Origin of the sequence: Novosphingobium sp. SG754, assembly GCF_013149315.1 — a bacterium.
Lineage (GTDB): Bacteria > Pseudomonadota > Alphaproteobacteria > Sphingomonadales > Sphingomonadaceae > Novosphingobium > Novosphingobium capsulatum.
Genome location: NZ_JABGCC010000001.1, coordinates 906,087 through 956,831, shown reverse-complemented (window position 1 = coordinate 956,831; position 50,745 = coordinate 906,087). Strand labels below are relative to the sequence as shown.

General features: G+C 66.0%; 40 protein-coding genes (1 of these 40 cut by a window edge). 19 read left to right on the top strand and 21 right to left on the bottom strand.

Going from position 1 to position 50,745, the window contains the following annotated elements; genetic code table 11:
• Positions 1-142: 142 nt before the first annotated feature.
• Entirely contained in the window at positions 143-661 is a 519-nt protein-coding gene (locus FHW97_RS04450) for a GNAT family N-acetyltransferase (protein ID WP_022676422.1), read from the bottom strand.
• A gap of 328 nt (positions 662-989) precedes the next feature.
• Between FHW97_RS04450 and rpsA the strand changes: the two genes are divergently transcribed.
• From rpsA to FHW97_RS04425, 5 genes are all read left to right on the top strand, one after another.
• Positions 990-2,690 (top strand): 30S ribosomal protein S1, encoded by a 1,701-nt coding sequence (gene rpsA / locus FHW97_RS04445; RefSeq protein ID WP_054130489.1) that lies wholly within the window; start codon positions 990-992, stop codon positions 2,688-2,690.
• 279 nt (positions 2,691-2,969) lie between these two features.
• Positions 2,970-3,548, top strand: a complete 579-nt coding sequence (locus FHW97_RS04440) for a biliverdin-producing heme oxygenase (protein ID WP_171798124.1) — start codon at positions 2,970-2,972, stop codon at positions 3,546-3,548.
• An 85-nt stretch (positions 3,549-3,633) separates the two neighbouring features.
• Positions 3,634-4,395 carry a hydroxyacylglutathione hydrolase gene (gene gloB / locus FHW97_RS04435; protein WP_171798123.1) on the top strand — a complete coding sequence of 254 codons (762 nt, stop codon included), beginning with the start codon at positions 3,634-3,636 and terminating at the stop codon, positions 4,393-4,395.
• A gap of 28 nt (positions 4,396-4,423) precedes the next feature.
• Positions 4,424-5,449 carry a LacI family DNA-binding transcriptional regulator gene (locus FHW97_RS04430; RefSeq protein WP_022676426.1) on the top strand — a complete coding sequence of 342 codons (1,026 nt, stop codon included), beginning with the start codon at positions 4,424-4,426 and terminating at the stop codon, positions 5,447-5,449.
• Positions 5,450-5,457: 8 nt separating this feature from the next.
• Entirely contained in the window at positions 5,458-5,919 is a 462-nt protein-coding gene (locus tag FHW97_RS04425) for an Lrp/AsnC family transcriptional regulator (protein ID WP_107715784.1), read from the top strand.
• Between the two features lie 101 nt (positions 5,920-6,020).
• Here FHW97_RS04425 and FHW97_RS04420 read toward each other — a convergent pair whose 3' ends face one another.
• From FHW97_RS04420 to FHW97_RS04405, 4 genes are read right to left on the bottom strand one after another with little or no spacing between them, the layout of a single operon-like run.
• On the bottom strand, positions 6,021-7,286 hold the full coding sequence (locus tag FHW97_RS04420) for a CynX/NimT family MFS transporter (RefSeq protein WP_171798122.1): 1,266 nt from the start codon (positions 7,284-7,286) through the stop codon (positions 6,021-6,023).
• A 2-nt stretch (positions 7,287-7,288) separates the two neighbouring features.
• Positions 7,289-8,698, bottom strand: a complete 1,410-nt coding sequence (locus FHW97_RS04415) for an amidohydrolase family protein (RefSeq protein ID WP_171798121.1) — start codon at positions 8,696-8,698, stop codon at positions 7,289-7,291.
• Positions 8,695-9,369, bottom strand: a complete 675-nt coding sequence (locus FHW97_RS04410; RefSeq protein ID WP_171798120.1) for a cysteine hydrolase family protein — start codon at positions 9,367-9,369, stop codon at positions 8,695-8,697. The genes FHW97_RS04415 and FHW97_RS04410 overlap by 4 nt, the downstream gene beginning before the upstream one ends.
• Positions 9,362-10,492, bottom strand: a complete 1,131-nt coding sequence (locus FHW97_RS04405; RefSeq protein WP_107715788.1) for an LLM class flavin-dependent oxidoreductase — start codon at positions 10,490-10,492, stop codon at positions 9,362-9,364. The genes FHW97_RS04410 and FHW97_RS04405 overlap by 8 nt, the downstream gene beginning before the upstream one ends.
• 218 nt (positions 10,493-10,710) lie before the next feature.
• Here FHW97_RS04405 and FHW97_RS04400 point away from each other — a divergent pair, with 218 nt between their 5' ends.
• A complete protein-coding gene (locus FHW97_RS04400) occupies positions 10,711-11,553 on the top strand; it encodes an oxidoreductase (RefSeq protein ID WP_171798119.1) in 843 nt (280 codons plus the stop codon).
• A 145-nt stretch (positions 11,554-11,698) separates the two neighbouring features.
• Here FHW97_RS04400 and FHW97_RS04395 read toward each other — a convergent pair whose 3' ends face one another.
• The 3 genes from FHW97_RS04395 to FHW97_RS04385 all read right to left on the bottom strand — a co-directional run bounded on the left by FHW97_RS04395 (position 11,699) and on the right by FHW97_RS04385 (position 16,020).
• The gene (locus FHW97_RS04395) at positions 11,699-14,029 is read right to left on the bottom strand and encodes an acetamidase/formamidase family protein (protein ID WP_171798118.1); all 2,331 of its coding nucleotides are present in this window, start codon (positions 14,027-14,029) and stop codon (positions 11,699-11,701) included.
• 128 nt (positions 14,030-14,157) lie between these two features.
• Positions 14,158-15,348, bottom strand: coding sequence for an SRPBCC family protein (locus FHW97_RS04390; protein WP_171798117.1), 1,191 nt, complete (start codon positions 15,346-15,348; stop codon positions 14,158-14,160).
• A gap of 186 nt (positions 15,349-15,534) precedes the next feature.
• Positions 15,535-16,020, bottom strand: a complete 486-nt coding sequence (locus FHW97_RS04385; protein ID WP_171798116.1) for a VOC family protein — start codon at positions 16,018-16,020, stop codon at positions 15,535-15,537.
• Between the two features lie 200 nt (positions 16,021-16,220).
• Here FHW97_RS04385 and FHW97_RS04380 point away from each other — a divergent pair, with 200 nt between their 5' ends.
• The gene (locus FHW97_RS04380; RefSeq protein ID WP_107715792.1) at positions 16,221-17,312 is read left to right on the top strand and encodes an acetamidase/formamidase family protein; all 1,092 of its coding nucleotides are present in this window, start codon (positions 16,221-16,223) and stop codon (positions 17,310-17,312) included.
• A 173-nt stretch (positions 17,313-17,485) separates the two neighbouring features.
• On the opposite strand, the gene FHW97_RS04375 is transcribed toward FHW97_RS04380, so the two are convergent.
• On the bottom strand, positions 17,486-18,382 hold the full coding sequence (locus FHW97_RS04375; protein ID WP_253941545.1) for a ribokinase: 897 nt from the start codon (positions 18,380-18,382) through the stop codon (positions 17,486-17,488).
• Positions 18,382-19,650: an MFS transporter gene (locus FHW97_RS04370; RefSeq protein WP_171798115.1), complete on the bottom strand. Its 1,269-nt coding sequence runs from the start codon at positions 19,648-19,650 to the stop codon at positions 18,382-18,384. The genes FHW97_RS04375 and FHW97_RS04370 overlap by 1 nt, the downstream gene beginning before the upstream one ends.
• Before the next feature lie 319 nt (positions 19,651-19,969).
• On the opposite strand from FHW97_RS04370, the gene FHW97_RS04365 reads away from it, so the two are divergent.
• From FHW97_RS04365 to FHW97_RS04350, 4 genes are read left to right on the top strand one after another with little or no spacing between them, the layout of a single operon-like run.
• A complete protein-coding gene (locus FHW97_RS04365; RefSeq protein ID WP_062785657.1) occupies positions 19,970-20,788 on the top strand; it encodes a class III extradiol ring-cleavage dioxygenase in 819 nt (272 codons plus the stop codon).
• Position 20,789: 1 nt separating this feature from the next.
• Positions 20,790-22,163, top strand: coding sequence for an amidohydrolase family protein (locus FHW97_RS04360; protein ID WP_171798114.1), 1,374 nt, complete (start codon positions 20,790-20,792; stop codon positions 22,161-22,163).
• 17 nt (positions 22,164-22,180) lie between these two features.
• Positions 22,181-22,996, top strand: a complete 816-nt coding sequence (locus FHW97_RS04355) for a TauD/TfdA family dioxygenase (protein ID WP_171798113.1) — start codon at positions 22,181-22,183, stop codon at positions 22,994-22,996.
• Positions 22,993-24,195, top strand: coding sequence for an MFS transporter (locus FHW97_RS04350; RefSeq protein WP_171798112.1), 1,203 nt, complete (start codon positions 22,993-22,995; stop codon positions 24,193-24,195). The genes FHW97_RS04355 and FHW97_RS04350 overlap by 4 nt, the downstream gene beginning before the upstream one ends.
• Positions 24,196-24,365: 170 nt before the next feature.
• On the opposite strand, the gene FHW97_RS04345 is transcribed toward FHW97_RS04350, so the two are convergent.
• On the bottom strand, positions 24,366-25,451 hold the full coding sequence (locus FHW97_RS04345) for a TauD/TfdA family dioxygenase (protein ID WP_370525270.1): 1,086 nt from the start codon (positions 25,449-25,451) through the stop codon (positions 24,366-24,368).
• Between the two features lie 348 nt (positions 25,452-25,799).
• On the opposite strand from FHW97_RS04345, the gene FHW97_RS04340 reads away from it, so the two are divergent.
• Positions 25,800-28,133 (top strand): TonB-dependent receptor, encoded by a 2,334-nt coding sequence (locus tag FHW97_RS04340; protein WP_171798111.1) that lies wholly within the window; start codon positions 25,800-25,802, stop codon positions 28,131-28,133.
• Positions 28,134-28,356: 223 nt separating this feature from the next.
• On the opposite strand, the gene FHW97_RS04335 is transcribed toward FHW97_RS04340, so the two are convergent.
• Genes FHW97_RS04335 through FHW97_RS04325 form a run of 3 tightly spaced genes read right to left on the bottom strand, consistent with a single transcriptional unit; the run spans position 28,357 to position 31,463 of the window.
• Entirely contained in the window at positions 28,357-28,965 is a 609-nt protein-coding gene (locus FHW97_RS04335; RefSeq protein WP_028657614.1) for a 2-dehydro-3-deoxy-6-phosphogalactonate aldolase, read from the bottom strand.
• 31 nt (positions 28,966-28,996) lie between these two features.
• A complete protein-coding gene (locus FHW97_RS04330) occupies positions 28,997-29,890 on the bottom strand; it encodes a 2-dehydro-3-deoxygalactonokinase (RefSeq protein WP_171798110.1) in 894 nt (297 codons plus the stop codon).
• The gene (locus FHW97_RS04325) at positions 29,874-31,463 is read right to left on the bottom strand and encodes a sodium/sugar symporter (protein ID WP_171798109.1); all 1,590 of its coding nucleotides are present in this window, start codon (positions 31,461-31,463) and stop codon (positions 29,874-29,876) included. Before FHW97_RS04325 ends, FHW97_RS04330 begins: the two co-directional genes overlap by 17 nt.
• A gap of 65 nt (positions 31,464-31,528) precedes the next feature.
• Here FHW97_RS04325 and FHW97_RS04320 point away from each other — a divergent pair, with 65 nt between their 5' ends.
• Entirely contained in the window at positions 31,529-32,290 is a 762-nt protein-coding gene (locus FHW97_RS04320) for a FadR/GntR family transcriptional regulator (protein ID WP_171794366.1), read from the top strand.
• Between the two features lie 18 nt (positions 32,291-32,308).
• Here FHW97_RS04320 and FHW97_RS04315 read toward each other — a convergent pair whose 3' ends face one another.
• Together FHW97_RS04315 and FHW97_RS04310 are read right to left on the bottom strand one after the other, a co-directional pair.
• Positions 32,309-33,226: an SMP-30/gluconolactonase/LRE family protein gene (locus tag FHW97_RS04315; RefSeq protein ID WP_370525271.1), complete on the bottom strand. Its 918-nt coding sequence runs from the start codon at positions 33,224-33,226 to the stop codon at positions 32,309-32,311.
• On the bottom strand, positions 33,213-34,940 hold the full coding sequence (locus FHW97_RS04310) for a dihydroxy-acid dehydratase (protein WP_253941595.1): 1,728 nt from the start codon (positions 34,938-34,940) through the stop codon (positions 33,213-33,215). The genes FHW97_RS04315 and FHW97_RS04310 overlap by 14 nt, the downstream gene beginning before the upstream one ends.
• A 249-nt stretch (positions 34,941-35,189) precedes the next feature.
• Between FHW97_RS04310 and FHW97_RS04305 the strand changes: the two genes are divergently transcribed.
• From FHW97_RS04305 to FHW97_RS04295, 3 genes are read left to right on the top strand one after another with little or no spacing between them, the layout of a single operon-like run.
• The gene (locus FHW97_RS04305) at positions 35,190-36,125 is read left to right on the top strand and encodes a Gfo/Idh/MocA family protein (RefSeq protein WP_171798107.1); all 936 of its coding nucleotides are present in this window, start codon (positions 35,190-35,192) and stop codon (positions 36,123-36,125) included.
• A gap of 3 nt (positions 36,126-36,128) precedes the next feature.
• Entirely contained in the window at positions 36,129-38,636 is a 2,508-nt protein-coding gene (gene galA / locus FHW97_RS04300; protein ID WP_171798106.1) for a beta-galactosidase GalA, read from the top strand.
• Positions 38,637-38,656: 20 nt separating this feature from the next.
• The gene (locus FHW97_RS04295; RefSeq protein ID WP_253941544.1) at positions 38,657-39,775 is read left to right on the top strand and encodes a glycosyl hydrolase 53 family protein; all 1,119 of its coding nucleotides are present in this window, start codon (positions 38,657-38,659) and stop codon (positions 39,773-39,775) included.
• Between the two features lie 50 nt (positions 39,776-39,825).
• Here FHW97_RS04295 and FHW97_RS04290 read toward each other — a convergent pair whose 3' ends face one another.
• The 3 genes from FHW97_RS04290 to recG form a co-directional block, all read right to left on the bottom strand.
• A complete protein-coding gene (locus tag FHW97_RS04290; protein ID WP_168351721.1) occupies positions 39,826-40,230 on the bottom strand; it encodes a hypothetical protein in 405 nt (134 codons plus the stop codon).
• Between the two features lie 113 nt (positions 40,231-40,343).
• Entirely contained in the window at positions 40,344-43,013 is a 2,670-nt protein-coding gene (locus FHW97_RS04285; RefSeq protein ID WP_171798105.1) for a TonB-dependent receptor, read from the bottom strand.
• Between the two features lie 182 nt (positions 43,014-43,195).
• Positions 43,196-45,253, bottom strand: coding sequence for an ATP-dependent DNA helicase RecG (gene recG, locus FHW97_RS04280; protein WP_062785650.1), 2,058 nt, complete (start codon positions 45,251-45,253; stop codon positions 43,196-43,198).
• A gap of 64 nt (positions 45,254-45,317) precedes the next feature.
• On the opposite strand from recG, the gene FHW97_RS04275 reads away from it, so the two are divergent.
• Positions 45,318-45,617, top strand: coding sequence for a succinate dehydrogenase assembly factor 2 (locus FHW97_RS04275; protein ID WP_062785435.1), 300 nt, complete (start codon positions 45,318-45,320; stop codon positions 45,615-45,617).
• 169 nt (positions 45,618-45,786) lie between these two features.
• The gene (gene mfd / locus FHW97_RS04270; RefSeq protein WP_171798104.1) at positions 45,787-49,290 is read left to right on the top strand and encodes a transcription-repair coupling factor; all 3,504 of its coding nucleotides are present in this window, start codon (positions 45,787-45,789) and stop codon (positions 49,288-49,290) included.
• A gap of 137 nt (positions 49,291-49,427) precedes the next feature.
• On the opposite strand, the gene FHW97_RS22020 is transcribed toward mfd, so the two are convergent.
• Positions 49,428-49,676, bottom strand: a complete 249-nt coding sequence (locus tag FHW97_RS22020) for a hypothetical protein (RefSeq protein WP_245652527.1) — start codon at positions 49,674-49,676, stop codon at positions 49,428-49,430.
• On the opposite strand from FHW97_RS22020, the gene FHW97_RS04265 reads away from it, so the two are divergent.
• Positions 49,614-50,138: an outer membrane protein gene (locus FHW97_RS04265; protein WP_231627546.1), complete on the top strand. Its 525-nt coding sequence runs from the start codon at positions 49,614-49,616 to the stop codon at positions 50,136-50,138. The two genes, FHW97_RS22020 and FHW97_RS04265, sit on opposite strands and share 63 nt — an antisense overlap.
• Before the next feature lie 20 nt (positions 50,139-50,158).
• Here the strand turns inward: FHW97_RS04265 and FHW97_RS04260 are convergent, their stop codons facing one another.
• Positions 50,159-50,745, bottom strand: partial view of a bifunctional diguanylate cyclase/phosphodiesterase gene (locus FHW97_RS04260; RefSeq protein ID WP_253941543.1) — the 3' portion only. The gene runs 694 nt beyond the window's last position; the window shows 587 of its 1,281 coding nt (coding positions 695-1,281); its start codon lies off the right edge, out of view; the stop codon is at positions 50,159-50,161.

Genomic DNA, 50,745 nt, shown 5'->3' with positions numbered 1-50,745 from the left:
GCCCGCCCCCCCCCCCCCCCCCCCCCCCCCCCCCCCCCCCCCCCCCCCCCCCCCCCCCCCACCCCCCCCCCCCCCCCCCCCGCCCCCCCCCCCCCCCCCCCCCCCGGGGGGGGGGGGGGGGGGGGGGGGCACGCGCCACATCTTACCCCAGCCGCTTTTCCAGCATGACCAGGTGCGGATCGCCCTCAACACCATGGGCGATGAAGCCATAGTCCTTTTCCAGGTCGATCGCGGCCTGGTTGGCGCGGTCCTCGATCGCGATCACGCGGTCCAGCCCGCGCCGTTCGCCTTCGTGGGCCAGAAGGTCGAGCATTGCCCAGCCCACGCCCTGCCCGCGAAAATCGCCGCGTACCGAAACCGCCACTTCGCCGGTTTCCATCGCCGCATCGCAGGCCAGCATGCCCGAAGCCACCAGATCACCGCTTGCCTGGTCGAACGCCAGGAAGCTTTCGGTGCGCCAATGGTCCACCCGGGTCAGCGGCAACAGGCGCTGGTGATCGAGATGGCCGGCCGCCGCGAGAAAGCGAAAGCGGCGGTCTTCGGGCAGCACGGCATCGAAAAACGCGGCCAGCGCATCTTCGTCTTCGGCAAAGGCCTGCCGCACGCTCAAGGTCACGCCGTGGCGGGTGACAACGGTGGCGGCGCGGGCCAGGGCAGCCATGGGGGGCGGTGTTTGGGTGGCAGTCATTGCGGCAACTCCCGTCGTGCGGATTGGATGCACAATCCCTAGTCTGCCCGCGCGCCGATCACCTTGACCTTGCGCAAAGCGGGCATTTGCAAAACACGCGGTTTTGCTTGCATTTCACTGGGGGCAGGCCTAAGCGCGCCAGGTTCTTTCCCGACAGGGACAAGAATGCCTGCGCGGGCATCCGGCCCGCATGGGCGGATCGGCCCTTTTGGCCCATTATCCTGCATGGGGCAGGTGATGGAGAAAAGACCGGCGGAACCAACCGCCTGGCCGGAAACATCGATATCAGGAAGACTTTTTCATGTCGACCAACCCGACGCGCGACGATTTCGCCGCGCTGCTTGACGAATCGCTTGGCGCTGGCGCCACCGGTGGCTTTGAAGGCCGCGTCGTCAAGGGCACCGTCACCGCCATCGAAAACGACAAGGCCGTCATCGACGTGGGCCTGAAGAGCGAAGGCCGCGTGGCCCTGCGCGAATTCGCCGCCCCCGGCCAGCCGCACGGCCTCAAGGTCGGCGACGAAGTCGAAGTGTTCGTCGACCGCGTCGAGAACGCCGAAGGCGAAGCCATGCTCAGCCGCGACCGCGCCCGCCGCGAAGCCGCCTGGGACAAGCTCGAATCCGAATTCGGCGAAGGCAAGCGCGTTGAAGGCGTGATCTTCGGCCGCGTGAAGGGTGGCTTCACCGTCGACCTCGACGGCGCCGTGGCCTTCCTGCCCGGCTCGCAGGTCGACATCCGCCCCGTGCGCGACGTGACCCCGCTGATGGACATGCCGCAGCCGTTCCAGATCCTCAAGATGGATCGCCGCCGTGGCAACATCGTCGTGTCGCGCCGCGCCGTTCTGGAAGAAACCCGCGCTGAACAGCGCTCGGGCCTGATCCAGAACCTCAAGGAAGGCCAGATCATCGACGGCGTCGTCAAGAACATCACCGACTACGGTGCGTTCGTTGACCTCGGCGGCATCGACGGCCTGCTCCATGTCACCGACATGAGCTACAAGCGCGTCAACCACCCGAGCGAAGTGATCGCCATCGGCGACACCGTGCGCGTCCAGATCATCCGCATCAACCAGGACACGCAGCGTATCTCGCTGGGCATGAAGCAGCTGGAAAGCGATCCGTGGGATGGCGTTGCCGCCAAGTACCCGGTTGGCGCCAAGCTGCGCGGCACCGTCACCAACATCACCGAATACGGCGCCTTCGTGGAACTGGAACCGGGCATCGAAGGCCTGGTCCACGTTTCGGAAATGTCCTGGACCAAGAAGAACGTCCACCCCGGCAAGATCGTTTCGACGAGCCAGGAAGTCGACGTCATGGTTCTGGAAGTCGACAGCGACAAGCGCCGCATCAGCCTGGGCCTCAAGCAGGCGCAGCAGAACCCCTGGGAAGGCTTTGCCGAAAAGCACCCGGTTGGCTCGATCGTCGAAGGCGAAGTCAAGAACGCCACCGAATTCGGTCTGTTCATCGGCCTGGATGGCGACGTGGACGGCATGGTTCACATGTCCGACATCGCCTGGGGCATCTCGGGTGAAGACGCCCTGGCCCTCCACCGCAAGGGTGAGCAGGTCAAGGCCGTGGTCCTCGACGTCGATGTCGACAAGGAGCGCATCTCGCTCGGCATGAAGCAGCTCGAAAAGGGCGCTCCGGCTGCTGGCGGCGTTGCCACCTCGGGCTCGCTGCGTCGCGGCGAAGTCGTCACCGTCACTGTCCTCGAAGTCCGCGATGGCGGCCTCGAAGTGCAGGCTGGCGAAGACGGCGCGACCGGCTTCATCAAGCGTTCGGACCTGGGCCGCGATCGTGACGAACAGCGTCCCGACCGCTTCCAGGTTGGCCAGAAGATCGACGCCATGGTCACCGGCTTCGACCGTTCCAAGAAGCCCAACTTCTCGATCAAGGCCCGTCAGCTGGCCGAAGAAAAGGAAGCGGTGGAACAGTACGGTTCGTCGGACTCGGGCGCTTCGCTCGGCGACATCCTCGGCGAAGCCCTCAAGGCTCGCGGCTGATCCCGGCCTGGCGGGGGCCATGCGGCCCCTGCCAACCGAGAAACCGAAAAGGCCCGCCTGGCACCACGCCGGGCGGGCTTTTTCATGCAGTGGCGTTTTCCAGGCGCTCGGCCTACATTCGATGCGTCATCCCATGGCCACCCCGCATTCCGTTCGCCCTGAGCATGTCGAAGGGCTGTTTACACGTCAGCGCTGCGCCTCGCGTCCTTCGACAAGCTCAGGACGAGCGGAGCATGGCGCAAAAACATCCCACCTAGATCTCGAGAATTGGCCACGCGCATGCCCTCACCCACCCAGCCCGATCCCGGCCGCGCCCAGCGCCTGCGCGAGGCGACGCGCGATGTGCATGCGGCGCTGGATGCGGCGCTGATGGCGCGGGAAAGCTTTGCCAGCCGCGAAGGCTATGCCAGCTTCCTGGCCATGCAACTGGGCTTTCACCGCACGGTCGCGCCGCTCTATGGCGATGCCGCGCTGCAGGCTGTCCTGCCCGGCCTGGCAGACCGCTGCCGCCTGCCGCTGGTCATCCAGGACATGGCCGATCTGGGACTTGATGCGCCCTCCCCGCCACTGCCGGCCCCGCCGCAGCCCACGCTCGGCGCTGCGCTGGGATGGCTCTATGTGGCCGAAGGATCGAACCTGGGCGCAGCCGTGCTGCGCAAGCTGGTCATGCGCATTGGCCTCTCCGACACATTCGGCGCCCGCCACCTGGCGCCGTGGGGCGCCGGCCCGGCGGCGCATTGGCGCGATTTTACCGACGCGCTCGATACCGTGCCGCTTGATGCCGGGCAGGAAGCCGAGGCGATTGCCGGGGCGCGCCAGGCCTTTGCCCATGTCGCGCGGCTGGCCCGCATCGACTGAGCAGTGCAGCTGCGCCGGTTAACCGCCGTTTGCCGTCTTTTGCTTTGCAGCATTTCCGCTATGAGGGGTGAGAGGAGCGAGGGCGATGATCGAAGTTCACCAGTTTCCCTGCCTGTCTGACAACTATGGCTACCTCGTGCATGACAGCGCGAGCGGCGAAACCGTGTGCATCGACACCCCCGATGCCGATCGCTATCTGGCCGAGGCGGCTGCGCGCGGGTGGCAGATCACGCAGACCTGGAACACCCACTGGCATGCCGATCATGCCGGCGGCAACGCGGCGATCAAGGCCGCCACTGGCTGCACGATCAGCGCGCCGGCGCAGGAAACCACCAAGATCGCGGGCGTCGACCAGGCTGTCGATGGCGGTGACAGCGTGCGCCTGGGCGATCATGTGGTGCAGGTGCTGGCCGTGGGCGGGCACACGCTGGGCCATGTCGCCTATCACCTGCCCGATGCCGGCCTGGCCTTTGTGGGTGACGCGCTGTTCGCGCTGGGCTGCGGGCGCATGTTCGAAGGCACCCCGCCGCAGTTCTGGGCCAGCCTCACGCGCCTCAAGGCGCTGCCGGCCGAAACGCTGGTTTACTGCGCGCACGAATACACCGCCAGCAACGCCCGCTTTGCCGTGCACGCCGATCCCGACAATGCCGCGCTGGCTGAATATGCGCAGGACATCACGGCGCGGCGCGCACAGGGCCTGCCCACCGTGCCCACCCCGCTGGCGCGCGAGCTGGCCACCAACCCCTTCCTGCGCGCCGACGATCCTGTCCTGCAATCCCGCTGGGGCGGCGGCGATGCCGTCGCCACCTTTGCCGCCTTGCGCGCGGCCAAGGACAGCTTCCGCTGACTGTTGCACGCGAAAGAGACCTTGATCCATGGCCGAAAAGCGCCTCACCCGTGTAACCAGTTTCGACGTGGCCGAAGCGGCCGGCGTCAGCCAGTCCACCGTTAGCCGCGCGCTGGCGGGTGACCCGTCGATCAGCGCGCCGACCCGCCAGCGGGTGATGGAGGCAGCGCGCAAGCTCAACTATCAGGTGGACGAAAACGCCGCGCGGCTGCGCCGGGGCAAGACCGGCACGCTGGCTGTCGTCATGGTCTGCCGGCCGGGGCAGGATCGCAAGGATCTCAATCCGTTCTACTATGCCCTGCTGGGCAGCACCTGCGCGGCGGCCGCCGCGCGCGGGTTCGAGGTGCTGGTAGCGTTTCAGGACAGCCCCGAAAATTTCTGGGGCCATTACCAGGAACGCCGCAAGGCCGACGGCATGATCGTGATCGGCACCAGCGAAAACACCGCAGCCTGGGACTATTTCGGCGCGCTGCCCCAGGGCAGCCACTGGGTGTGCTGGGGCGCGACGCAGGACGATTTTCCCTGGGTGCGCAGTGACAACCACGCCGGGGCAACGCTCGCCACGCGCCACATGCTGGTGCGCGGCTATCGCCATATCGTGTGCCTGGGTTCGGAAACCTCGCCACAGCGGCAGTTCAAGGAACGCTATGACGGCTATGCCGCAGCGATGGAAAGCGCCGGGCTGGAGCCGGTGCTTCAGCGTATCGAGCGTGGCCTGCCGCGCGAAGAGCAAGGCCGCCGTGCCGCCGTGGCCCTGATCGAAAGCGGGCGCCCGTTCGATGCGATCTTTGGCGTCAGCGACGAGATCGCGCTGGGCGCGCTCAAGGAACTGGCCGGGCGCGGGCTGGTCGTGCCCGATCAGATCGGCATCGTCGGGTTCGATGGCGTGCGTGCCGGTGCCTGGTCCACGCCGCCGCTCACCACGGTGGAATCCGATTTCGAGGTGGCCGGCTCGCTGCTGGTCGATCGGCTGCTGGCGATGATTTCGGGCGAGACGGCGACGGCGCGGCGCGTGCCGGTGCGCCTGGTCGTGCGCGGCTCAACCCGGCCCTGAGCAGCCCGATGACAGAGCCGTCGCCGCTTGATCGCATCGACCTCAGGATCGTGGAAGAGCTGCGTGTCGACGGGCGGCTGAGCATCAACGAACTCGCGCGCCGCGTGGGCTTGAGCAAGACTCCGTGCCAGGCGCGGCTCAAGCGGCTGATGGCCGATGGGGTGATCCGCGGCTTTCGCGCCGTGGTCGATCCGCACAAGCTGGGCCTGGCGCATATCGCGTTTACCCAGGTCAAGCTGTCAGACACCCGCGAAAAGGCGCTCGATGCGTTCCGCCGCGCCGTCCTCCAGGTCGAGGAGGTGGAGGAATGCCACATGATCGCCAGCCATTTCGATTATCTGCTCAAGATCCGCACGGCCGATATCCTGGCCTATCGCCGCGTGCTGGGAGAGCGGATTTCGAGCCTGCCCAACGTGGCGAGCACATCGACCTATGTGGCGATGGAAACGATCATCGAGCACGGCGCTTAGGAAAAAGCGGGACCCCGGATCAAGTCCGGGGTGACGCAAAGTCTAACAGGTCAAGAATGTACGTCACCCCGGGCTCGACCCGGGGTCCCGCTTTTGCATCATCACGCCAGCACCGCATCCCCCGCCGCCGCGCGCGGCACCGGGCGGCGGGCCAGCCCCACCACCAGCGCGACGACCAGACCGATCAGCGCCTGGCCCGCGAAATTGGGCACGAAGCTGCCCATCGTATCGTGCAGGTGCCCACCGATGCTCGGCCCGATCGCGGCCGAGGTGGAAACCACGGTCATCACCGAATAAAGCTCCAGCGCGGCGCGCCCGCCGAACCAGCCGCGCAGCAACAGGGCCGTGCCTACGGTGGAAACCCCGATGCCGATGCCAAAGGTTACCGCGAAAAAGCCCAGCGCGGCCGTGCCCAGCGGCAGGATCAGCGCGAGTGAGGAAAATGCCGATCCCACCAGCGCCACCACGGTAAGCGCGCGGGCATCGACCCGCTGGCCGGCAAAACCGGCGAGCGCCGCTGCCACGGCCGCCACGAAGGCCGCCGCCGAAATAAACCCCGTGGCCACGCCCGGCGCCACGCGGTGTTCCAGCATGTGCTGATAGGCAAAGCTGTGCACGGTGGTGTTGATCAACAGGCACGCAGTATAGGCCAGCACCACGATCCAGAACTGCCATGAAGCCAGCGCGGCGCGCGCCGTCCAGCCTTCGGGCGGAGGCGGCGCTTCATCGGCCGGGCCGTGGACCACGCCGACGCGGCGTTCATAACGGCCGCACACCGCCGCCGCGAACAGCCCCAGCACCAGTGCGCCGGCGGCACAGGCCAGCCAATAGAGGCGCCAGCTGCCGGTGGCCGAATGGATCGCGAAGAAGGTGATCGGCCCGGCCACCGCCCCCAGGTTGCCAGCGGTAAAATAGAGGCCGATGGCCGTGGAGCGCTTGCGGTCAAAGGCATTGCCAATGGCATCGACCGCCGCGATCGACCCGCAAAAGCAGAAGCCCAGCCCCAAGAGCAGCGTGGCGAGCAGATACATCCACACGCCCTGCATCCAGGCCAGCGCGGCAAATCCGGCGATAAGCTGCACCATGCCGATCAGCAGCGTAACCGCCACGCCATGGCGGCGGATGACAGCCGCCGGCAGCATCGAGGCCGCCCCGCAGGCAATCCCCAGCACGGTAAAGCCCATGCCCGCCTGCGCCCAGGTAAAATGCAGATCAGCCACGATCATCGGCAGAACCTGGCCCAACGAATTGAACGTGGAAGCCATCAACAGAAAATAGAGCGCGGCGAACGCGCCCAGAATGACGATACGCATCGGCTTGGTGCCCTTGGTGATACCCGTGCCTGGCTGGGTTGCCCGCACCGACATGGTCAAGCCACCGGCCAGGCGCAAGGGATCGTCTTGCCGGCCCGTGCGATCAGGCCCGGCGCCGCCGCCTGCACGCTGGCATAAAGCGCTTCCTCGTCCACGTTGGTCATCCGATAATTATCCACCAGGCGCTGCCCATCCACCCACACGCTGTGCACGCCGCGCCCATCGGCCGACCAGACAAGCTGGTTGATCACGTTGAGCAGCGGCGTCCATTCCGGGCGGTTGCGATCGTGTGCCACGAAATCGGCCTTCATGCCCGACACCAGGGCGCCGACCGATCCAGCCAGGCCCGCCGCCGCCGCACCATGCAGCGTGGCGCATTCCAGTACGGCATGCGCGGGGAACAGATCGCCATCGCGCCGCGCATCCTTGAACAGGCCGGCGAGCAGGTACATCGCGCGCATCAGATCGGCGATATTGCCGTTGTTGTTGCCATCGGTGCCCAGCTGGATCGGCACGCCCGCCGCCTGCATTTCCGGGAACTTGCCATGGCTGGTCACGCCATAGCCGCCCTTCATCGCGGTGAGCGGGCAATGCGTCACCCGCATGCCGCTGCGCGCCACGGCTGCTACCTCGGCATCATCCAGGTGGATCATGTGCGTGAGCGAAAGATGATCGCCCAACGCGCCCAGTTCTTCCAGATGGAGCAAGGCGCGCTTGCCGGTGGTGGCGAGGTAATACTCGGGATCGGACGGGTCGGCGCTCATATGCGCGGTGATGCCCAGGCCGCGTTCGCGCACCATGGCCGTCGCCGCGCGCCACAGATCGTCGGTGGCGGTATTGTGTCCGACCAGACAGCCCCAGGCCGCCAGGCGCTTGTCATCGGCCACCGGCCAGCGATCCAGCTGGCTTTCGAGCCGGACGATGGCATCGCGCGTAAGCGTGGCCTGATCGTCCGTGGGGGCAAAGGCGCGATCCTGAATCCACTGCCCCAGCCGCCCGCGAATGCCCACGGCATCGACCGCCTCCATCACGGCGGGCAAATCCAGGATCGTGCCGGCCTCGATGAAGGTGGTCACGCCGTTCTTGAGCATTTCCACCGAGGCCAGCGTCGCCGCCAGCTGTTCCTCGGCCGGGGTCTGCGCCATGTAGGTCGGGATCAGCCAATCGAACACGTTGGTGCGCCAATCGGTATCATCGGGCACATAGCCGCGCGTGATCGGCTCGCCAGTGATATGCACGTGGCAATTGACCAGCCCCGGCGTCAGCACGAAACGGCTGCCGTCGATCACGTCGCGCGCGGTAACCTGGGCCATGATCTGCGCGGTCGGGCCCACCGCCACGATGCGATCCCCCGCCACGGCCAACGCGCCATCGCGCCAAACCTGACGGTTGGCATCCATCGTCACAATCCAGGCATTGCGGATCACGAAATCGGCGGCGATGGGGCCGTCCCCGTCCAGGCTCATGCGCGCCACGCCCCCACCACCGCGGCGCTGGTCGTCAGCAGCGAACAATGCTGCGCCATGGCCTTGAGCGCGTGCACATGCAGGTCAGGCTCGGCCGCGGCGCAGGCATCGGACACCACGAAGGTGTGGTAATTGTGATGAAACGCATCGCGCGTGGTGGAATCGACGCAGCAGTCCGTCGTCAGCCCGGTCATCACCAGGGTATCGATGCCGCGCGCGCGCAGCTGCATATCGAGGTCGGTGCCGTGGAAGCTGGAATAGGCCAGCTTGGCAATCTCGATATCCCCTGGCCGGGGCGCCACGCGCCAGTAATCCTCGCCGCCGCTGCCGATCCGGCAGATCGCCTCGCCGCCAGGAGAGCCGCGCCTCGCCATCCAGGTTTTCAGCGCCTGGCTGTCGCTTTCCGGCCGGGTCATCACCCGCATGAAGGCCACGGTAACCCCGGCCGCGCGGGCTGCGGCGATGAGGTCCTCAATGCGGTCGACCGCCTTGTCGGACTCGGTCATGTCCGCGCCATAACCGGCGACCACGCCATGCGGCGCGGCGAAATCGACCTGCACATCGACCACCACCAGCGCGGTGCGCGCCGGCGCGATCATCGCGCCGGGCTGGGCCACGTGCGGCAAGGCGGTGGCCGGATCGATCACGGTCTGGGCCGCCGGCTCAGGCATCGATCGCCTCCTTGATCTTGCCGGGAAACCGCGCGCGCAGGACGGGCAGGATCTTTTCGGCAAAGACCGGCAGCATCGTCAGGTAATCGGGGAAGATCAGCATCAGCCCATCCAGCGCGGTCTTTTCAAAGATTTCGGTCAGTTGCGCCAGCACCGTCTCGGGCGAGCCAGCCACATGCGGGGCCATCAGCGCCGATCGCGCCTTGCGGGTGAAATCGTTCTCCTTGCCGATTTCCGCGTCGAGCATGCCATAGGCGCGCATCATGCCCCACAGCGTCTCTTCATCCAGCCCATCGCGATAGGATTGCACCATGGCCTCGGCCTCGGCATCGGTTTCGCCAATGACCAGGATCATCATCGAATAGGTGCGGATGGCATGGCCCAGTTCCAACGCGCCAGCCTTGGCCTTGTGCGTGTTGGCAATCAGCTCGTCCAGGTTGTTGCCCGCCAGGAACAGCGCGTCCATGTGCTCGGCAGTAAAGCGCACCCCGGCCTTGGACGTGCCGGCGCAGACCAGGAACGGGCGCTGCTGCGGCTTGGGCCACGACGTGCAATCGTCCAGCGTGAAATACTTGCCATGGGCGGTGACCCGGTCTTCGCTCCACAGCCGCTTGATGTTCTCGATCCACTCGGTGGCCAGGACATAGCGCTCGTCATGGTCGACGCCTTCGGGCCAGGCGCCCATCTGGGCAAATTCACCCTTGTAGGCGCCGGTCACCACGTTGAGCCCGGCGCGGCCCCCGCTGATCTGATCGAGCGTGGCAATCATCTTGGCCGCCACCGCCGGGTTTTGCAGCAGGGTGTGGATCGTCGCCCAGACCTTTACCCGGCTGGTCGCCTGGGCCAGGCCGGCCATCATCAGCGGGCTGTCGAGCGAGGATTCCCAGTGCTGGATTTCGCCGCCGTAGCCCTTGAACTTGGCCATCGCCATGATGAAGTCCAGCCCCATGGCATCGGCCAGCTTGGCCACTTCTAGATTATAGCCATAGGAGCCGTCGAGCCGCGGCGAATTCTTCGAAATGATCCAGCCGCCGTTGGCCATCGGCATGAAGATGCCGATGTCGCGCCCGCCGCTGTCGGAAGGAAGGCCGAAATGCGCAACCGTGGTAGTGGGTTCGGTCATGGCTGGTCCGTGATTTTGCAGTGATGAACAGGATGTGTGGCGCGGGTTGGGATCACGGGCAAGCTAGGGCGGCTTGGCCCGCGCATCTTGTCACCACGCGCACGAAGGTTTGTGCAGCGCATGAACTACAACGCTGGCGCACAAATCCATGCGCGCCACGGCAAGACGCACCCGCCACATCCAACTAGCCCTGGCGCAAACAAACAGAAGGAATGCGCATGGCAAACTGGTTCATCACAGGCGTCAGTTCGGGCCTGGGTCTGGCCTTGGCCCGCGCCGCGCTGGGGCGTGGCGATGCCGTGGTGGGCACGGTGCGTGCGCAGGCCGACGCGGAAATGTTCACCGCCCTTGCCCCCGGCCGCGCTCATGCGATGAAGCTGGACGTGACCGACGAAGCCGCCGTGCAGGTGGTGATCCGCACCGCGCAGGGGCTGGTCGGCCCGCTTGATTACGTGGTCAACAACGCCGGACGCGGCTTTACCGGCGCGGTGGAGGAAACCAGCCTGGCCGATGCGCGCGCGCTGTTCGATGTCAACGTGTTCGGCCCGATGGCGGTGATCAAGGCCGCGCTTCCCGCCATGCGCGCCCGCCGCGCCGGGCACATCGTCAACATCACCTCGGTTTCCGGCCTGGCGGCCTGGCATGGCACGGCGATCTATGGCGCCACCAAGTTTGCCCTGGAATGCATCGGGCGCACCCTGGCGCAGGAAGTTGCGCCGCTCGGCATCAAGGTAACCAACGTGGCGCCCGGTGGATTGCGCACCGCCTTTTCCGCCGAACGCCTGCCCGGCGCCGATCCGGTCATCGCCGATTATGCCGGCACCGCGCATCTGGCGCGCCAGATCCTGCAGGACAAGCACGGCAACGAGCCGGGCTGCCCCACGCTGGCCGCGCAAGCGATCCTGGCCGCGCTGGATGAGCCCGAGCCACCGCTGGTCCTGCTGCTGGGTGACGACGCGCTGCACTATGCCGAACACGAACTGGGTCACTTGGCTGGGCAGTTCGATCGCTGGCAGGGCTATACGCTGGCGATTGCGGCGGAGCCGGTATTGCTCGAGTGATCGAACGGGTATCCGCAACGTCGTGACGGCAAACAGCGGGACCCCGGATCAAGTCCGGGGAGACGATGCCTGAAAGAATGTCTTTCCACGTCACCCCGGACTTGATCCGGGGTCCCGCTTCCTTGGCGCGCACCGCAACCCGCGATCAGCTGGTGAACAGCGCCTTGCGGATCACCGCATGCACGCCCCAGTTCCCATTGGCGACTTGGCTGATCCCGAAATCCACGCCGACCGAGAGCAGCGAGATCGCCTCGTCCTCGGTCAGGTCGCGGATGGTCATCAGGAAGCGCCGCGCCTTGCGGAAAGCGTCGCGCATTGCCGCATCGATCGATGATCGCTTGTAAACCTCGCTCTGCGCCTTGCCGCCCAGGTCGCGCAGGTAATCGGGGTTGGAAAAGCCCAGGATCACGTATTCGGTGGGCGTTTCGATCATCGGATAATCCAGCTCGCGCACATGGGCCGGCGCGCCCTTGGCCTTGTGCAGGATCACCTGGATTACGGCGGTCATCGAGCATTCGATCGCCGTGCCGCACAGTTCGCCATCGCCCTGGCTGGCGTGGGGATCGCCCAGCGACAAGAGGCCGCCCGGCACCGCCACGGGCAGGAAAACACTCGCCCCCGGCCCCAGGCGCCAGTTGTCGATATTGCCGCCGAAATTGGCCGGCGGCACCGAATCGACCAGGTCGGCATGGGCCGGCGCCAGCGCCACCACGCCGAAATGCGGCCGCACCGGTATCTCGATATCGCGCAGCACGTTGAAGTTCTTCTCGATCGTTTCCGGGTCAACCGGCACGCCGGGGTAATCGTACATCGGGTGGATCACGCCCGAGGGGTCTTTCTGCGGCGTCCAGCGATAGTTGTAGACCGCGTGCGCCAGCGGCAGCCCGGCGCCCTTTTCGATCTCGTAGATGGTGATCACTTCGCGCGGCTTCGGCTCCGTGATCAGTTCGGCATAGTGAAAACCCCAATAGGCCGCCACATTGCTGCCGAATGCGCGGCCGGCAAAGCGCGGGTTGCGGCTGGGGCGCGGATCGATATCGAGGATGCGCACCTGCACCACGTCACCCGGCTCCGCCCCGGAAATGGCGATCGGGCCGGTGCAGATATGCACGCCAAAGCCCTCGCCCGGCCCGCGTCCCAGCACCGAGGCATCGAGCGGCCCGGCCCCGCGCCGATCCACCACCTTGCCCTCGGCGGTCCAGCGATAGACTGCCTCTGCCGCCGGGTCGCCATGGATCATGCGTTCGGCGTCATCGTTGGCGTGGTGGGTCAGGGTTTCCACCGTGACATAATCGCCCGAGCAGACTTCCAGCGCGGGTTTCAGATGCTTGCTGAAATAGCCCCAGTGGATCGTATCGGGGCGCACCGGCAGCACATGGTGGCGCACGCCCGGCGCGGCATCGACCTGCACGTCCTCGACCAGGCCATCGGCCTCTACCGCCGGATCGAGGGTGGTGGCGGCAGGCGCTTCCTCGCGTTCTTCGGGACGGGCATCCTTTTGCGCGCTGGGCCGCCCGCGCCGGGGTGCCTCGATCGCCTCGTCCGGCAGGGCCCCGACCTTGCGGTATTCGCGCGGGCTCATGCCATAGCGTTCGCGGAATGCGCGGCTGAAGCTGGCGCTGTCGTTGAACCCCCACTGAAAGAGGATTTCGGAAATGGAGCGCTGCGCGTGCAGCGGGCTGCCCAGGTCCAGCCGGCAGCGCTCCAGCCGACGGAACTTCACGAACTGGCTAAAGCTTTCGCCCGCGCTTTCGAACAGTTTCTGCAGATAGCGCGGGGAAATGCGGTGCTCTGCCGCAATCTGGTGGATCGACAGATTGGGATCGGACAGGCGCATTTCGATCGACTGGAACACCCGTTCGAGGATCGCCGCGCGTGCGCCGGCCGCGCCGCCCAGTTCCTTGACCGGCGCCTTGTCGAGCAATGTCGCGGCGATGAATTCGGGCAGCGCCAGTTCGACCGGGCGGATCTGGTCGTCCGACACGTCGACGATGGTATCGGCCACCGAGCGCAGCAGCGCCGAGAGCATGCGGCCGATCGCCTCGTCGGCAATCAGGTTGCTGATCTGCGATGGCAGGGCCGAGCGCGAGCGCAGCGCAGGCAGCGCGTGCGGCACCTTGACCAGCAGAAAGCGGTGTTCGCCGTTCAGGTCGATCTGCGTGCGGGCAGAGCCGCCGCCATAGAGAATGTCCCCTTCGGACAGCTCGATCGCGGTGGTGCCCTGCGTCGCGCTCAGCCGCCCTTCGAGCAGCAGCACCAGCCAGAAACTGGGGGCATCCTGGGCCATGTCGATCGCCAGGCGCTGGCCATTGCCGGTCACGCGCACGAACTGGATGCCCTGGCCGCTGGTAAAGCTTACCAGCTCGCCATAGAGTTCCTCAGCGGTGCCAAGCACTTCGAGGCTGACACGCTGCAGCGCAAAACGCCACGCGTCCTGGCGCTGCTCGCGCGGGTAGGCATTGGTGGTAAAGCGCAACGGCTTGCCCCCTAGGTTGAGCGACCCTGATGACGGCGCGGCTTATGGTTGCCGGCCTGGCAACCACCTTACGCCATCTGTGATGACACGCAATGCTGCACCGCAAACAAAACGTGCCCCGGATCGGGTCAGGCCTGGGTCATTTCCCGGGCTGCCAGGCGCTGGTGGGTGGCGCGATAGCGGTGCACCAGCCACTTGTTGAACTGGCCTTGGGCGCCTTCCTGCCAGGAATAGCGCCCGCGCGGGGCAAAGCGCGAGCGCAGGCCCTGCTGCACCAGTTCATCGACATGCAGGTCCTGCGCGATGATATGGCCCGAGGCGCGGATGTTCATGTCGAGCTTGTGATCGAAGGCCGGGTCGGCCATCGCGCCCGGCGCAAACAGGAAGCCGGTGTCCATCTCCAGCGATTCCGGGCCATTGGGCCGCAGGATCAGATAGATCACCATGTCGCTCATCATCACCAGGCTGAGCGTGGGCGGGATGTTGGCAAAGGTCATGCGCATGCGCGCTTCGTCAGACAGGCCGGGGAACACAGGCAGCACGGCCTTTTGCGTGGCGTTGAAGCTGGCATCGGCGTGAAGCGTGCCGTTGAAGCGCAGGAAGCCGCCATCGGCCGGGTCGCTATCAGGAAACACCGCCAGGCCCGATGGCACGAAATCGTGCAGCGGGCCGTGGTGCAGCCGGCTGGCATGATAGCCATCGTTGTTATTTTCGAACATGACCTTCCAGTTCCACGGCAGCGTGGGTGCCGGATCGGGGCGCGGCCCTTCGGCCCCGGCCAGATCATAGCCGGCAATGGCCTCGGCCACCGCCGTCAGGCGCGGCGCCAGCGGGGCGGCATCGGCATCAAAGTTGATGAAGATGAAGCCGTTCCACAGTTCCACCTGGAAAGTCGGCAGGCTGTATTGCGCCTTGTCGAAATTGCAGGTCTTGCTCATCGCCGGGGCGGCGACCAGCTTGCCATCCAGGTTGTAGCTCCAGTGGTGATAGGGGCACAGGAAACCGCGCGCATTGCCGTGCCCGTCGGCCACCAGCATCGCGCGGTGCTGGCACACGGCCGACATCGCGCGGATTTCCCCATCCAGCGTACGCGACACCAGGATCGGTTCGCCAATCACGCGGGTGGAGAAATAGTCGCCCGGCTTGGCCACCCAATCGGCGCGGCCCACGCATAGCCATTCGTGGTTGTAGAGCGCCTCTTTCTCGAACGCATAGAATTCTGCGCTGGTATAGCACTCGGGCGGCAGGGTCTCCGCCTCGGCGAGGTCGGTCGCCGAACTCTCAAGCGAGCGGATGAAGCTGTCGGTAACGAGGGTCACGGGCGCAAACTCCTGAAACGGGCTGGATCGAAGCTCTGTTTAGCGGTGTTGCAGGCCGCTGGTCTTGAGCCGGGCAGCACGAATTGTTGAGCATGTGGTGCTGCGCAGTCTGCGCCAAGCCATGCTGCGCCGCAACAATAATGAAGAACACAATTGGCGGGGGATTTGCGTCCCCCGCCACCGGCATCACTCGCGGGTGAAGTCTGCCGGCACCTGCGGATCGGCCCCGGCCTTGCCCCACAGCAGGATTTCGTTGCCCCACGGGTCCTGGAAGGCATGGTTATAGCCGTTGAAAGTGGACCAATAGTGATTGCGCCACAGGATCGTGGCGCCGCGTTCCTCCGCCGCGGCCAGGATGCGATCGGCACTGTCATCGTCGCTGATCAGGATCCAGATGCGCGGCTTGCGCCCGTCGCTCGCCAGATCGCGCGGGGCAACACCGGCCGGTTCTGGGTGCGGCCGGGCATTGGCTGCGGCAAAGATGCCCAGGTGCAAGTTGCCGATCGCGCTGTCGCTGCCATCTGGGTTCTTGAACTGCCCGCCCGGCACCATGCGGTGATAGACCTCGGCCGGCTTTTCATCGTTCTGCCAGCCGAACACCTCGGCATAGAATCGGGCCGCGGCGGCCGGGTCATCGGCAGGCATATCGACGAAAATCAGGGTGTTGGGCATTGGCAGCGCCTTTCCTTGGCCAGCAGGGTCAATAGCCACCTTGTGGCAAGGCGCGGCCCCGCCCGGCTTGGACCTGCGCGCACCGATTGTTGATCCGTGCGCGGCGCGGCCAAGTCATAGGGCGCGCGCAAACAAGACCGCAGCGCAGCATTGGCCCGACAACCAAGGCGTCCTGATACCCATCGAAACGAGGCACACGCATGAGTTTGGTCTGCACCCACGGTCAGCAGCGGACGGCTACGGCGCCCGGCGCCCTGCACTATCTGAAAGCCACGCCCGAGACCGTGCACTGGGGCTATTTCTCGCCCACGATCAAGCCGGCCCTGACGATCAAGAGCGGCGATCTGGTGCATGCCGAAGCAATCACCCACCATGCCGGCGATGCGCCCGAACTGATGTTCGACGAAGGCGTGGAGCAGATCTTCACCCAGATCGATCCCACCACCCGTGCGCCGGGCGTGCACATCATGACCGGGCCGATCTTTGTCGAAGGCGCCGAGCCGGGCGACATGCTGGAGGTGCGCTATCTCCAGATGGTGCCACGCAACAACTATGGCTCCAACCTCGCGGCCAACTGGGGCCACCTCTATCAGGAGTTCGACGAGAAGGAGCGGGTGACGATCTACCAGCTCGATCCCACCACGCAAACCGCCAGCGCGCTCTATGCCTATGATTTTCCTGGGAAGTACCTGGTGCCCGGCACGATCACCAACTGCCCGGTGTGCGATCGCCAGCCCGCCTTGCCCGGCGTGACCATCCCGGCCCGCCCGCACCTGGGCACGGCCGGCGTGGCCCCGGCGGTGAACGAGCCGGTCAGCACGATTCCCCCCGGCCTGCATGGCGGCAATATCGACAACTGGCGCATCGGCGCTGGCGCCACGATGTATTACAAGTGCCAGGTCAAGGGCGGCCTCTTTTCCATCGGCGATCCGCATGTCAGCCAGGGCGACGGCGAGATTTCCGGCACGGCGATCGAAAGCTCGCTCAACTGCCTGTTCCAGATCATCCTGCGCAAGGATTTCGATTTCCCCTCGCCGCTGCTGGAAACGCCCAAGCACTGGATCGTCCACGGCTTTGGCGAAGACCTGGATGCGGCGATGAAGAACGCCTCGCTCGACATGCTCCACCTGCTGAGCGAACAAGTCGGCCTGTCGAAGAACGATGCCTATTCGCTGATGAGCGTGGCCGCCGATTTCGGCGTGACCCAGGTGGTGGACGGCACGCTGGGCGTGCACGCGCGGATCAACCGCGACATGTTCCCCGCCAAGGGCGTGGCCAAAGACCCACAGTAAGCCCTGCCAAGGGTCGCACAGGAAGCGCCGGAGAGCCTTGGCTTTCCGGCGCTTTCTCGCATGTGGGTTTGGGTGACGTGCCAGCGCCCTTCGACAGGCTCAGGGCCAACGGGGAAGCAGGTTTATGAATACCGTTCGGGCTGAGCTTGTCGAAGCCCCCGCCCTTGCGCGCCCTATCCGGCCAGACCCGCGTCCACCTCTGCCCGCGTGGGCATCGAGGCGGCAGCACCCAGGCGCTGCACCGAGATTCCGGCCGCAACCACCGCCACAGCCAGCGCGTGGGCCATGGTTTCACCTTCCGCCAGCCGCGCGGCCAGCACGCCGCAGAAGGTATCACCCGCGCCGGTCGTATCCACCACCGGCACGGCCCGCGCAGGCAGGCGGATCGTGCCGTTCGGCCCTTCGGCCAGCACGCCGGCGCCGCCAAGCGTGACGATCACCCACTGCCCTTCGCGCGCCATCAGCCGGCGCGCGGCCCCGGCCAAGGCGATGTCTCCCTCCGGCACGCCTTCGCCCAGGAAAAACGCCAGTTCGGTTTCGTTGACCACCAGAATATCGGCCAGCGGCAGGATCGCGCGCCCTTCGGCCGTGGCCGGCGCGGCGTTGTAGAGCGTGCGTGCGCCAGCCTCGCGCGCCAGGGTTAGAAAGCTGGCCACGGCCTCAGCCGGCACTTCGGCCTGGGCCACGGCCAGGGCAGCACCGGCGGGAAAGTCTGACGGGGCAGGAAGCGCGGCATTGGCGCCCGCCACGATCACGATCTGGTTCTCGCCCGCGTCAGACACGAAGACATGCGCAAGCCCGGTTGGGCCAGGCAGCCGCGCCACCGCGCCGGTGCCCACGCCGGCCTGAGCCAGGGCATCGAGCATCGCCACGCCATGGGCATCATCGCCCACCGCGCCCAGCATCACCGTGGGCATGCCCTGGCGCGCGGCGGCGACTGCCTGGTTGGCACCCTTGCCACCGGGCAGCAGGTCATAGCTGGTGGCCGCAACCGTTTCCCCGGCAAGCGGCAGGTGCGGCACGCGCATGACCAGATCGCGGTTGATCGATCCGAAAACGACGACTGCCATCAGGCGAGCACCAGATCGCCCGTGGCGCTGTCTGCGGCCGGGCGCGCGCCTGGCGCGCTGGCAGCAAAGCGATCGGGATGCGGCAAGAGCGCGAGCAGCACCATGCCCAGCGCCAACGCGCCGACGATGGCAAGCGTGGCCGCGACATAAGAGCCGCTACGGTCAAAGCTGATATCCATCAGCATAGGCGCCACCCCTTGGATAAAGGCAACGACAGCATAGAATGCACCGACGATCGTGCCGAAGTGGCGCAGCCCGAAATAGCGCGACACGAAATACGACAACGCGGCATATTCCGCCCCCATGCCGATGCCGAGCAGTGCGCCGGCAGTGATGATCGCCAGGCTGCCGGTGGAAAACTGCAGGATCAGCATGCCGGCCATGGCACTGGCATACATCGGCAGGATCAGGCGCGGGGTGCGAAAGCGATCGAGCAGACCGCCGGTCACTACCTGCCAGCCTGCCGTGACCAGGGCAAAGACCACCACCACGCCCGTGGCATGCGCCAGCGACACACCATGGCCCATGAGGATCGGCACGACATGGGTGAACATCGCGGTCATCCCGCCGGCGCCGGCCGCCACGGCCACCAGCATCAGCCAGAATGCGCTGGTGCGCGCCGCCTGGCCCAGGCTCATGCCGCTGGCGAGCGGGGACATGGCATGGCTATCACCGGCCGCAGCGGGTGGCGCATCGCGCATCCACAGCGCGATAAACGGCGCGGCCAGCGCCACGATCAGCCCGATGACGACATAGCCCATGCGCCAGCCATGGCTGGACAGGACCACGCCGGCCACGATCGGCATGATCGTGGCGCCCAGGCCATTGCCCACGCCCGCCGTAACGCCCAGCATCAACCCGCGCCGTGCATCGAACCAGTTCGACACCACCTTGCTGACCATGCCCGTGGCCGCCATCGTGCCGAACAGCCCGACCACGGCGAAGCGCCAATAGAAATCGAGCATCGTGCCATCGGCGCGCGACACCAGCAGGATGCCCACCGCCAGCCCGAGATTGCCCGCCAGCAACAGCCAGCGTGCGCCAAACCGGTCCATCGCCCGGCCGATCAGCGGATAGCTGATTGCGCTGATCACCGAAATCAGCCCGAGCACGCCCGAAACACCGGCACGCGGCCAGCCGAAATCCTGCGCGATCGGCACCAGGAACACGCCGATCGTGGCGGAAATCGCCGCGGTCATGCACAGGGTGTTGGCGATGGTGGCGGCGATGGCGACCTTGGCCGCCTGATAGCTGGGCGCAGAAGGCATGGTGCGCGGCGAGTCCCGGATAGTGAATGGCGCGGCTATCAGACCCCACGCCGGCGCGCTTGCCAAGCATGGAGGCCCGCTCGCAACAACGAGGGCGCCCGGCATCAATTTGATGGCGCCAGCAAGTGCCGCTTTACAGGCACTTGGCCACCGAACAGCCGCGCCTTGCAAAATTGCTTGCGCGGGCCGTCAAGACGGGGAACCCCTGCCCGGCTAGGTCGAGGCCGTTGATCGTGCCATCACCGAGCGGACCTTTCGGCGCAAAGCCCGGAACGACGATGCCACGATACTGCCGATGCGCAAGGAGCCAAGCGACCTCATGCCCGATTCCGCCACCCGGATGCCCAGCCTGTTCATTCCCCACGGCGGCGGCCCCTGCTTTTTCATGGACTGGCGCGCGATGGGTGGGCCGGCCGACGCCTGGGACAAGACCGCCGGCTATCTCAAGGGCCTGATCGCGAGCCTGCCGGAAAAACCCAAGGGCATCGTGGTAATATCCGGGCATTGGGAAGAAGACGCGTTTACCGTCGCTTCAGCGCCCGCACCGGGCATGATCTATGATTACTATGGCTTTCCGCCGCACACCTATGAACTGAAGTTTCCTGCGCCGGGTGCACCTGCGCTGGCCGAGCGGATCGTGGCGCTGATCGAGGCCGAAGGTCTGCCGGCGCGCACCGATGCCACGCGCGGGTTCGACCACGGGGTGTTCATCCCGTTCCTGCTCGTCACGCCCGAGGCGGATATTCCCGTGGTGCCGCTGTCGCTCAAGCGCGATCTCGATCCTGAAGAGCACCTGCGCTGCGGCCGCGCCCTTGCTGCGCTGCGCGACGAAGGCGTGCTGATCGTGGGTTCGGGCATGAGCTTCCACAACATGCGCGCGTTCTTTTCGCCCGCCGCTACGCAGCCTTCGGCCACGTTCGATGCCTGGCTTACCCAGGCGATCGAAAGCCCGCCCGAACAGCGCTGGCAGGCGCTGCGCCACTGGGCCAGTGCGCCCGCTGGCCGGCAAAGCCACCCGCGCGAAGAGCATCTCATCCCGCTGATGGTGGCGGCCGGTGCCGCTGCCGATGCGCCGGGCCAGCGCGACTTTACCGACAACGTGATGATGGCCGATATCTCTGCCTTCCGGTTCGGCTAGGATGCAGGCGGTCGATACCTTGGTCACCGGCGCGATGCTGGTGACGATGGATGCGCAGCGCCGCGTGATCCGCGATGGCGCGGTTGCCATGGCACAGGGCCGCATCGTGGCGGTGGGGCCAAGCGCAGAGGTGTCCGGCATGGTTGCGCCGCACGAGGTGATCGATGCGCGCGGTTTTGTTGCCACGCCCGGCTTCGTCAATGCCCACGTGCATCTGACCGAAACCCTGATCCGCAATTTCCTGCCCGAGGCGCTGCCCTTTGACGAAGGGCTCAACCAATGGGTGATCCCGCTCTATCAAGGGCATACCCCGCAGGAACAGGCAATCGCCGCGCGGCTGGCCGTGCTGGCCATGCTCAAGACCGGCACGACCACGTTCCTCGAAGCCGGCACGCTGATCGCGTTCGAGGCCGTGGCCCAGGCGCTGGAGGGCACAGGCATTCGCGGACGCATCGGCCGCTGGTGCATGGACCGCGCGTTTGCTCGTGGCGAGGACCAGGCCGCGCTGACCCAGGCCGCGCTCGACGCGTTTGGCGCCGATCTGGCTGCCTGGCCCGATGACGGACGCCTGATCGCCGCCTGGCCGCTGCTGGTCGGGCACATGACCAATACTGCCGAGCTGTGGCAGGCGGCCACGGCCATCGCGCGGGCGCGGGGCTTGCGCATTTCTGCCCATATGGCGCCCGCCGCCGGTGACCCGGAATGGTATCTGGCCAACACCGGCAAGCGCCCGGTGGAATGGCTGGCAGACCTGGGCGTGCTGGGCGATCACCTGTCGCTGGTGCACATGGTGCATGTCGACGAACGCGAAGTGGCCCTGCTGGCACAAAGCGGCACGCATGTGGTGCATTGCCCCGAAGCCTCGCTCAAAGGCGGCTATCAGGCCACCACGCGCGGGCTGTTTCCCGAAATGGCCGCCGCTGGCGTCAACATCGCGATCGGCACCGATGGCGGCGATCGGCATGATCTGATGCCCTCTGCCCGCCTGATGGCCGGCTTGTGGAAGGATGCGCGCGGCGATACCGCGCTTTTCCCGGCCGAAAGCGCGCTGGAAATGCTCACCGTCAACGGCGCGCGCGCCATGGGCCTGGAAGGCCAGGTGGGCACGCTGGCCGTGGGCGCGCGGGCCGACCTGGTGCTGCACGATACGCGTCGCCCGGAATGGGTGCCACTGCACAACCCGGTGCAACAGCTGGTGTGGTCAGCCGATGGGCGCGGCGTGCACAGCGTGTGGGTCGATGGCCGCCGCGTGGTCGACGCTGGGCGCTGCACCACCATCGATGAAGAACAACTGCTGGCGCAGGCGCAAGACGCCGCGCAAGCGCTGGTTTCCAGGTCGGGCCTGCCGCTGCGCATGGCCTGGCCGGTCCTTTGAAAAAGGCGAGCATTCCCATGGCCTATGAAACGATAACGGTACGCGATGTAACCCCGGCGATCGGCGGGGAAGTCTTTGGCCTCGATCTGACCCAACCCCTGCCCGACGCGCAGGTGGCCGAGCTGAAAGCCGCCATGGCCGATCGGCTGGTGCTGTTCTTCCGCGATCAGCCGATCGGCCACGAAGACCATATCCGCTTGGCCAACTATTTCGGCGGCGTGCACATCGCGCCCAGCACCGCGCCCTGGCAGGTGCCCGGCCACCCGGAAGTGACCATCATCCACGCCGATGAAAACAGCACGTTCGTGGCCGGCGAAGACTGGCATTCCGACATGAGCTGCGACGAAGCACCGCCGATGGGCTCGATCCTCTATCTCCACACCATGCCGCCCGTCGGCGGCGATACGGTGTTTTCCAACATGTATGCCGCCTATGACGCGCTGTCTGACCGGATGAAGGCCTATCTTTCGGGGCTGACCGCCGTGCACGATGCCGTGGTCGGCTTTGGCGGCATCACGCCCGAAGGCATGAAGCTGCCGCGCCACAGCCATCCGGTGATCCGCACCCACCCGGTGACGGGCAAGAAGTGCATCTATGTGAACCGTGGCTTCACCACCCATATCGAGGGCGTGCCCGCGATCGAGAGCCGCGCGATCCTGACCTATCTCTATGAACACGTGCAACATCCGATGTTCCAGTGCCGCTTTCGCTGGCAGCCGCATTCGATCGCCTTCTGGGACAACCGCTGTGCGCAGCATTCGGCGATCTGGGACTATTTCCCGCAGGTCCGCTCGGGCTATCGCGTGCAGATCCTGGGCGAAAAGCCGGAATGAGCGCCGGCCACCACGCCTTCACCGCGCGTGAAGGCGTGGTGGCGCTGGCCGTATCGCTGGCGCTGTTCCTGGGCCAGGGCATCGTCTTTGCCGGCATGGGGCTGGCGCTGTTTGCCACGGGCCAGGCCCTGCACCTGGGGCCGGCCGCGCTGGGCGCAGCCTTTACCATGGTGATCGTGGGGGCCAGCGCCGGGGCCACCCTGCCCGTCTGGCTGATCACGCGGGTCGGCGGGCGCCTGACAATGACCGGCGGCGCGCTGGTCATGGCCGCGGGCCTCGCGCTGGCGGGCCTTGCCAGCGGCCTTGCCCTGCTGCTGCCGGCCATGGCGCTGGTGGGTGCGGGTTTTTCCCTGCTGGCCAATACCCCGGCCTATGCGATGATCGCGGGCTGGTCTGGGCCGCGCACCAATCGCGTGCTGGGCCTCTATCTCATGATCGGCGCGCTGGGCAATGCCGCCGGGCCGGCGCTGGGCCAAGCACTGATCACCGATGGCCTGGGCTATTGGCGTGGCACTTGCGGCCTGGCGCTGGGCCTGGCGGTGCTGCTGCTAACCGTGCTGCGCGATCCGCCGGCGCCTGCCTTGCCCGATGCCCCGCGCGCGGCAGGCTGGTGGCGGCCGCTGCTGGGCCCGCGCTTTGCCGTGCTCGCCAGTGCCATGGTTCTTTCGCAAGCCGTGATCATGACCGCGCTCAGCGTTGCGCCGGCGCATCTTTCCCCGGCGCTGGGATGGAACGCGGGCGCCGTGGCGCGGGTGCTCGCGCTGCAAGGCCTGCTTGGCGCGCTGGGCACGGGCCTTGCCGGCTTTGCCCTGCGCCATGTCCGCGCGGTGCGGTTGCTGGCGCTGTCGCTGTTGGCCACGGCGTTGGGCATGGGCGCCCTGGCTCAAGGCGGTGCGCTGATGGTCAACTGGGGCTTTGTGCCGCTGTTCGGCGTGGGCTCGGCCCTTGTCGCCATGGCGGTCACGGTACTGCTTATGGAATGGTTCGGGCACGAAACCGGCACGGCCGGCCTCGCCCTGTGCTGGACGCTCGCCGGCCTTGCCGCGTTAGGGCCGGGCCTGGCCGGGGTACTGGCGCAGTGGACCGGCAGCTATGCCGGCGCGATATGGCTGCTGGGCGCGTCATGCGTGCCAGTGGCAGTGGCGGCGGGGGTCTTGCACCGTGCCAAACCTATAGAGACCCCGTCATCCCGGGCTTGACCCGGGATCCCGCTTTTCTGTCTTAGGCCGAGAAAAGAAGCGGGACCCCGGATCAAGTCCGGGGTGACGGTTAGGCAATGCCTGTTTGTCTGGTTTTCGATCTCTGACCTGCCAACAAAACAGCCCGGCGGATCGCTCCACCGGGCTGTTTTTGTGCGCCAAAAATTGGTTCAGGAAATCAGCCGCGGCACTGCCATGCCGCGCACATCGAAATGCGCATCGGGATGTTCGGCCGCGCCATCGCGCGGGGCGGCACGGTGCTGCACCACGCCGTTCTTGCCAAAGCCTTCGACCACCGGGCGCGCGCCCTTGCTCGACAGCCACAGGCGCAGCAGGTGGCGCTTGCGCTGCGGTTCGGGCCAATCCCAGAATGTGGTGCGCGCATGCAGCGCGGCATAGTTTGACAGCCACTGGATATCGCCGGGCCGGAAATCCATCTCGATCGCCATGCCGTCTTCATAGGTGATCTCGTCGAACAGGCGCAGCACCTCGATCTGGTCGGCGGTCAACTGCGGCACGCCGGGATATTCCTGCGCGGTAAGGATATAGAGCGAGCCGGCATACATGCTGAACACGCCATCCTCCAGGCTGACGATCGGCGAGGTATAGGTATCGGCCGGGGCTTCATGATCCTGGCGGCGCCAGTCCCAGTGGAACGGCTCGAACAGCAGCGGCGCCAGATCGGGGCGGCGGCGCAGGATCTCGTTGTAGATTTCCGCGCCCGAAACCAGGCACGAAAGCCCCCCTTCCCGCGCCCCGCGCAGACACATCAGCGCGACGATATCCGAACTGTCAGAGTGATAGACCAACTTGTCGCGCACTTTGGATGACAGGGCAGTGGGATCGTCCATGGTCTTGTCAGACGTGGCATAGACATGGTCGATCAGGTCGCCCATCTCGTTCTGACGGATGGGATCGCCCATGTGCAGGCCAAGAATGTAATAGATCGCACAGGACAGCGCATCGGAATAGAGTTCTGCACGCAGGCCCCGCACCAGCACGAAGCCGCGCCCGAAATCCACTTCCTGACGCCATTCCTCGCAAGCCTGGGCAGTTTCCACCAGCGGATAGTCCTGCGCCTGCACCGTGCGCAGATCGGGATCGTCGGCCATGAAGCGCGCGCCCAGCGTTTCCAGTTCGGCAATCTGCGCAGCCGACAGTTCAAAGACCCAGTCCTGTCCCTGGCTCAGCCGGTCGCCACGCCAGGCGGCGCGGCTGGTGATGGGGGATAGCACGGGGGCGGAAGGCGTGATCACGGACAAGGCTTGGTTCCTTTGCAGCGGCGCGAAAGCATCTGACGAAAAAGCATGTGCCATCATGCACTGCGCCATGTCTTGACCTGGCGCGCAAGAGATTTGGACCGGCACCGCCCGCGTCATCCGACATCATCGGTCCTTTGGGCACTTTGCATTGCAACATGGGGCTTGCTGCAACGCGGATCGGTCAACTATTCGTGCGTTGCCACGCAAGACCGCAGGGCGGTTGAACACCGATGCTGGGGCACGACAAAAAGGCCGGCCATAACGAAGGCCAGGTTCAGGGAGAACATACAGCCGGGAGGCTGTCTGAAAGCGATGAAAAGCATTTCTCGAGGGGGGAAACCCATGCGCCCGTCATCCGTCCTGCTCACTGCCACTGCATCGCTCCTGGCGCTTGCCGCCACCTCTGCCCGCGCCGCCGATGCGGCCAGCGCAACCGCCGCCGAAACGGCGCCTGCTCCGGCTGCCGATCCGATGGTCGACGCCGATGGCAGCCCGCTCGGCACCATCGTGGTCAACGGTGAAAAGCGGGAAGTGAACCTGCAAACCGCACCGATCGCGATCAGCACCGTTTCGGCCGACGCGCTGCGCCAGCGCAACGCCACCGAGCTTGCCGATCTCAACGGCTTCGTTCCCGGCCTCACCGTGACCAAGAGCGAGGGCAACGAACGCGTCATCGCCATTCGCGGCGTCGGCTATGAAACCGCACAGAACCCCAATTCGCAGCCCGGCGTCGCGTTTCATATCGACGGGGTCTATATCGCCCACGTCGTGGCGCTGAACCAGGATCTGCTCGATGTGGATCACGTGGAAGTGCTCCGCGGCCCGCAAGGCACGGTGTTCGGCCAGACGTCCACCGGCGGCGCGGTCAACGTGATCACGCGCAAGCCGGTGCTCGGCGAATATACCGGCGAAGCGCAGCTCAGCTATGGCAACTACAACTATGTGCGCGCCATGGGCACCTTGAACGTGCCGATTGCCGAAACGCTGGCGCTGCGCGGCACGGTGCAATACCTGCGCCATGATGGCTATGGCTATGCCGTGGGCGTGCCCGGCTATGCCAAGTATCCGCTCGACGATGCCAACAATATCGGCGGCCACGTCTCCCTGCTGTGGCAGCCCAGCCCCGATACCAGCGTGACGCTTTCGGCCCAGTCGTTTGATGCCAGCCACAATGCGGCGCTGCAAAAGTGCCTGCTGTGCAGCACCGATCCGGCCGCCGGCAGCACCACCTACATCGCCGATCCCAATGCCGATCCCCGCGTGGTCAGCCAGGATTTTGGCGGCAAGTACGTCACGAAAACGCGCATGGCCTACCTCTCGATCGCGCAGACGATCGATGACAAGGTCGTGCTCAAGTCGGTCACCGCCTACCAGTATCTCAACAAGAACCAGTCGGGTGACAACGACCGCTTCATCTATGCCAACTATCACGACAACATCGTCAAGTGGCAGGACATGAGCAGCACCTGGACGCAGGAAGTCTCTGCCTCGTCCACGCCCAACAAATCGCTCGAATGGGTCGTCGGCGGGTTCTACCTGCGCCAGCATGCGCTGCAGAACATCATGGAATACACCACCGGCGGCTTTTCCACCGATCCGGCCACCGGCCAGGCCGTGTCGTTCCAGACCGACAGCCCCTACCAGCACACCTCGTGGGCCGGGTATGGCCAGGCGATCTTCCACGCTACCGACGCACTCGATCTGATCGCCGGCGCGCGCTACAGCTGGGACAAGATCTCGGCCCAGCCGGTGCAGTATTTCGCCACCGTGCCCGAACGCATCGCGACCAGCGATGCGCTGACCGGCAAGGTCAGCGTGCAATACCAAGTCACGCCCAACAACATGCTCTATGTGACCGGTTCCAAGGGCTACAAGCCCAGCGGCGTCACGTTCGCGGGCAATTCGATCTTCGTGAAGAGCACCTACGCCAAGGAAACCGTCTGGGCGGCCGAAGTGGGTTCGAAGAACGAGTTCTTCGACAAGACCCTGCGCCTCAACGTGGCGGGCTATTACTACTGGTACAAGGATTTCCAGTTCACTGCCGAAGACCCGGTGCCCTTTGCCGGTGGCACGGCCAACATTCCGCGTGCGCAGACCTATGGCGTGGAGTTCGAAACCACCTGGGCGCCGACCAAGCAACTGCGCTTTGACGGTACCCTCGCGCTGGCCGAAGGCAAGTTCCACGGCGACTATTACACGATCGACAAGCAGACCGCGCAGGATATCCGCGCCACGACCTATGCTGCGCTGGGTTATCCCGCCGGGTGGTATTACGATCCGCGCGTGATTGCAGCGGTGATCGCCGCGTCCACCAATACCAACGGCAAGAAGATTCCCAAGCTGCCGGGTGTGCAGGGCAGCTTTGCCGCGACCTATACCGCGCCGGTTGGCCCGGGCGAGCTGATGCTGCGCGGCGAAGTGATCTATCGCGGCAAGTTCAACTCGCGCATCTTCAACGTGCCGCAGTTCGACACCGTGCCATCCTACACCATCGGCAACCTGATGATCCAGTATCAGCCCGATGCCTCGCCGTTCACGTTCTCGGTCACGGGCACCAACATCACCGACAAGGCCGGGGTCAGCAACAAGTTCGCCGATCCTTATGGTTCGGGCACCACCAGCGTGGAATACATTCCGCCGCGCCAAGTGTTTGCCACGGTCGGCTACAAGTTCTAAGACGCGTCGTTTCCACCTTGCCGGCAGCGCGGTTCACACACCGCGCTGCCGTTTTTTTGTGCGGGTGGACTGTAGGTTACAACCTCAAACCATCGTCACCCCGGGCTTGCCCCGGGGTCCCGCTGTTCTTGATCCAAGCGCCAGGAGCGAAAGAAAGCGGGACCCCGGATCAAGTCCGGGGTGGACGAGGTGGTTTACAAGAGCCTGAGGGTCGCTCAGTTGATCAGTCGATCAGGCGGTGCACTTCGCGCACAAAGGCCTTGGCTGCCTTGGCCACGTCTTCCGCGCTGCGCCCGGCCTTGTAGAGCGCCGAGCCCAGGCCCCCACCGGCCGCACCCGCCGCCATCCAGTCTGACAGGTTTTCCGGCGTGACGCCGCCCACGGCCAGCACCGGCACATGGCGCGGGATCACTGCCAGTTGCGCCTTGAGCACGGCGGGGCTCGCGGCCTCAGCGGGAAACAGCTTGAGACCGTGGGCGCCGGCGTCGAGCGCGGCAAAGGCTTCGGTCGGCGTGGCATAGCCGGGCAGCGACACCATGTCGTGCGCCACGCTGCGCGCGATCACTGCCGGGTTGACGTTGGGCGAAACCACCAGTGTGCCGCCGGCATCGCGCACCGCATCCACCTGGTCCACATTGAGCACGGTGCCCGCCCCAACCAGCACGTTGCTGCCATAGCGGTGGGCGATCTTCTCGATCGACACCAGCGGATCGGGCGAATTGAGCGGCACTTCGATCATGGCAAAGCCGGCCTCCACCAGAACATCGGCCATGGCCTCGATCTCGTCAGGGCGCACCCCGCGCAGGATCGCCACGAGCGGGCAATGGCGCATGGCCTGGGCGAAACGATCGGCGGCGGTGTGGTCAGCGGTCACGAACAAGGCTCCAGATCTGGGCGATGCCGGCAACGAACGCGGCATGGCTGTCAACAAGGTGGGCGCGGCCGCCGCATTGGGCAATGGCTGCGGTGTAAAGCGCGCCGAGCATCGGATCGGCAAGGAGATAGACATCGCTGCCCGCGGTCACGCCTGCCCCGCGCACATCGCTGCCGATGAGCAGGCCCGAGGCGTGCGCGGCGCTGTCTTCCACCGCGCGCAGGCCCAGCAGGGCCGCTGCCCGCACGCCGAACAGCGCCGTCAGCAAGGCCGGGTCGGCGCTGGCTGCTACCCCGGCGCGGAACGCCGGGCCGTCGGCCACCGGGCCGCCGAGAAACTCGGCCAAGAGGCTGTGCTGCTTGAGCAGGGCAAACATTTCGCCGGTCATGCTGGTGGAAAACGCCGCGACCGCGCCATCGGTCATCCGCGCCCACTTGCAGTGCGTGCCCGGCTGGCACAGCAGCGCATCGGCCGGGGCCAGGCCGGCATGGACCGCACCCAGCAGTTGCACCTCTTCACCGCGCATCACATCGCCGCGCGGGTCAGACAGGCCCGGGACGATCCACGTGCGCGGCGCCACTTCATGCAGCGCCCCGGCAATCTGATCCGCGCCCGCCGGGCATGGCAGATAGGGCACCAGCGCCCAGCCCCGCTGCGAACCGACCATGCCGGCGGCAACCACCGGCCAATCGCCCATCCGCGCGCGGATCGCGGCCACTTCATCGGCAAAGCCGCCCGGCCCCACCGCCAGCACGCCGCGATCGTCGCGAAACGTCTCCAGCACGCTACCCGCGCGATCGAGCAGATAGACACGGCGATTGGTGGTGCCCCAATCGATGGCAAGGAAACGGTCGTTCACGGTCAAATCACCACCAATAGGCATAGAGGGCCACCAGGATCGCCAGGATCGCTACGGCGGCGGCATTGAAGCCGGCGCTGGTGCGGAACAGGTGCGCTTCCTTGCGGATGCCATCGCCTTGTTGCACCTGCGGGCGCGCGAGCGAAACCCCCATGGCCAAGAGCAGCGAAATCACGAAGATGATCGCCATGCGGTTCATGAACGGCACCGCCTCGAGCGCGGCGATCCCGCCAAAGCGGAACACCAGACTGAGCAGCACCGAAGCGACCGCACCAGTCAGCGCGCCCGCCTCTGTCGCGCGCGGCCAGAACAGGCCGAGCAGGAAGATGACCGTGATGCCCGGCGTGACGAAGCCCGAGAACTCCTGGATATACTGGAACGCCTGGTCGAGCCCGCCGAGCAGCGGCCGCGCGGTGAGGATGGCGATCACCACCGCCAGGGCCGCCGCCACGCGGCCCACCGTCACCAGCTTCTTCTCGCTCTTCTGCCCCTTGGCAAAGCGGGCATAGATATCGAGCGTGAAGATCGTAGCGATCGAGTTGATCTTGCTGGCGGTCGAGGCGATGATCGCGGCGACCAGCGCGGCGAAGACCAAGCCGAGCAGGCCCGGCGGCAGCATGCGCATCATCGCCGGATAGGCTTCGTCCGGCTTGGCGAGGTTGGGCGCCAGCAGCACCGCGGCAATGCCGGGCAGCACGATGATGATCGGCATGATCAGCTTGAGGAAACCGGCAAAGACCATGCCCCGCTGCGCTTCGGGCAGGCTCTTGGCGGCCAGCGCGCGCTGGATGATGTACTGGTTGCATCCCCAGTATGACAGGTTGGCGATCCACATCCCGCCGATGATCACCGACAGGCCCGGCAAATCCTTGTAGTGCGGATCATTGGCCGAGAGGATCATGTGGAAATGATCAGGCGCCTGCTGCACCAGCGCCTTGAAGCCCGAGAGGATACCCGGCCCATCGCCATAGAGCTGGCCAATCTGCCCCAGGGTGAGCCAGGCGATCACCAGCCCGCCCAGCACCAGCAGCGTCACCTGCACGATATCGGTCAGCGCCACGGCCTTGAGCCCGCCACGCAGCTGATAGAGCAGCGCGAAGATGCCCAGCCCCGCCAGCGCCACGTCCTGGTTGACGCCGGCCACCTGCATCACCGCCACCGAGCCGAGCCAGATGATCGAGGTGAGGTTCACGAAGACATAGAGCACCAGCCAGAACACCGCCATGACCGTGCGGATCGTCGGGCCAAAGCGCTGCTCCAGGAACTGCGGCATGGTATAGATGCCGTTCGCCAGGAAGATCGGCAGGAAATACTTGGCCACCAGCAACAGCGTGGCCGCCGCCATCCATTCGTACGAGGCGATGGCAAGGCCGATCGCATAGCCCGACCCGGCCATGCCGACGATCTGTTCGGCCGAGATATTGGCCGCGATCAGCGAGGCGCCGATCGCCCACCACGGCAGCGATTTGGACGCAAGGAAGTAGTCGGTCGTGTCGGTTTCGTGCCCGGCCTTCTTGCGGCTGACCCATTGGGCCAGCGCGAAGATGAACACGGCATAGGCCGCCACCACGGTGGCATCGAGTGTCGATAGGCTCATTTCCCGCCCTCTCTGGTCGTTTGCGCGGGATTTGGCCTTGCCAATCCTGATCCGCGTCTATTTATATGATTAAAAAAGCACCCCATCGTGAAGGGATATCCGTGGCATTCCAACCGCTCGAAGCACGCGACGCGCTCGGCCGCAATCTCACCTACGGTCTGCTCGATCGCCTGGGCCTGCTGATCGTGGGCGGCGCCTATGCCGATCGGCCGTTTCCGACCGAGGCGGAGTTGTCTGAAGCGCACGGCGTCAGCCGCTCTGTCACGCGTGAGGCGGTCAAGATGCTGACGGCCAAGGGCCTGGTCAGCGCGCGGCCGCGCCAGGGCACGATCATCCAGCCCGACAGCCAGTGGAACCTGTTCGATCCCGACGTGCTGCGCTGGATGCTCGAGCGCCGCTTTTCGATCGACCTGCTTACCCATTTCGGCCAGCTGCGCGTGGCGATCGAGCCGGCTGCGGCGGCACTGGCCGCGCGCGAGGCGACCGAGGATGGCCTGGCGCTGATCCGTGCCGGCTTTGCCCGTATGCGCGCCGCCGATGCCGGGCAGGATGATGTGCTGGAAGCCGACGTTGCCTTCCACGTCGCCATTCTCAAGGCGTCGGGCAATCCGTTCTTCGGCCAGTTCCGCGATGTGGTGTCGACCGCGCTCAAGACCTCGATCCGCTATACCAACCGTATAGTCGGGCGCAGCGCCGATCTTGCCGCGCACGAGGCGGTGATGGAGGCGATCCTGGCGCGCGATGGACAGACCGCGCAAGCCCGCATGCGCGTGATCATCGAGGACGCGCTCGATGCCATTCGCCTGAACGAGGAAGCGCTGGCCTGATACCCACATCGCCGCCGCTCAGCCCCCGAACCGGGGCGTGGGGCAGCCGCGAAAGCCGCTGCCGACGATCTCGAACAGGGCGCCACCAGCCGGCTCGTCCACCCCATCGGCGGCAGAGCTGACGAACAGGCGATCGCGGCTTGGCCCGGCAAAGGCCAGGTTGGTGATCTGGCTGGCGGGCAGCGCAACACAATGGGTGCGGGTGCCGTCAGCCAGGAAGCGGCTGACGCTGCCTGCCCCCCATTGCGCGATCCACAGGCCCCCGTCGCTGTCGATCGTCATGCCGTCGGGCGAACCCCAGGCATCGGGAAAATCGAGGAACACCTCGCGCGGGCCCAGCGTGCCGTTGCCGTGGAAGGCAAAGCGATAGACGCGCCCGAGCGCGCTGTCCGTGTGATAAAGCCACTGCCCATCGGCCGACAGCACCGGCCCGTTGGCGATGCGATAGCCGCTGTCCACCCGCGTCCACGACAGATCGTGATCGAGCCGGTAGAAATTGCCGGTCGGGGTTTCCCCGTCCATGTTCATCGTGCCGGCCCAGATGCAGCCCTGCGGGCAGACCATGGCATCGTTCATGCGGTTGCGCGGCAGATCGGGCTCGGGCGCGCCGATCGGCACGCAGGAAAACGGGTCGAGCGTGATCGTGGCAAAGCCGCTGCGCAGCCCGGCGATGAAGCCGGGGCCGCCTTCGCGTTCCAGCACCCAGCCGATCATGTCGGGCACGTCCCATTCGGCCACGATGCCGCTGTCCAGGTCCAGCCGGTTGATGCGCTGGCCGATGATATCGACCCAGAACAGCGCCTGCTGCCGATCGGACCAGATCAGCCCCTCGCCCAGCAGGTCGTGCCCGTGAATCGCACCAGGGCGGTCCACCGGCACAACCTGGATGGTGGCTTGATCGGTGGCTTGATCAGGGCCTTGATCAGTGGCTGTCACGCGGCACTCCATAGACCTGGGCCACCTTCTGAAACCGCACGGCATCCTCGATCACCGCGCCGCCGGCAAACTGGCCAGTGATCTTGCGGCTGATCGCCTGCCACGGCGTCTGGTCTTCGGGGAAGCGGAACGGCTCTGCCGCCAGCGCAGCGCGGCGCGTGGCCAGTTCGGCATCGCTGACCAGCAGGTTGACGCTGCGGGTTTTCAGATCGACGCGGATGCGATCGCCATCGCGCAGCAGCGCCAAGCCACCGCCCACCGCCGCCTCGGGGCTGGCGTTGAGGATCGAGGGGCTGCCGCTGGTGCCCGATTGGCGCCCGTCACCCAGGCATGGCAGCGCATCGATCCCGGCGCGGATCAGCGCGGCGGGCGGGCGCATGTTGACCACCTCGGCCCCGCCCGGATAGCCGATCGGCCCGGCACCACGGATCACCAGGATCGAACGCTCGTCGATGCCGAGCGCGGGATCATCGATCCGCGCGTGATAGTCTTCCGGCCCGTCGAACACGAAGACCTGGCCTTCGAATGCCTCGGGATCATCGGGGTTCGACAGATAGCGCGCGCGGAACTGGTCGCTGATCACGCTTTTCTTCATCACCGCGGCATCGAACAGGTTGCCGCCCAGCACGGTGAGACCCGCCGCCATCTTGAGCGGGCGATCGAACGGGCGGATCACATCGTCGTCGGCAATCTTCACGTGCGCCACGTTGTCGGCCACGCTCTTGCCATTGGCAGTCAGCGCGTCGCCATCGAGCAACCCGGCACGGGCGAGTTCACCCATTACTGCCGGCACGCCGCCGGCCCGGAAATAGTCTTCGCCCAGATATTCGCCCGAAGGTTGCAGGTTCACCAGCAGGGGAATGTCGGCGCCATGGCTTTCCCAGTCTTCCAGCGTCAGTTCCACGCCCACGTGGCGGGCAATGGCATTGAGATGGATCGGCGCATTGGTCGATCCGCCGATCGCGGAATTAACGCGAATGGCGTTGAGAAAGGCACTGCGGGTGAGAATGTCCGACGGCTTGCGATCGGCTGCAACCATCTCCACGATCTGCTTGCCGGTGTAATAGGCGCATTCCTGGCGATCGCGGTGCGGCGCGGGGATCGCGGCCGAGCCGGGCAGGCTCATGCCCAGCGCCTCGGCCAGCGAATTCATCGTGGTGGCGGTGCCCATGGTGTTGCAATAGCCGGTCGAGGGCGCAGAACTTGCCACCAGTTCGATGAAGCCCTTGAAATCGATCTCGCCCTTGGACAGCATTTCGCGCGCTTTCCACACGATCGTGCCACTGCCCGTCCGCTTGCCCTCGTGCCAGCCATTGAGCATCGGCCCGACCGAGAGCGCAATCGCGGGAATGTTGACCGTGGCCGCCGCCATCAAGGCCGCCGGCGTGGTCTTGTCGCAGCCGATCGTCAGCACCACGCCATCGAGCGGATAGCCGAACAGCACCTCTACCAGGCCCAGATAGGCCAGGTTGCGATCGAGGCCGGCGGTGGGCCGCTTGCCGGTTTCCTGGATCGGGTGCAGCGGAAACTCGATGGGAATGCCGCCCGCCTCGCGAATGCCGTCGCGCACGCGGCTGGCGAGCACCAAGTGGTGGCGGTTGCACGGGGAAAGATCGCTGCCGGTCTGGGCAATGCCGATGATCGGCCGATCGGATTGCAGTTCCTCGATGGTCAGGCCGTAGTTGAGGTAGCGTTCCAGGTAGAGCGCGGTCATGTCGGCCGATTCGGGATTGTTGAACCACGCCCGCGAACGCAAGGCGCGAAAGCCGCTCTTCCCGGCGTCGCTGCCTGCGGCGTTGCCCTGTTCCGTCTGCTCATTGCCCACTTGAAGCCGCTCCTTTTCGTGCCTTCGGCCGGGGCAGGATGCAGTCTTTTGTTCTGCCGTCCCCGCCCATTGACCTCTCTAACCATATATATATGATAAATGTAAAGAGCCACCCCATAAGCTTGCGAGGAACCTGGAATGTCATACCCTCCGATCCGCCTTGGCCTGGTGGGCCTGGGCAAGATCGCCTGCGACCAGCACCTCCCCGCGATTGCGGGCAATTCCCGGTTCGATCTGGTCGCGGTGGCCGATCCGGTTCACCGGCTTGACGGGGTGCGCGGCTATGCTGGCCTGGCGGAAATGCTGGCCGGCGAAGCGGGCAAGCTCGATGCCGTGGCACTGTGCACGCCGCCCGCTGTGCGCGTGCCGCTGGCGCGCGCGGCCATTGCCGCCGGGCTCGACGTGCTGCTGGAAAAGCCGCCAGCGGCCGCCCCGACCCAGGCGCAAGCGCTGGAGCAACTGGCCACGCGCGCCGGCGTCACGCTCTATGCCGCATGGCATTCGCGCGAGAGCGAAGTGGTCGAGGCCGCACGCGCCTGGCTCGCCACCCGCAGCATCAGTGCGGTGCACATTACCTGGCGCGAAGACGTGCGCAAATGGCACCCTGGGCAGGACTGGCTATTGTCCAAGGGCGGCTTTGGCGTGTTCGATCCGGCGATCAACGCATTTTCGATCCTGACCGAAATCCTGCCCTCGGGCATTTGCGTGGAAGGCGCGCGGATGGACGTACCGGCCAATCGCGGCGCGCCGACCGATGCGCAGGTGGACATGCGCTGCAGCACCGGCGCACCGATCATTGCCGATCTGTCGATCCTGCAACCGGGCCACCAGCAATGGGATATCGTGGTCAACACGCCCGATGGCGAACTGGTGCTGCGCGATGGCGGGCATCGCCTGGAAATCGACGGCACGCTGCGCCAGGAATCCGGCAACGACGAATATGCCCGGATCTATCGCCGCTTTGCCGATCTGATCACGCGGCGGGAAAGCGATGCCGATGCCCGGCCGCTCTCGCTGGTGGCCGATGCCCTGCTGCTCGGCACCGTGACCACCGGCCCTGATTTCGAGTTCTAAGCCATGACCATCTCACCTTCGACCGACCGCCGCACGGCCCTTGCCCTGGGCCTCGCCGGCCTTGCCACCAGCGCCGCGCCTGCACTGGCTGCAACGGCCAAGACGGCTCTCACCACGCCGGCCGCTGACGCGGCTGCGTCCCCCCGGCGGCGCGTGCGCCTGGCCGATGGCTGGCGCTTTGCCCTGGGCCATGCCGCTGACATGGACCGCGATTTCGATTTCGGCCGCTATCAGCGCACCTATGCCAAGCCCGGCTTCGATGTCTCGCCCGCCACCCAGCCCGATTTCGATGACAGCGCCTGGGCCAGCGTGCGCGTGCCGCACGATTGGGCGGTGGAACTGCCCTATGCACCGCCTAAGGCGCCAGTGCCCAAGGACAAGGAAGACATGGCCGCCGGCCATGGCTTTCGCGCCATCGGCCGTGATTTTCCGCAGAATAGCGTGGGCTGGTACCGCTGCAAGCTGCCGGTGGGCGCAGGCGATAAGGGTCGCGCCATCTGGCTCGAATTCGACGGCGTGTTCCGCGATTGCAAGGTCTTCGTCAACGGCTATGAAGCGGGCGGCAGCGCCTCGGGCTATGCCCCGTTCCGCGTCGATATCGCCGATTTCCTCGATTACGATGGCGGCCCCAACCAGTTGACGCTGCGCGTCGATGCCAGCCTGGGTGAAGGCTGGTTCTACGAGGGCGCGGGCATCTATCGCCATGTCGACCTGGTCAGCGCCGCGCCGATCCACGTGCCCCAATGGGGCACTTGCGTGCGCAGCACGGTCGACGGCAGCGGCGCACAGATCGCCATAGCCACCACGCTGGCCAATGCGGCCGAGGTGGCGGGCACGGCGCAACTGCGCCACCGTGTGCTGGCCCCCGATGGCCGCGAAGTGGCAGCCATCGCCGCGCAACCGGCCGCTACGCTGGCGCCAGGCGCGCAGACCACGCTCGACCACGCGCTGGCCCTGCCCGCGCCGCAGCTATGGTCGCCGGAAACGCCGCGGCTCTATACCCTGGAAACCAGCGTGCTGGTCGATGGCCAGGAGGTTGACCGCACCCAGACCCGCTTTGGCATTCGCACGCTGTCATTCGATGGCACGCACGGCTTTGCGGTCAACGGAAAGCCGGTCAAGCTGTTGGGTGTATGCAACCACCAGGATCACGCCGGCGTGGGCACCGCCATTCCCGATGCGCTGCATGCCTGGCGCGTGGCGCAGACGCAAAGCATGGGCGCCAACGCCTGGCGCAGCGCGCACAATCCGCCGGCGCAGGCATTGCTCGATATCTGCGATGCGACCGGCATGATGATGGTTGCCGAAACCCGCCTCAACACCACCAATCCCGAGGCAATGGACGAACTCGATCGCATGATCCGGTCCTCGCGCAACCACCCGGCGATCATCCTGTGGTCGGTGGGCAACGAGGAAGGCCACCAGAGCACCGAGCGGGGCCGCCGCATTTCGGCGCAGCTGGTGGCGCGCTGCAAGCAGCTCGATCCCACGCGGCTGACCACCCAGGCGATGGACAAGGGCTGGGACGGCGGCGCGGCCGATGCCGTCGATGTGGTGGGTTTCAACTATCGCACCGACAAGATCCCGGCGTGGCGCCAGCGCCACCCCGGCAAGCCGGTGATCGGCACCGAGACCGCCAGCACCGTGGCCACGCGCGGCGCCTATGCCAACGATGCCGCCGCCCACGTGGTGCGTGCCTATGATAGCGAGCATCCGTGGTGGGCCAGCACGGCCGAGGAATGGTGGCAGATCGTAGCGGCCGAACCCGGCATTGCCGGCGGCTTTATCTGGACCGGCTTCGACTATCGCGGCGAGCCCACGCCCTATGCCCAGTTCCCCAGCGTTTCGAGCTATTTCGGGGCGATGGACCTGTGCGGTTTCCCCAAGGACAACTATTACTACTACCGCGCCTGGTGGCGCCGGGACGCGCCGCTGGTGCACCTCTTGCCGCACTGGAACTGGGCCGGCCGCGAAGGACAGCCGATCGAGGTGTGGGTCCACGGCAACTGCGCCGAGGTGGAACTGCTGCTCAATGGCCGCTCGCTGGGCCGCAAGGCGATGCCGCAGAACGGCCACCTTGCCTGGATGGTGCCCTATGCCCCCGGCCGGATCGAGGCGCGCGGCTATAATCAGGCCCGCCTGGCCGCCCGCGACAGCCGGGTGACGGCCGGCAAGCCCGCCGCGCTGCGCCTCTCGGCCGATCGCAACCGCCTGGCCGCCGATGGCGCGGACACCGCCGCCGTGCGGGTCGAGGTGATCGACGCGGCCGGAAACCTGGTGCCCACCGCCGATACCGTGATCGACTTTTCCCTGAGCGGCGCGGCGCGGATCATCGGGCTGGGCAATGGCAACCCCACCTCGACCGAACCAGACAAGGGCCATGCGCGGCGCGCGTTCAATGGCCTGGCCCAGGCCCTGGTGCAAAGCGCCGGCGCCGCCGGCGCGGCACGGCTGACTGTCACGGCCGCTGGCCTTGCGCCCGCCAGCCTCGACCTGTTCTTTCACGCCTGATGCGAAAGGCCCCTCTTTCCATGACCCTCCTGCGCCACGCCCGCAGCGCCGCGATGACCGCCCTTGCCCTTACGCTGTCCACCCCGGCGCTGGCCGCGCCCGCGCCGCCGCTCTATCTCGGGGCAGACCTGTCTTTTACCAACGAGATGGAAGCCTGCGGCGCCCGCTTCCTTGAGCACGGCAAGCCGGCCGATCCCTTCGTGGTGCTCAAGCAGCATGGCGGCAATGTCATGCGGGTGCGGCTGTGGCACACTCCGACATGGACGCAGTACAGCACCTATGACGATGTGCTGAAGACGATCACGCGCGCCCATGCCGCTGGCCTCAACGTGCTGCTAGACTTCCACTATTCCGACGATTGGGCCGATGGCGACAAGCAGCCCGCCCCGGCCGCCTGGGCGAACCTGCCCACCGATGCCCAGGTCAAGGCGCTGCACGACTATACGCGCGAGGTGCTGGACAAGCTGGCGGCGGCCGGGCAGCTGCCGGAAATGGTCCAGGTGGGCAACGAAACCAACGCGGCCATGCAAGGCGGCGTCAAGGACCAGCCGATCGACTGGACGCGCAACGCCCGCCTGCTCAACGCCGGGATCAGCGCCGTGCGCGAAAGCGCCAAGGCCCACGGCAAGCCGATCCAGGTGATGCTGCACATCGCCCAGCCCGAAAACGTCATCCCCTGGTTCGATGCTGCCACGGCGGCCGGCGTGCTCGACTATGACATCATCGGCATCAGCTATTATTCCAAGTGGTCGACCTACAACCTTTCGGGCCTGGGTAAGGTGATCGACGCCGCCCACCGCCGCTATGGCGCGCAAGTGTGGGTGGTGGAAACCGCCTATGCCTTTTCCGACGATCATGCTGACGACACGACCAACCTGCTCGGCTCGGACAGCGCCATCCCGGGCTACCCGGTCAGCCCCAAGGGCCAGCTCAAGTACCTGCAAGACCTGACGCAGACCGTGGTAAACAATGGCGGCAACGGCGTTGTCTATTGGGCGCCGGACTGGGTTTCCACCCGCTGCAAGACACGCTGGGGCACGGGATCGAGCTGGGAAAACGCCGCGATGTTCGACATCCGCCACCACGAGGCGCTGCCCGCGTTCGACTGGTTGGGGAAAACGTACAAGCCCCAGCGCTAAGCCTCTCACCACCCCCAACCCCCTCCTCTGAAGAGGAGGGGGCTTTTTTGTCAGCGCTTTACGGGAGCGTGGTGGCGGCCCACCACCCCGCTGGCCCACAGCGCGGCCCAGATCAGCACGGGCTGCGCCAGCATGCGCGGGATGTGATACGCCAGGCCGAGGCCATGATCGGGCCGCGCCAGGTCCATCAGCATATGGTTCACGTTGGCCGGCCACACGCACAGCGCATAGGCCGCCAGGCCCCAGCCCGCGGCGCGGCGCAAGGCGGGGCTATGGCCCTGCACCAGCGCCACGCTGCCGGCCAGTTCGGCCAGCCCGGTCAGCGTGATCACCAGCGGTGCCAGCGGTACCCACGCAGGCGTGATCTTGAGGAACGGCGCGGGCAGCGCCAGGTGCAGCACACCTGCAGCAAAATAGAGCAGGCCAAGCAGGATACGCACGATGCGACGGGTCATGCCCGCTTGTTGCATGGCACCGGCGCAGCGCCAAGAAAAAGGGCGCCGCATCGCTGCGGCGCCCTGGCAGGTTGAGGGCGGTTCGGGGAGAGGATCGAACCGCCCTGAAACGATCAATAGCGCACGGTCACATCAGCGAGATAGCTGCGGCCATACTTTTCATAGCGGGCGATCTGGTTGGGATCGTTGTTCCAGTAGAAGCGCGCCACCTGGTTGGTCAGGTTGTTGGCCTGGACCCGCACCGAGATGTTCTTGGTGATGCTGTAGCCGATGCTGGCACCCAGCGTGGTTTCGCTGTCCAGCCGCGTCAGCTGCGAGGCATCCCAGCCATAGATCACCGTGAACGGGCTATGATGCTTGAGCGCCAGGCGCGCATCGATGCCATGATCCGAATACCACAGGTCGAACTCGCCGGTGAAATCGGCCAGCCCCACCGCCGGGAACGGATTGGCCTTGGGCGCCAGTTCCTTGAGGTCGGACTTCACGAAGGCGGCGTTGGCATAGATACCGAACTTGTCGAGGCCGGGGATGAAGAAGAACGGCATCTGCAACGTAGTTTCCACGCCGGCGATATAGCCGCCCTTGCCGTTGGCCGGGCCGGTGATCAGGTAATCGGCGCCACCGATGTTCTGGGTGGTCTGGGTATAGCCGATGTTGGTATCAACATCCTTGTAATAGCCGGCCACGGCCAGCAGCGCATCCTTGTGGAAGTACCATTCCGCCGAGATGTCACCCTGCGTCGCCATGAATGGCCGCAATGTGGGATTGCCGGCACTGCCGGTCAACTGCGGCGGATAGACCGACAGGATGCGGTTGGCGCGCAGTTCATCGAGCGGCGGACGCGAGATGACGCGCGCGGCGGCAACGCGCAGCTTGAGCGTGTCGGTCAACTCGAAGTTCAGGTTGATGCTGGGCAGCGCGCGGAAATAGTGGCTGTTGCCCTGGATCGGGAAAATCGTGGTGACATTGGCGCCACTGCCGTTGTTGGCGGCGGGATCCCACGACGTGCTCGAACCGGCCGCGGTGCTGTGCGTGACCACATCGACGAAACGCACGCCGACATTGCCCGAAAAGCCGTTGCCGCCAAGGTCGGCCATGACATAGCCTTCCATGTCGTCTTCGCGCACGCGCCAGCCCTTGGTGGGATCATCGGCACCGGGGGTGTAGACCACCGACTGCGCGGCAATCGTGTCGAAATTGCCATAGACCATGGTCGGCACGCTGAAATTGCGCACATTGAACGCGGTCAGGTCAGCGGCGTTGAGCGTGACGTTGCCACCGCCGATCGTGCCCACGCTGCCGCTGCCATAGGCCAGGCTCTTGACCCGGTTGGAATAGCGCAGGCCCACGCCCACGCCCGCCAGCCAGCCACTGTTGACGGCGCGGCGAATGTCGATCTGCCCGGCGCCCAGGTCATCATGCAGGCGCTGCGGCCCGTCATAGAGACCGGGGTAATAGCTCTGCACCGTCTGGGCAGACGTGTCGCCAACATTGGCACCGCTGACCGAGACCGACGGCACCTGGCCTGCGCCGGTGGCAAAGGTCGTGCTCGACGGATAGAATTCCGTCGCGACCGAGCGATAGAGGTTATTGCGCTTGGCGCTGGAATAGGAAACGTCGGTCTTCACCGACCACGTGCCATCATCGTACTTGGCGTTGAGGCCCGAGACGAACAGGGTCTTGTCTTCGGTGTACTTGCCGAACACGTTGGTGACCGAGGAATAGTTGTTGAGCGTGGCACCCGTGACGGTGTTGCCGGCTAGGGTATAGTTGCCCGGCTGATAGATATCGCCCGGCTGGCCGAAATTGCCGCCCCAGTCGCCCCAGCCGTTGGAACGGCCATACCACTGCTGCGCCTGGTTTTCGTTGATCTTGATGTTGGAATAGAGCCCGTCGAGCGTGATGTCCCAATAGGAACCCGGCTTCCACTGCAACGCGGCGGTGGTGCTCCAGCGGGTTTCGGTCAGGCCCTTGACTTCGGACTGCGCACCCCAGGGGGCGTTGATCTTGTTGCCGCTGGCATCGGTCGGCGGCGTGCCGGTGTCGGGCGTGTTGTAGCCCCAGCCCTGGAAGCTTTCAAAGCCGTTCTTCTGCCGCTGGTAGGTGCCGCCCAGCACCAGGCCGAGATTGTCGGTCAGCTTGCCGACATATTGCGCGCTGCCACGCGCGCCGAGGCCCGAATAGCCGGGAATGTCTTTGCCGCCATCGTTATAGATCGCCCCGCCGCGCACGGTCAGCGCCGGGCCGTGATAGTCCAGCGGCTTGATCGTCTGGATGTCGATCGTGGCGGCCACGCCGCCGGCGATGAAGTTGGCGCTCTGGCCCTTGTAGACCGCCACCGACGAGACGATTTCGGACGGGTAGATTTCCCAGCGCACGTTGCGATCAGGCTCTGACGAGGCCACTTCGCGGCCGTTGATCAGGCCCAGCACCAGGCGTGGGCCAAGGCCGCGCACTGCGGCCTGGCTGGCATTGCCGCGATCGCGCGTGGCGGTCACGCCCGGCAGGCGGCCCAGCGAATCGGCGATGGTCACATCGGGCAGAACGCCGATGTCCTTGGAACTGATGGTTTCGGCCACCACGGCGGTGTTGCGCTTGGCATTGAGCGCATCGCGCAACGAGGCGCGCAGACCGGTGACGACGATCGCCTGATCGGATGCGGCCTCAGCAGCGGCCTGCGGCGCGGCAGCGCTGTCAGCCGATTGCGCGAATGCGGCGTTGGAACCCACGGCCAGCGCCAGCACGCTGGTTGCACACAGAACACGACGGAAATCGAGATGCATGAAAGCCCCTCCCGGAAAACAGTGAAGTCTTATTTATACGATAAATAGGATTCGTATGCGCAGGCTGTCAAGGCATGTTGCGCAGGGCGCTGGGCCAAGCGGGCGATGGCCGCGCAGTGTGGCCTGCCGGCAACAGCTGGGAATGCGCGGAAATCGTTGGGAAAGCCGCGAGGCGCCGCGGTTCAGCCGCCGCGCAGCAACTGCACGCCCCAATCGCGCTCGAACAGATAGAGCAGCACCCGCGCCGCTTCTCCACGCGGGGAAGACAGCCCGCCATCGCGCTCCATCAACAGCCGCGCATCATCGTGCGCGATGGGCAGCAGGTTGGCGATCTGCTCGAAATCGGCGACGCGAAACGGCGTGTCGCCCGATTGCCGCGTGCCCAAAAGTTCGCCGCCACCGCGCAGGCGCAGGTCTTCCTCGGCCAGCAGGAACCCGTCCTGGGTTTCGCGCATCAGCGCCAGCCGCTCGCGGCCCACCTTGCTCACCATGTCGCCGCGCAGCAGCAGGCAGGTGGATTTCTGGCTGCCGCGCCCCACGCGCCCGCGCAGCTGGTGCAGCTGTGCCAGGCCAAAGCGTTCGGCCTGCTCGATCACCATCAGCGTGGCGTTGGGCACGTCGACGCCCACTTCGATCACGGTGGTGGCGACCAGCAGGCTCGCCTCTCCGCTGGCAAACCGCTCCATCGCCGCGTCCTTGGCCTCGGGCCGCATCTGGCCATGGACCATGACCACGCGCGCGCCAAAGCGCTCGGCCAGCATGGCGTGGCGCGCTTCGGCGGCGGCCAGATCCTCGTTCTCTGCCTCGCGCACCATGGGGCACACCCAATAGGCCTGGTGCCCGGCGGCAATGTGGCGGCCGATCCCGTCGATCACGTCGGGCAGGCGTTCCTGCGCCACCACGCGCGTGTCGATCGCCTGGCGACCGGGCGGCATCTCGTCCAGCCGCGACACTTCCATCTCGCCATATTGCGCCAGGGTCAGCGTGCGCGGGATCGGCGTGGCGGTCATCGCCAGGCAGTGCGGCGTGCGCCGCGCCTTTTGCGTGAGCATCAGGCGCTGCCCCACGCCAAAGCGGTGCTGCTCGTCGATCACCACCAGCGCCAGGTTGCGATAGGCGACGCTGTCCTGAAAGATCGCATGGGTGCCGACGAGAATGTCGATCCCGCCATCGAGCAGGTTCATCAGCAGCGCTTCGCGCGCGCGGCCCTTGTCGCGCCCGGTCAGCAGTGCGATGTTCACGCCCGTCCCGCGCGCCATCTTGGCCAGCGTATCGGCATGCTGGCGCGCCAGGATTTCGGTGGGTGCCAGCAGGGCCGCCTGCCCGCCCGCCTCCACCGCGACCAGCATGGCGTGCAGCGCCACCGCTGTCTTGCCCGAGCCGACATCGCCCTGCAGCAGGCGCAGCATCGGGCTGCCCTGGGCCATGTCGCTTTCGATTTCGGCAATGGCCCGGCTTTGCGCGCCGGTCAGCGTAAACGGCAGGTTGAGCTTGGCGCGCAAGTGGCCATCGCCGTGCAGCGGCTGGCCAACCCGGTTGCGGTTGGCCGCGCGCACCAGCATCAGCGCCAGGGCATTGGCAAACAGTTCATCATAGGCCAGCCGGTCCTTGGCGCGCTTGTCCGGCGCCTGGTGGGTGCGGGCCAGTGCTTCGTGCCAGGCCGGCCATTCCTCGCGCGCCAGCAAGCCCGGCTCGATCCATTCGGGCAGGCGTGGCGCCTGGCCCAGCGCCTGGTGCACCAGGCTGGCAATGCGCCCCTGCGTCAGCCCTTCCGACAGGGGATAGACCGCCTCGGTCAGGTGGCCCTGCAGGCCGGCGCTGTCTTCGCTGACATGGTCGGGGTGAACGATCTGCCAGGTCTGGCCATATTGGTCGAGCCGACCGGCCACCCAGCGCTTCTCGCCCACCGGCAGCGCCTTTTTCGCGGTATAGGCCGCCCGCCCGAAATAGGTGATCGACACATGGTTGCCCACGCTGTCTTCGGCGATCACCCGAAACGGCCCGCGCCCGGCTGGCTGGCGATGCTCGCGCACGGTCAGCGCCACGATGATCTGCTCGCCCAGCGCAGCCTCGTCCAGCGTGGCCACGGCGCGCCGCTGCACGAAACGATCGGGCAGGTGATAGAGAAAGTCGCGCACCCGCGTCAGCCCCAGCTTGTCGAGCGGGCGGGCAAGGCCGGCACCCACGCCCTTCAGGCTGGTGGCCTCGGCAAACAGGGGATTGAGCAGATCAGGGCGCATGGCGGCTCCATAATCACCATCGGGCCGTTGCGCCATGGGGCAAGCTGGCTTACCCGCAGCCGTCATGACCGAAACGACCGCGACTCCCGACTCCCCGCAGCTGGACGACGCGCGCCTGCGCCGCATGAAATTCCGTGCCTGGCACCGCGGCACGCGCGAGGCCGATTACATGATCGGCTGCTTCTTCGACCGTTTCCACAGCCAGTGGGGCGAAGCCGAGGCCGTGTGGTTCGAAACCCTGATGGACGAGGAAGACGTCGATATCCTGGGCTGGGCGCTGGGCACGCTGTCGGTGCCGGAAGAATATGCCGGGCCGTTGATGGACCGCATGCGTCAGCTGGACTACGTCGAGATTCCGCGCTGAGGGGTTGCGTTTCCCGCCCTTCGACAAGCTCAGGGCGAACGGAACGTTATTGCAATGCTTCGTGTTTTGTCCGTTCGGGCTGAGCTTGTCCCCGCCCCGCATACCAACCTCCGTTCGCCCTGAGCTTGTCGAAGGGCGCGCACGCAACGCACGCTTTAAAGAACCGCCCATGCCAGACCTGACCCGCATTCTTTCCGCCCGCAGCCCGCTGACGCTTGCCAGCGTGGCGCGCGGTGCCCAGCCGCTGGTCATGGCCGACCTGGCCCGCGCCGCAGCGGCTGCGAAAGCCCAGGGCCGCTGCGTGTTCATCACGCCTGACGATGCCGCCCTGCGCGCGGTGGTGGAAAGCGCGGGTTTCTTTGCACCCGAGCTGGACGTGATCGATTTCCCGGCGTGGGATTGCCTGCCGTTCGATCGTGCCTCTCCCGCCCTGTCGATCAGTGCGCGGCGGCTGGCGGCGCTGCAAAAGCTGCAGCACAAGCGCGACGGCCGGCCGCAACTGCTGGTCACCACGATCAACGCCGTGCTGCAGCGCACGCTTTCCCCGTTCCGCATTCGCGAATCCACCCGCCTGCTCACGCCGGGCGTGGAAATCGGCCGTGAAAGCCTGATCGCCCTGCTGCAACGCCAGGGCTACTCGCGCACCGACACCGTGGTCGATGCCGGCGAATATGCCGTGCGCGGCTCGATCTTCGATATCTACCCCACCGGACTCGATCACGGGCTGCGCCTCGACTTCTTCGGCGACGAGCTGGAAACGCTGCGCCTGTTCGACCCCAGCACGCAGCGTTCGGTGCAGCCGGTGGAAACCCATCTGCTGCTTCCGGCAAGCGAGGCGCTGCTCGATGAAACGTCGATCAAGCGGTTCCGCAGCCGCTATCGCGAAATCTTTGGCGCCAATGCCACCAGCGATGCGCTGTACCAGGCCGTCAGCGAAGGCCGGCGCCTGGCCGGCATGGAGCATTGGCTGCCGCTGTTCGAAGAGCGCATGGTCACGCTGTTCGATCACTTGGCCGAAGGCGATCTGGTCGTGCTCGATGCTGGCGCCGCCAAAGCCGCCGAAAGCCGGCTGGACGACATTGCCGATTACTATGCCGCCCGGACAGAGGCAGCGGCGCGCCAATCGGGCACCTATCGCCCGTTGAAGCCCGACGCGCTCTATCTGACGCGCGAGGAACTCGATCGCGCGCTGGCCGGCTGGCCAGTGCACCGCGCCACCATCTTTGCCGAGCCGGAAAGCGCCAGTGTCATCGACTTCGGCTTTGCCAGCGCGCGCGATTTTACCCCCGATCGCGCCCAGGGCGTCAATATCTATGAAGCGGCGGCCAAGCATCTCGCTGCGCTGGGCACGCGCGGGCGCAAGCCGATCGTCGCGGCCTATACCACCGGCTCGCGCGCGCGGCTGGCCTCGCTGCTGGCCGAAGCGGGTAAGCAGGCCCCGGCCCTGGCCGACACCTGGCAGGAAGCGCTGGGCCTGGCTGCCAGCGGCCGCCCGGTGGCCGTGGTCCTGCCGCTGGAACAGGGCTTTGCCAACGATACCCTGGAACTGCTGACCGAGCAGGACATCCTGGGCGACCGCCTGGTGCGCCGCAAAAAGAAGCGCAAGGACGCCGACGCTTTCCTGGCAGAGCTTTCCGCGCTGATCCCGGGTGACCTTGTCGTCCACATGGATCACGGCATCGGTCGGTACGAAGGGTTGGAAGCGATCACCGTGGGCAAGAGCCCGCACGATTGCGTGCAACTGACTTATGCCGGCGGTGACAAGCTCTATATCCCGGTCGAAAACCTCGACGTGCTCTCGCGCTATGGCGCCGAAAGCGAGAACGTCGCGCTCGACAAGCTGGGCGGCGAAGGCTGGCAGCGGCGCAAGGCGCGCATGCGCGAGCGCATCCTGGAAATGGCCGGGCAGCTCATGGCGACGGCCGCGCTGCGCGCGCTGCGACAGGCCGATGTCCTGGCGGTCGATCCCGCCAGTTATGGCCCGTTCGTCGATCGCTTCCCCTGGGAAGAGACCGAGGACCAGGACCGCGCCATCGACGACGTGCTGGGCGACATGGCGGAAGGGAAGCCGATGGACCGCCTGGTCTGCGGCGATGTTGGCTTTGGCAAGACCGAGGTGGCGCTACGTGCCGCGTTCGTGGCCGCCATGGCCGGGCACCAGGTGGCGGTAATCGCCCCCACCACGCTGCTGGCGCGCCAGCATTATGCCAATTTCGTCGAACGCTTTTCCGGCTTTCCCATCCAGATCGGGCGCCTCTCGCGCCTGGTGCCGGCCAAGGAAGCGGCCGAAACCCGCGCTGGGCTCACCGCCGGCACGGTCGATATCGTCGTGGGCACCCACGCGCTTTTGTCCAAGTCGGTGGAATTCAAGCGCCTGGGCCTGGTCATCGTCGACGAGGAACAGCGCTTTGGCGTGACGCACAAGGAAAAGCTCAAGGAGCTCAAGACCGACGTTCACGTCCTCACGCTCACCGCCACGCCGATCCCGCGGACCTTGCAGATGGCCATGTCGGGCCTGCGCGAATTGTCCACCATCCAGACCCCGCCGGTCGATCGCCTGGCAGTGCGCACGTATGTGATGCCATGGGACGACGTGACCATGCGCGAAGCCTTGATGCGCGAACACCAGCGCGGCGGGCAGAGCTTCATCGTCGTGCCGCGCATTGCCGACATGGCCGAAGTGGAAGACTGGCTGCGCCTCAACGTGCCGGAAATCCGCTTTGTCACCGCGCATGGGCAGATGAGCCCGACCGAGGTGGAAGACCGCATGAGCGCCTTCTACGAAAAGAAGTACGAAGTGCTGCTCTCGACCACGATCATCGAAAGCGGCATCGACATTCCCAGTGCCAATACCATCGTGCTGCACCGCGCCGATCGCTTTGGCCTGGCGCAGCTCTATCAGCTGCGTGGCCGCGTCGGCCGCGGCAAGCTGCGCGCCTATGCCTATCTCACCTATCCCGAAGACCAGGCCCTGTCGGAAGTGGCAGAAAAGCGCCTGAAAGTGCTGGGCGATCTGGATTCGCTGGGCGCCGGGTTCCAGCTGGCCAGCCACGATCTCGACCTGCGCGGCGCCGGCAACCTGCTGGGTGACGAACAATCCGGCCACATCAAGGAAGTGGGCTTCGAGCTTTACCAGTCGATGCTGGAAGATGCGATCCTGGCGGCCAAGGCCGGCGATATCGGCATGGCGCGCGAACGCGATGCGCTCAGCCCGCAGATCACGCTCGATGCGCCGATCATGATCCCGGAAGAATACGTGCCCGATCTGGCCGTGCGCATGGCGCTCTATCGCCGCATGAACGATGCCGAAGGCGCCGATGCCGTCGAAGCACTGGCCGCCGAAATGATCGACCGTTTCGGCCCGCTGCCCCCGCCCACACAGAACCTCTTGAAGCTGATCGAGGTCAAGCGCCAGGCGATCGAGGCGCGCATCGCCAAGATCGACGTGGGGCCAAAGGGCGTGCTCGTCTCGTTCCACAACGACGATTTCCCCGATCCCATGGGCCTGATCGCCTATGTCGAGCGGCTCAAGGGCACGGCCAAGCTGCGCCCTGACAACAAACTGGTGATCCAGCGCGCCTGGGGCGATGCGCAAGGGCGGTTGAACGGCCTGGTGCAACTGACCAAGGGGCTTTCCACCATCGCGCGGCGGGCGGCAAAGAAAGCTGCCTGATAGCGTTGACGACCGCGTTGATTTCCGCGTCCGCTGCCGAGACCGCAGCGGCGCGAGAAAAATGCAGATTTTCCGACCACCGAGCCAGCAAACCCGGCGGCAATCGTGTTCATGCGGCTTTTATGCCACACATAGTGTTACAAATCCCTGCATATCATGACCATGCGTTGACCATCCTGCCAGACAAAAACTATCGGCACGGGGCGATCACATCCCGGTGATGTTGTCAGCACCAAAAAATCACATTGCAGGACGATACCACAATGAAGAAGATCTTTGCCCTTGGCGCCGCCACGGCTGCTTTTGCTTGCGCCGCTCCCGCGATGGCTCAGGAAGTTGCCAATCACAGCGGCTTCACCGTTGGCGTTGTTGGTGGTTACGATCACGTGACCCTGGCCGTTCAGGGCGACAAGGGCAGCAAGGACGGCTTCGTCTATGGCGTCGTCGCCGGCTATGACTATGCCATGGGCCAGGGCAGCGTGGGCGTTGAACTGGAAGCCGATGGTTCGACCGTCAAGGAAAGCGATGGCACCGTGGCGCTCAAGGCCGGCCGTGACCTCTACGCCGGCGTGCGTGCGGCCTATGCCGTCAACCCGCAGGTTTCGGTCTATGCCAAGGGCGGCTACACCAACGCCCGCCTGCACCTTGACTATGGCAACACCGGCTATGGCTTCAACAACGGCGGTTTCCGTCTGGGCGGCGGCGTGGAAGTGGCCGTGAGCCAGCCGATCGTGGCCCGCGTTGAATATCGCTATTCCGACTATGGCCACACCTACATCGAAGGCCAGAACACCGGCATTTCGGTGCGTCGCCACCAGGTCGTTGCCGCGCTCGTCACGCGCTTCTGATCGGTTGTGCCGGGGCGCTGTTACGGCGCCCCGGACGCCAGGCGCGCCATGGCCGCGCCATCCAGCGGCCCGGCCCGCAGGAAGCCCTGGAACAGGTCGACACCCTCTTGCGCCAGCACGGCCAGCTGCGCATCGTTTTCCACTCCTTCGGCCACGACGCTGAGTGACAGCGCCCGGGCCATGGCCACCATCGCGGCCAGGATCGCGCGATCGCGGCCATCATGCGCCACATCGCGCACCAACGAGCGATCGAGCTTGAGCGTATCGAGCGGCAGCGCCTTGAGCGTGCGGAAGTTGGAAAAGCCGGTGCCGAAATCATCGAGCGCCACCGCCACGCCGCGTGCCGCCAGCGTGCGCAGCGCCGCCGCACAGGCATCGAAATCGGCAATCAGGGTCTGCTCGGTAATCTCGATCGTCAGCCGTTCGGGGGCAAAGCCGGCATCGTCCGCCCGTGCCAGCAGGGCCGGCGCAAAATCAGGCAAGGCAAAATCCTCAGCCGTCACGTTCAGCGACAGGCGCAGTGGCGCTGGCCAGGCATGGGCCCCGGCCAAGGCTGCCCCGGCAATCGCATGCGATAGCGGCGCCATCTGGTCGGCCCGCTCGGCCA

Bases quoted from the DNA above. Each gene is read 5' to 3' on its own strand.
- FHW97_RS04305 (WP_171798107.1), top strand. From the start codon at position 35,190: ATGTCATACCCTCCGATCCGCCTTGGCCTGGTGGGCCTGGGCAAGATC.
- FHW97_RS04360 (WP_171798114.1), top strand. From the start codon at position 20,790: ATGCAGGCGGTCGATACCTTGGTCACCGGCGCGATGCTGGTGACGATG.
- FHW97_RS04355 (WP_171798113.1), top strand. From the start codon at position 22,181: ATGGCCTATGAAACGATAACGGTACGCGATGTAACCCCGGCGATCGGC.
- FHW97_RS04415 (WP_171798121.1), bottom strand. From the start codon at position 8,698: ATGAGCCTGGACGGGGACGGCCCCATCGCCGCCGATTTCGTGATCCGC.
- FHW97_RS04400 (WP_171798119.1), top strand. From the start codon at position 10,711: ATGGCAAACTGGTTCATCACAGGCGTCAGTTCGGGCCTGGGTCTGGCC.
- FHW97_RS04335 (WP_028657614.1), bottom strand. From the start codon at position 28,965: ATGCGCCATTGCCCGCTCGTGGCGATCCTGCGCGGGGTGCGCCCTGAC.
- FHW97_RS04370 (WP_171798115.1), bottom strand. From the start codon at position 19,650: ATGCCTTCTGCGCCCAGCTATCAGGCGGCCAAGGTCGCCATCGCCGCC.
- FHW97_RS04320 (WP_171794366.1), top strand. From the start codon at position 31,529: ATGATTAAAAAAGCACCCCATCGTGAAGGGATATCCGTGGCATTCCAA.
- rpsA (WP_054130489.1), top strand. From the start codon at position 990: ATGTCGACCAACCCGACGCGCGACGATTTCGCCGCGCTGCTTGACGAA.
- recG (WP_062785650.1), bottom strand. From the start codon at position 45,253: ATGCGCCCTGATCTGCTCAATCCCCTGTTTGCCGAGGCCACCAGCCTG.
- FHW97_RS04290 (WP_168351721.1), bottom strand. From the start codon at position 40,230: ATGACCCGTCGCATCGTGCGTATCCTGCTTGGCCTGCTCTATTTTGCT.
- FHW97_RS04430 (WP_022676426.1), top strand. From the start codon at position 4,424: ATGGCCGAAAAGCGCCTCACCCGTGTAACCAGTTTCGACGTGGCCGAA.
- FHW97_RS04285 (WP_171798105.1), bottom strand. From the start codon at position 43,013: ATGCATCTCGATTTCCGTCGTGTTCTGTGTGCAACCAGCGTGCTGGCG.
- FHW97_RS04275 (WP_062785435.1), top strand. From the start codon at position 45,318: ATGACCGAAACGACCGCGACTCCCGACTCCCCGCAGCTGGACGACGCG.
- FHW97_RS04265 (WP_231627546.1), top strand. From the start codon at position 49,614: ATGGCTCAGGAAGTTGCCAATCACAGCGGCTTCACCGTTGGCGTTGTT.
- FHW97_RS04330 (WP_171798110.1), bottom strand. From the start codon at position 29,890: ATGCCTATTGGTGGTGATTTGACCGTGAACGACCGTTTCCTTGCCATC.
- FHW97_RS04365 (WP_062785657.1), top strand. From the start codon at position 19,970: ATGCCCGATTCCGCCACCCGGATGCCCAGCCTGTTCATTCCCCACGGC.
- FHW97_RS04385 (WP_171798116.1), bottom strand. From the start codon at position 16,020: ATGCCCAACACCCTGATTTTCGTCGATATGCCTGCCGATGACCCGGCC.
- FHW97_RS04325 (WP_171798109.1), bottom strand. From the start codon at position 31,463: ATGAGCCTATCGACACTCGATGCCACCGTGGTGGCGGCCTATGCCGTG.
- FHW97_RS04310 (WP_253941595.1), bottom strand. From the start codon at position 34,940: ATGACCGCGCTCTACCTGGAACGCTACCTCAACTACGGCCTGACCATC.
- gloB (WP_171798123.1), top strand. From the start codon at position 3,634: ATGATCGAAGTTCACCAGTTTCCCTGCCTGTCTGACAACTATGGCTAC.
- FHW97_RS04405 (WP_107715788.1), bottom strand. From the start codon at position 10,492: ATGACCGAACCCACTACCACGGTTGCGCATTTCGGCCTTCCTTCCGAC.
- FHW97_RS04295 (WP_253941544.1), top strand. From the start codon at position 38,657: ATGACCCTCCTGCGCCACGCCCGCAGCGCCGCGATGACCGCCCTTGCC.
- FHW97_RS04425 (WP_107715784.1), top strand. From the start codon at position 5,458: ATGACAGAGCCGTCGCCGCTTGATCGCATCGACCTCAGGATCGTGGAA.
- FHW97_RS04450 (WP_022676422.1), bottom strand. From the start codon at position 661: ATGGCTGCCCTGGCCCGCGCCGCCACCGTTGTCACCCGCCACGGCGTG.
- FHW97_RS04410 (WP_171798120.1), bottom strand. From the start codon at position 9,369: ATGCCTGAGCCGGCGGCCCAGACCGTGATCGATCCGGCCACCGCCTTG.
- FHW97_RS04375 (WP_253941545.1), bottom strand. From the start codon at position 18,382: ATGGCAGTCGTCGTTTTCGGATCGATCAACCGCGATCTGGTCATGCGC.
- mfd (WP_171798104.1), top strand. From the start codon at position 45,787: ATGCCAGACCTGACCCGCATTCTTTCCGCCCGCAGCCCGCTGACGCTT.
- FHW97_RS04380 (WP_107715792.1), top strand. From the start codon at position 16,221: ATGAGTTTGGTCTGCACCCACGGTCAGCAGCGGACGGCTACGGCGCCC.
- FHW97_RS04350 (WP_171798112.1), top strand. From the start codon at position 22,993: ATGAGCGCCGGCCACCACGCCTTCACCGCGCGTGAAGGCGTGGTGGCG.
- galA (WP_171798106.1), top strand. From the start codon at position 36,129: ATGACCATCTCACCTTCGACCGACCGCCGCACGGCCCTTGCCCTGGGC.
- FHW97_RS04420 (WP_171798122.1), bottom strand. From the start codon at position 7,286: ATGTCGGTGCGGGCAACCCAGCCAGGCACGGGTATCACCAAGGGCACC.
- FHW97_RS04340 (WP_171798111.1), top strand. From the start codon at position 25,800: ATGCGCCCGTCATCCGTCCTGCTCACTGCCACTGCATCGCTCCTGGCG.
- FHW97_RS04440 (WP_171798124.1), top strand. From the start codon at position 2,970: ATGCCCTCACCCACCCAGCCCGATCCCGGCCGCGCCCAGCGCCTGCGC.